This window comes from Bacillus sp. JST-5, assembly GCF_057747715.1.
Genome location: NZ_JBYLHW010000006.1, coordinates 1 through 57,671 on the forward strand (window position 1 = coordinate 1; position 57,671 = coordinate 57,671).

General features: G+C 37.4%; 52 protein-coding genes (1 of these 52 running past the window's edge). 19 read left to right on the forward strand and 33 right to left on the reverse strand.

Going from position 1 to position 57,671, the window contains the following annotated elements:
- The 4 genes from AC3ASS_RS02720 to AC3ASS_RS02735 all read right to left on the reverse strand — a co-directional run.
- Positions 1 to 298 (reverse strand): transposase (locus AC3ASS_RS02720; RefSeq protein ID WP_488281973.1); only part of this gene is annotated, 298 nt, incomplete at its 3' end.
- Positions 299 to 492: 194 nt separating this feature from the next.
- Positions 493 to 1,827 (reverse strand): glycosyltransferase family 2 protein, encoded by a 1,335-nt coding sequence (locus AC3ASS_RS02725; protein ID WP_488281974.1) that lies wholly within the window; start codon positions 1,825 to 1,827, stop codon positions 493 to 495.
- Between the two features lie 148 nt (positions 1,828 to 1,975).
- Complete coding sequence (locus AC3ASS_RS02730; protein ID WP_488281975.1) at positions 1,976 to 4,012, reverse strand: penicillin-binding transpeptidase domain-containing protein; 2,037 nt, start codon at positions 4,010 to 4,012, stop codon at positions 1,976 to 1,978.
- 74 nt (positions 4,013 to 4,086) lie between these two features.
- Positions 4,087 to 4,935: a M55 family metallopeptidase gene (locus tag AC3ASS_RS02735; protein WP_488281976.1), complete on the reverse strand. Its 849-nt coding sequence runs from the start codon at positions 4,933 to 4,935 to the stop codon at positions 4,087 to 4,089.
- A 134-nt stretch (positions 4,936 to 5,069) separates the two neighbouring features.
- Between AC3ASS_RS02735 and AC3ASS_RS02740 the strand changes: the two genes are divergently transcribed.
- On the forward strand, positions 5,070 to 6,218 hold the full coding sequence (locus AC3ASS_RS02740) for an amidohydrolase (protein WP_488281977.1): 1,149 nt from the start codon (positions 5,070 to 5,072) through the stop codon (positions 6,216 to 6,218).
- 52 nt (positions 6,219 to 6,270) lie between these two features.
- Here the strand turns inward: AC3ASS_RS02740 and AC3ASS_RS02745 are convergent, their stop codons facing one another.
- The 14 genes from AC3ASS_RS02745 to AC3ASS_RS02810 form a co-directional block, all read right to left on the reverse strand.
- Complete coding sequence (locus AC3ASS_RS02745; RefSeq protein ID WP_488281978.1) at positions 6,271 to 7,014, reverse strand: glycerophosphodiester phosphodiesterase; 744 nt, start codon at positions 7,012 to 7,014, stop codon at positions 6,271 to 6,273.
- Between the two features lie 47 nt (positions 7,015 to 7,061).
- Entirely contained in the window at positions 7,062 to 8,132 is a 1,071-nt protein-coding gene (locus AC3ASS_RS02750; protein WP_488281979.1) for an AbrB family transcriptional regulator, read from the reverse strand.
- A gap of 161 nt (positions 8,133 to 8,293) precedes the next feature.
- Complete coding sequence (locus tag AC3ASS_RS02755; protein WP_488281980.1) at positions 8,294 to 8,464, reverse strand: aspartyl-phosphate phosphatase Spo0E family protein; 171 nt, start codon at positions 8,462 to 8,464, stop codon at positions 8,294 to 8,296.
- A 492-nt stretch (positions 8,465 to 8,956) separates the two neighbouring features.
- On the reverse strand, positions 8,957 to 9,838 hold the full coding sequence (locus AC3ASS_RS02760; RefSeq protein ID WP_488281981.1) for a carbohydrate kinase family protein: 882 nt from the start codon (positions 9,836 to 9,838) through the stop codon (positions 8,957 to 8,959).
- Complete coding sequence (locus AC3ASS_RS02765) at positions 9,835 to 10,740, reverse strand: pseudouridine-5'-phosphate glycosidase (RefSeq protein WP_488281982.1); 906 nt, start codon at positions 10,738 to 10,740, stop codon at positions 9,835 to 9,837. Before AC3ASS_RS02765 ends, AC3ASS_RS02760 begins: the two co-directional genes overlap by 4 nt.
- A 41-nt stretch (positions 10,741 to 10,781) precedes the next feature.
- Positions 10,782 to 11,717, reverse strand: a complete 936-nt coding sequence (locus AC3ASS_RS02770) for a nucleoside hydrolase (RefSeq protein ID WP_488281983.1) — start codon at positions 11,715 to 11,717, stop codon at positions 10,782 to 10,784.
- A gap of 16 nt (positions 11,718 to 11,733) precedes the next feature.
- A complete protein-coding gene (locus AC3ASS_RS02775; protein WP_488281984.1) occupies positions 11,734 to 12,693 on the reverse strand; it encodes a nucleoside hydrolase in 960 nt (319 codons plus the stop codon).
- On the reverse strand, positions 12,686 to 13,639 hold the full coding sequence (locus AC3ASS_RS02780; protein WP_488281985.1) for a nucleoside hydrolase: 954 nt from the start codon (positions 13,637 to 13,639) through the stop codon (positions 12,686 to 12,688). Before AC3ASS_RS02780 ends, AC3ASS_RS02775 begins: the two co-directional genes overlap by 8 nt.
- 440 nt (positions 13,640 to 14,079) lie before the next feature.
- The gene (locus AC3ASS_RS02785; RefSeq protein WP_488281986.1) at positions 14,080 to 15,015 is read right to left on the reverse strand and encodes an ABC transporter permease; all 936 of its coding nucleotides are present in this window, start codon (positions 15,013 to 15,015) and stop codon (positions 14,080 to 14,082) included.
- The gene (locus AC3ASS_RS02790; RefSeq protein WP_488281987.1) at positions 14,984 to 16,087 is read right to left on the reverse strand and encodes an ABC transporter permease; all 1,104 of its coding nucleotides are present in this window, start codon (positions 16,085 to 16,087) and stop codon (positions 14,984 to 14,986) included. Before AC3ASS_RS02790 ends, AC3ASS_RS02785 begins: the two co-directional genes overlap by 32 nt.
- Complete coding sequence (locus tag AC3ASS_RS02795; RefSeq protein ID WP_488281988.1) at positions 16,084 to 17,619, reverse strand: ABC transporter ATP-binding protein; 1,536 nt, start codon at positions 17,617 to 17,619, stop codon at positions 16,084 to 16,086. Before AC3ASS_RS02795 ends, AC3ASS_RS02790 begins: the two co-directional genes overlap by 4 nt.
- An 89-nt stretch (positions 17,620 to 17,708) precedes the next feature.
- Entirely contained in the window at positions 17,709 to 18,764 is a 1,056-nt protein-coding gene (locus AC3ASS_RS02800) for a BMP family lipoprotein (RefSeq protein ID WP_488281989.1), read from the reverse strand.
- A gap of 84 nt (positions 18,765 to 18,848) precedes the next feature.
- Positions 18,849 to 19,790, reverse strand: coding sequence for a ribokinase (gene rbsK / locus AC3ASS_RS02805; RefSeq protein WP_488281990.1), 942 nt, complete (start codon positions 19,788 to 19,790; stop codon positions 18,849 to 18,851).
- Positions 19,783 to 20,781: a LacI family DNA-binding transcriptional regulator gene (locus AC3ASS_RS02810; protein ID WP_488281991.1), complete on the reverse strand. Its 999-nt coding sequence runs from the start codon at positions 20,779 to 20,781 to the stop codon at positions 19,783 to 19,785. Before AC3ASS_RS02810 ends, rbsK begins: the two co-directional genes overlap by 8 nt.
- Positions 20,782 to 21,304: 523 nt before the next feature.
- On the opposite strand from AC3ASS_RS02810, the gene AC3ASS_RS02815 reads away from it, so the two are divergent.
- The 5 genes from AC3ASS_RS02815 to AC3ASS_RS02835 all read left to right on the forward strand — a co-directional run bounded on the left by AC3ASS_RS02815 (position 21,305) and on the right by AC3ASS_RS02835 (position 26,944).
- Positions 21,305 to 22,318 (forward strand): ABC transporter ATP-binding protein, encoded by a 1,014-nt coding sequence (locus AC3ASS_RS02815; RefSeq protein WP_488281992.1) that lies wholly within the window; start codon positions 21,305 to 21,307, stop codon positions 22,316 to 22,318.
- A complete protein-coding gene (locus tag AC3ASS_RS02820; RefSeq protein WP_488281993.1) occupies positions 22,290 to 23,255 on the forward strand; it encodes an ABC transporter ATP-binding protein in 966 nt (321 codons plus the stop codon). The genes AC3ASS_RS02815 and AC3ASS_RS02820 overlap by 29 nt, the downstream gene beginning before the upstream one ends.
- Positions 23,256 to 23,321: 66 nt before the next feature.
- Positions 23,322 to 24,932: an ABC transporter substrate-binding protein gene (locus AC3ASS_RS02825; protein ID WP_488281994.1), complete on the forward strand. Its 1,611-nt coding sequence runs from the start codon at positions 23,322 to 23,324 to the stop codon at positions 24,930 to 24,932.
- A 75-nt stretch (positions 24,933 to 25,007) separates the two neighbouring features.
- Complete coding sequence (locus tag AC3ASS_RS02830; RefSeq protein WP_488281995.1) at positions 25,008 to 26,012, forward strand: ABC transporter permease; 1,005 nt, start codon at positions 25,008 to 25,010, stop codon at positions 26,010 to 26,012.
- 35 nt (positions 26,013 to 26,047) lie between these two features.
- The gene (locus AC3ASS_RS02835; RefSeq protein ID WP_488281996.1) at positions 26,048 to 26,944 is read left to right on the forward strand and encodes an ABC transporter permease; all 897 of its coding nucleotides are present in this window, start codon (positions 26,048 to 26,050) and stop codon (positions 26,942 to 26,944) included.
- A 569-nt stretch (positions 26,945 to 27,513) separates the two neighbouring features.
- On the opposite strand, the gene AC3ASS_RS02840 is transcribed toward AC3ASS_RS02835, so the two are convergent.
- The 14 genes from AC3ASS_RS02840 to AC3ASS_RS02905 form a co-directional block, all read right to left on the reverse strand.
- Positions 27,514 to 28,269 carry an enoyl-CoA hydratase-related protein gene (locus AC3ASS_RS02840; protein WP_488281997.1) on the reverse strand — a complete coding sequence of 252 codons (756 nt, stop codon included), beginning with the start codon at positions 28,267 to 28,269 and terminating at the stop codon, positions 27,514 to 27,516.
- The gene (locus AC3ASS_RS02845; protein ID WP_488281998.1) at positions 28,270 to 29,451 is read right to left on the reverse strand and encodes a thiolase family protein; all 1,182 of its coding nucleotides are present in this window, start codon (positions 29,449 to 29,451) and stop codon (positions 28,270 to 28,272) included.
- A gap of 14 nt (positions 29,452 to 29,465) precedes the next feature.
- Positions 29,466 to 30,104, reverse strand: a complete 639-nt coding sequence (gene fadR / locus AC3ASS_RS02850) for a fatty acid metabolism transcriptional regulator FadR (RefSeq protein WP_488281999.1) — start codon at positions 30,102 to 30,104, stop codon at positions 29,466 to 29,468.
- A gap of 12 nt (positions 30,105 to 30,116) precedes the next feature.
- On the reverse strand, positions 30,117 to 31,655 hold the full coding sequence (locus tag AC3ASS_RS02855) for a class I adenylate-forming enzyme family protein (protein WP_488282000.1): 1,539 nt from the start codon (positions 31,653 to 31,655) through the stop codon (positions 30,117 to 30,119).
- Between the two features lie 11 nt (positions 31,656 to 31,666).
- Entirely contained in the window at positions 31,667 to 32,467 is an 801-nt protein-coding gene (locus tag AC3ASS_RS02860) for a 3-hydroxyacyl-CoA dehydrogenase family protein (RefSeq protein WP_488282001.1), read from the reverse strand.
- Positions 32,468 to 32,484: 17 nt separating this feature from the next.
- Positions 32,485 to 33,759, reverse strand: coding sequence for a TRAP transporter large permease (locus AC3ASS_RS02865; protein ID WP_488282002.1), 1,275 nt, complete (start codon positions 33,757 to 33,759; stop codon positions 32,485 to 32,487).
- A 2-nt stretch (positions 33,760 to 33,761) separates the two neighbouring features.
- Positions 33,762 to 34,250, reverse strand: a complete 489-nt coding sequence (locus AC3ASS_RS02870) for a TRAP transporter small permease (protein WP_488282003.1) — start codon at positions 34,248 to 34,250, stop codon at positions 33,762 to 33,764.
- Between the two features lie 156 nt (positions 34,251 to 34,406).
- Positions 34,407 to 35,429, reverse strand: coding sequence for a TRAP transporter substrate-binding protein DctP (gene dctP, locus AC3ASS_RS02875; RefSeq protein WP_488282004.1), 1,023 nt, complete (start codon positions 35,427 to 35,429; stop codon positions 34,407 to 34,409).
- Positions 35,430 to 35,731: 302 nt separating this feature from the next.
- Positions 35,732 to 35,890, reverse strand: a complete 159-nt coding sequence (locus AC3ASS_RS02880; RefSeq protein ID WP_488282005.1) for a hypothetical protein — start codon at positions 35,888 to 35,890, stop codon at positions 35,732 to 35,734.
- A gap of 59 nt (positions 35,891 to 35,949) precedes the next feature.
- Positions 35,950 to 36,924 (reverse strand): UDP-glucose 4-epimerase GalE, encoded by a 975-nt coding sequence (gene galE, locus AC3ASS_RS02885; RefSeq protein WP_488282006.1) that lies wholly within the window; start codon positions 36,922 to 36,924, stop codon positions 35,950 to 35,952.
- A gap of 15 nt (positions 36,925 to 36,939) precedes the next feature.
- A complete protein-coding gene (locus AC3ASS_RS02890) occupies positions 36,940 to 38,685 on the reverse strand; it encodes a phospho-sugar mutase (protein ID WP_488282007.1) in 1,746 nt (581 codons plus the stop codon).
- A 166-nt stretch (positions 38,686 to 38,851) separates the two neighbouring features.
- Positions 38,852 to 39,196: a DUF2680 domain-containing protein gene (locus AC3ASS_RS02895; RefSeq protein ID WP_488282008.1), complete on the reverse strand. Its 345-nt coding sequence runs from the start codon at positions 39,194 to 39,196 to the stop codon at positions 38,852 to 38,854.
- Between the two features lie 189 nt (positions 39,197 to 39,385).
- A complete protein-coding gene (locus AC3ASS_RS02900; RefSeq protein ID WP_488282009.1) occupies positions 39,386 to 40,396 on the reverse strand; it encodes a DUF1646 family protein in 1,011 nt (336 codons plus the stop codon).
- 90 nt (positions 40,397 to 40,486) lie between these two features.
- A complete protein-coding gene (locus AC3ASS_RS02905) occupies positions 40,487 to 42,352 on the reverse strand; it encodes an LTA synthase family protein (protein WP_488282010.1) in 1,866 nt (621 codons plus the stop codon).
- 130 nt (positions 42,353 to 42,482) lie between these two features.
- On the opposite strand from AC3ASS_RS02905, the gene AC3ASS_RS02910 reads away from it, so the two are divergent.
- The 10 genes from AC3ASS_RS02910 (at position 42,483) to AC3ASS_RS02955 (ending at position 51,351) form a co-directional block, all read left to right on the forward strand.
- On the forward strand, positions 42,483 to 43,217 hold the full coding sequence (locus AC3ASS_RS02910; protein WP_488282011.1) for a GntR family transcriptional regulator: 735 nt from the start codon (positions 42,483 to 42,485) through the stop codon (positions 43,215 to 43,217).
- A 79-nt stretch (positions 43,218 to 43,296) separates the two neighbouring features.
- Positions 43,297 to 44,475: an SIS domain-containing protein gene (locus AC3ASS_RS02915; RefSeq protein ID WP_488282012.1), complete on the forward strand. Its 1,179-nt coding sequence runs from the start codon at positions 43,297 to 43,299 to the stop codon at positions 44,473 to 44,475.
- Positions 44,476 to 44,494: 19 nt separating this feature from the next.
- Positions 44,495 to 44,980, forward strand: a complete 486-nt coding sequence (gene agaV / locus AC3ASS_RS02920) for a PTS N-acetylgalactosamine transporter subunit IIB (RefSeq protein WP_488282013.1) — start codon at positions 44,495 to 44,497, stop codon at positions 44,978 to 44,980.
- Positions 44,981 to 44,994: 14 nt separating this feature from the next.
- On the forward strand, positions 44,995 to 45,774 hold the full coding sequence (gene agaW / locus AC3ASS_RS02925) for a PTS N-acetylgalactosamine transporter subunit IIC (RefSeq protein ID WP_488282014.1): 780 nt from the start codon (positions 44,995 to 44,997) through the stop codon (positions 45,772 to 45,774).
- A complete protein-coding gene (locus AC3ASS_RS02930; RefSeq protein ID WP_488282015.1) occupies positions 45,764 to 46,576 on the forward strand; it encodes a PTS system mannose/fructose/sorbose family transporter subunit IID in 813 nt (270 codons plus the stop codon). Before agaW ends, AC3ASS_RS02930 begins: the two co-directional genes overlap by 11 nt.
- 222 nt (positions 46,577 to 46,798) lie before the next feature.
- The gene (gene agaF, locus AC3ASS_RS02935) at positions 46,799 to 47,218 is read left to right on the forward strand and encodes a PTS galactosamine/N-acetylgalactosamine transporter subunit IIA (protein WP_488282016.1); all 420 of its coding nucleotides are present in this window, start codon (positions 46,799 to 46,801) and stop codon (positions 47,216 to 47,218) included.
- Entirely contained in the window at positions 47,219 to 48,385 is a 1,167-nt protein-coding gene (nagA, locus tag AC3ASS_RS02940) for an N-acetylglucosamine-6-phosphate deacetylase (protein ID WP_488282017.1), read from the forward strand. It abuts the gene before it with no gap.
- A gap of 36 nt (positions 48,386 to 48,421) precedes the next feature.
- Entirely contained in the window at positions 48,422 to 49,291 is an 870-nt protein-coding gene (locus tag AC3ASS_RS02945) for a tagatose bisphosphate family class II aldolase (protein WP_488282018.1), read from the forward strand.
- 12 nt (positions 49,292 to 49,303) lie between these two features.
- Entirely contained in the window at positions 49,304 to 50,230 is a 927-nt protein-coding gene (pfkB, locus tag AC3ASS_RS02950; RefSeq protein WP_488282019.1) for a 1-phosphofructokinase, read from the forward strand.
- Between the two features lie 137 nt (positions 50,231 to 50,367).
- Positions 50,368 to 51,351 (forward strand): Gfo/Idh/MocA family protein, encoded by a 984-nt coding sequence (locus AC3ASS_RS02955; RefSeq protein ID WP_488282020.1) that lies wholly within the window; start codon positions 50,368 to 50,370, stop codon positions 51,349 to 51,351.
- 50 nt (positions 51,352 to 51,401) lie between these two features.
- Here AC3ASS_RS02955 and galU read toward each other — a convergent pair whose 3' ends face one another.
- Positions 51,402 to 52,274, reverse strand: a complete 873-nt coding sequence (galU, locus tag AC3ASS_RS02960) for a UTP--glucose-1-phosphate uridylyltransferase GalU (protein WP_488282021.1) — start codon at positions 52,272 to 52,274, stop codon at positions 51,402 to 51,404.
- 240 nt (positions 52,275 to 52,514) lie between these two features.
- Between galU and AC3ASS_RS02965 the strand changes: the two genes are divergently transcribed.
- The 3 genes from AC3ASS_RS02965 to treC all read left to right on the forward strand — a co-directional run.
- Positions 52,515 to 54,305, forward strand: coding sequence for an alpha/beta fold hydrolase (locus tag AC3ASS_RS02965; RefSeq protein ID WP_488282022.1), 1,791 nt, complete (start codon positions 52,515 to 52,517; stop codon positions 54,303 to 54,305).
- Positions 54,306 to 55,208: 903 nt separating this feature from the next.
- Complete coding sequence (gene treP / locus AC3ASS_RS02970; protein ID WP_488282023.1) at positions 55,209 to 56,633, forward strand: PTS system trehalose-specific EIIBC component; 1,425 nt, start codon at positions 55,209 to 55,211, stop codon at positions 56,631 to 56,633.
- Positions 56,634 to 56,745: 112 nt separating this feature from the next.
- Positions 56,746 to 57,671, forward strand: partial view of an alpha,alpha-phosphotrehalase gene (gene treC, locus AC3ASS_RS02975; RefSeq protein WP_488282024.1) — the 5' portion only. The gene runs 739 nt beyond the window's last position; 926 of the gene's 1,665 nt are visible here — the first part of the coding sequence; it begins with the start codon at positions 56,746 to 56,748; its stop codon lies off the right edge, out of view.

Here is a 57,671-nt window from a genome sequence, read left to right on the forward strand (position 1 = left end):
AAGCATACAGAATGATTTTCAGCATCATTTTGGGATGATAGGAACTTCTGCCGCCGCCTTTATAATGAGAAAACAATTGTTTATCTGGTATCGCCTCCACCATTTCGTCCACGACACGTGCCACGTGATGTTCGGGTATGAGAGATTCAATATCATAAATCATTTGAACTTGACGGTTGTTATATGGTTTGAAAGTAGGGGCTAAATTTCTTTTGGCAGGAGTTTTTTCTTCTTTTCCATCTAGAGGAAGTGTCATTTGTGTGTTATAATTTTCAGGAGTAATCATATGATTGCTCATAAAAAATCGTCCTTTCTGTAATGTTGTGTGGTAACTTCATTTTACTAGAAAGGACGATTTTTTTGTGCATTTTTTTAAAAAGTGAAAAATGAGGGGCTCCAAAAAGTCAGTTACCCTGACTTTTTGGACAGCCCCGTTTTCTATTATCAATAAGGAAAAATAAGTATTCTTTTACTGTCAGATTTTAATGTGCTTTACTTCCGCGAATTTGATTCTTTAATGATAGCTGTTTTATTATGTTCGGTTTTTACCCAAGTATGTTGCTGTCGCCATTTTAATAACCCTACAATTTGGGCATATATAAAAGTATAGGCATAATACATACTTGAAAACGTCATAGGAAGAAACCGATATTTTATGTTTGTGTCCTTTTTTATTGCATAAAGTAAACAAACACAAAATTGATAGACAAATAAAATTAAATTAAACAAACTTGTTCCCAATATTAACCCTGCTAATTTTCCACTTGTTTCAGGAAAATCATAAAAATCAAACGTGAATAGTTTGAATCCTAAAACAGAAATAACGGCAAATAAAATAATGAACATTTGAACGGCTTTTGCCATTCCAAACAAATAAAAAATTTGATCTAATATTTTCATTTTCCCTTTTTCAGTAAGCAACTTTTTCACCATTGGTATTAAATTGGTAAAAGCGACATACCAATGACCTTGTGACCATCTTGTTCGCTGTTTAATGCTTATTTTTAGTTGATCGGGTTTTTCATCATATATCCTTACAAAATGATTCCATAAGATTCTCCCATTATCTTTGACAATTTCCATTTCCAACTCTAAATCCTCGGTTAAAGATTTGAATCGAAAACCTCCATGCTTTAATAAATAATCGAGTCGTACAATAAAGCCAGTTCCTCCAATAGCATTTGGTAAACCTAGTCGATATTTTGCTAACTGGAAGAAGCGATTGGTCAAATAATAACTCATTGCATATCCTATAGATAAATTTGTTGTTAAGTTTTTGGAGTCTAAATAACTTTGAATGGCTTCTGGTTTTCCTTTGCCAATAAATTGAGAGTTCAATTCTTTTAGAATCGTTGGATCCACATGATTATCCGCATCTAAAATCATTAAACAATCATATTTATCCGTTAATTTTTCATAACCAAGATAACGTAGTGCATATTGTAATCCTCCTGGTTTACCTACTCCTTCTCTCGGGAATAGTTTTTCCGCTGTATCTATGTGCTTAATGCCGTGTTCATCACAAATTTCTCCTGTACGGTCAGTACTATTGTCATTAACGACATAAATATCATATAAATCTCTTCGATATTGAATCTTTTTTAAATTTTCAAGCGTAGAGCCAATAACCTTTTCCTCATTATGTGCTGCGACTAATATTAAAAACCTTGTTTGGTCATCAATAAGTTCGTAATCCCTTTTTGCTTCACCAAACCCAAAAAATGACAAAAACACATAATAAATCGTATTAATACTTATATACATCGTTAAAATAAAAAACAACAACAAGAGAACTGTGACAACCCAGTAATCACCGAAAAATTCCATTTGATCCTCCCATTTCTTTAGTACTCATGTTCATTGTTTACACTATGGGAAAAATATATACAATGGGAGATATCAATCATAAAGGGGCTAATCGTTAGGAAAACACCTCAAAAAACTCCTATAGGTACATACCTATAGGAGTTTTTTACTACTTTATTTCTTTGAAGACTTTCTTTACTTTTTCCACAACATATTTACTTCCACCATGATCTTGAACGTTTTCAATCATCATCGCAATTAGAAGGTTTGGTTGATCAACATTATAGGCGACGAAGAAACCATTTTCTTGTCCTTTTTCATCAAGGTTGGATTTTAACTCCGCTGTTCCCGTTTTTCCTGCTAGAACTAAATCTTTCATATATGCGCTATGTGCGGATCCGCCTGGATTGGCAACGACATTTTTCAACCCTTCAGCGATTATTTGAACATTTTCCGGTGAAACTAATTTTTCTTTCAAAATCTTTTTCTCTTTGCCTTTTTCTAAAACTGGCAAGATCATATCCCCATTATTAACAAACGGTGTATAAGAAGTCGCTAAATGAAGAATGTTCATTAACACTTCTCCTTGTCCGTATGAAGTATCCGCTAGTTGTGTACCCTCTGCAAGTTTCCCGCTATTAGAAATTTGCGATACCGTTACTGGATACGGCCATTCGATCGATTCATCGCCAAATCCAAATTGTTTCAATCCTTCTTCTAATTTTTCTGCCCCCATTTCCAAGCCCATCATCGCAAAATAAATATTATCGGAGTAAATAAGGGCATCATGTAAATTAACGGATGAAATATTTCCGTTCACCCTCGTTATTGAATAGTTCCCCCATTTTGGATCATCGGGCTTCCACTGTTTTCCTTTAATACTTAATTTTTTGTTTGGATCAATGGAACCGTTTTCCAAACCAATTGCAGCAACAATTGGTTTAAGCGATGAACCCGGTACGAAAGAAGCTGCAAATCGGTTAATCAACGGTTTTTCTTTATTTTCTTCCAATTCTTTATACTTTTTATCAGAAATTCCGAGAATAAAATCGTTCGGATCAAACGATGGAGTACTTATTAGCGCTAAAATTTCACCGGTAACAGGGTGGATGGCGGCGGCTGTTCCGCTATCTTCTTTCATTTGTTCGTATATCGCTTCTTGCAGTAGAACATCAATCGTTAAATGAATCGTTTCTCCATCTTCCGCTTCTTTTTCGGCAATAGTTACCTCGGTTCCGTCTGCCTTTTCAATATAAATTTTTGCTCCGTTTTTTGCTCGTAAGCGATCTTCAAATAATTGCTCTAATCCTCTTCGGCCGATTTTATCATTTTCCGTATATCCTTTTCCTTCATTTTTTTCTAAATCTTCCGCTGTCACATGGCTAATGTAACCAATTAAGTGAGCAGTCTTTTCCGCAAAAGGATATTCTCTTTCCGGGACGTCTTGCGCCATAACTCCGTCAATGCTTACCGCTTTTTGCACTAAATCTGTGTTCGATTTCGCTACTTTTTTAATTGGAACAAAATAATGCGGTTGAACCCATTGTTCACTTAATTTGGCGTCTATATATTCAACAGACACATCCAATAGTTGCGCCAATTGCTGTTTAACTGTCGCTTCTTTTCCCACGATTTGTTCTGGAACGATACCAATTTCAATAGCTGAACCATTCATCGCCAACGGTATTCCATTTCGATCAAAGATTTCTCCGCGTTTTCCAGTGGAGGTTGAGATTCGAACTTTATCTCCTTCCTCTAAATCCGGGAATATGTATGTCGTGTCCCATTGAACATACCACTGCTCTTCTTCATCTTTGCCTTGCTTTTCCTTAACAAGAATAGCTTTATGATCAAACTTTATTTCTCCCGCCATTGTATTCATTGTTAATTGGAATGGTATACTTACTTTTCCTTTTTCCAATTCTTTATCAGAAAACTCTTTTTCTTTTACTTTAATGTTTAAGTTTTCTACATTAATATCTTGATAGATTTTTTCGTAACGATCGCTAAAATCTTCTTTAGACACATTGTTTTTCGAAGCTTTCGACAACAATGAATACATATTGTCAAATTTTTGCTCATTCCATAACTTTACATATTTTTTCATTGTTTCATTTGGTGAAGGTTCCTCTTTACAAGCAGTCAATGTAATGACAGATACTAGCAACATAAAAAATAGAAGAACCTGTTTTCTGAATTTATTCATTTTCATACTCCCTCCCTTCAAAAATATATCATACAGCTTAAACAATGAACATGTATATGTGAACTTGGAAAAATTTATGCGTTAACTGATCCTAAAACCCCATTGGTCGCGGACATCGCAATAATGACACAACCCCACATATGCTTATAAGCGGTTACCATATCCTTACAAGTAAAGGTAATCGTTTTAGGAGCGATCATTTTCACAGTTGGCAAGGTCGTTGTCATTAACGCTTGGTTTGTTCCTTTAAACGTAATTTCAAACGTAATATCTCCTTCTAATTTTGTTGGTGAAAAACGGTGAATATGTTGAACGGAGAGTTTTGCTTTTTCCCGAATCATTTCTTGTGCTTTGATTGGATGGATTAATTCGGCTGCTAAACGGTCTACCCCTCTTTTGACTACGGCCGCTTCGACATCTGGCAATGTTTCTTTAACTTCTTGAACATATGCTTCGTCACCGCTAATAAAAATGGCAGGAACACCAAAGTGTCCAGCAACAAATGCATTCATTTCCGTTTCACCGACGACTTTTCCATTTATTTTAAACTGTTCAACACAAATGCCCGCCAATGAATGATTGATAACAGTTTGCGTTGAACCTCCTTCTCTCCCATGATGGCCGACAAACATGATACCATCAAAGCTTTCATCCAATCCTTCGAGCTGGCACATAACGCGATTGTTTCCAGAAATTAATCGAGCTCTTGGATCTAAATCTTCTATTAAAATATTGGACATATTTCCATGTCCATCGGCGACAACTACTTCTGTCGCACCTCCAGAAAACGCACCTTCTATAGCAGCATTGACGTCGGCGGTCATTAATTTTCGAAACCGCTGATATTCGCTTGGTGTTTTTAATTGCTGATTGGTCGCAACTCCAGAAATTCCTTCAATATCGGCTGAGATAAATATTTTCATTGAACAACACTCCCATCAATGATCTACCTATTATTTTACCATGAATCTAAAAAATTCGGAAAATTGTTTCGAATATCGAAACTTTTTAGTATAGTAGAGATAGATTCATCTTTCAAATTAATAGGAGGGGTTCTATGCTTGCAGTTACAAACGCTACCATTCTAGTAGGAACCGGGGAACGTATTGAAAATGGAACCATCTTTATAAAAGACGGAAAATTTGAATATGTCGGAGAAAATATTCAAATTCCTGAATCTTTTAAAGTGGTGGATGCAGCCGGGAAAATCGTAACACCTGGACTAATTGATGTACATACGCATTTAGGAGTTCATGAAGAAGGAATTGGCCAAGAAGGTGCTGATTTTAATGAAACTTCCTCCCCGACGACGGAAGAAGTCCGCGCCATTGACGGGATCAACCCTCGTGAAAGAGGATTTGAAGAAGCAAGAAAAGCCGGTGTCACAACGGTTCAAATAATGCCGGGCAGTGCGAATGTGTTAGGCGGAGAAATGGTCATTGTCAAAACGGTAGGCAATATTGTAGATGAAATGGTTGTGAAAGCACCGTCAGGTATGAAAGCTGCGATGGGTGAAAATCCAAAGCGTGTATATGGCAGTAAAGGGCAAATGCCGACGACAAGAATGGGGATTGCTGCTAAACTGCGCGATCATCTCATTCAAGCGCAAAATTATTTAAATAAGATAAAAAAAGGGGAAAAAGTAGAAAGAAATTTAAAATGGGAGCAACTAGCAAAGGTATTAGAAAAGAAAATTCCTTTGCGCGTCCATGCCCATCGAGCAGATGATATTGTAACGGTCATTCGAATTAAGAATGAATTTGATATTCCGATTACGATTGAACATTGTACAGAAGGGCATCATATTGCTGAGTTCATTGCAAAACAAAATATTTGCGTCTCCGTTGGTCCGACCATGTCTTCTCGTACTAAAGTGGAAACGTCCGATAAAGGATGGCATACATTAGTCGCTTTAGCTGAAGCTGGAGTTCCTTTCTCCATTACGACGGATCATCCGGTTGTCGGAATTGAGCATTTAATGAATAGTGCCATTCTAGCAGTGAAACATGGATTGAGCGAAGAGTTAGCGCTAAAAGCCATCACCCTTCAAGCAGCCAAACATTTAGGGGTGGATAATCTCGTCGGTTCCATTGAAGTTGGAAAAGATGCGGATTTTGTCATTTGGAATGGAGATCCTTTTGACTTACGAAATAGCGTAGAACAAACATGGATTAACGGTCGTAACGTTTACTCGAAAATTTCTTAATAGGTTAGTAAAAATCAAAGCGATCGGCAGGTTGAGCCAATCGCTTTTTTGTTTACCCGTATATTTTTTTTCGAATATCTAATGCTTTTTTTGGAAAATCGGTCATAATCGCATCAACTTTTCGTTCCATGAAGTTTTTCATTCGCTCTTTTTTATTCACGGTAAAAATGCGAACAGGAAATGGAACTTCATGTGCCATTTCAACAAGCGGACTTAAAGCAATCGGTTCATACATATGAAGTGCGGAAGCACCAATATTTCTCGCATAGCTCCATGGTTCGTAAAGACCTTCAAAAAATAATATGGCCGTTTCAATGTGCGGAACTAATTTTTTGACTTTCACTAGTGAGTAATGGTTAAAAGATGAAAAAATAATTTTATTCGGGACATTCGTCTTTTGAAGAACTTCTACTATTTTTTCTTCAATGCCTTCATACTGGACGTAATCCGTTTTAATTTCAATATTTAAACATACGTTTGGATAATTTTTCGCAAGTTCTAAAACTTCTTGTAATGTTGGAATTGGTTCCCCTTTAAATTCTTTAGAAAATTTGGATCCAGCATCCAATTTTTTAATTTCCTTTAATGTCATATCTTTAATATATCCGCTTCCATTCGTCGTCCGGTCTACCGTTTCATCATGAATAATAACAAGTTCATTATCTTTTGTTAAATGAACATCAAACTCGAGACCATCCACTCCTAATTGTAAAGCGTCTTGAAAAGCAACGAGCGTATTTTCCGGGTGAGTTCCTTTACTTCCTCTATGCGCATAGATCGATGTATATCCTTCCATAATTTAACCTACCTTTATTAAATATCTTTGACTGTTATTCAAGTCCACTATACTTCTACATTCGTCATTTGTCGTTTTCGAATGATTTTTGAAATGATCGGTGAGACGATGAATAATATGACAAGAATACGAAACAGATGGAAACTTGTAACAACGGATACATCCGCATTTACCGCCATTGCCGTAATCGCCATTTCCGCTACTCCACCAGGTGCACTGCTAATAAACATGTCTAAAAACGGTAAGTCAAAGACAAGATGCAAAACTTCAGCCATACCTAGACAAAAGCCGATTAATGCGACATTTGATAGGAAGGTTAAAATAAACAAAGATGGAGTAAAAGTTTTTTTATGAAAATACATGCTACAACCGAGATGTGCTCCTAAACAAACTTGTGCAAATGAAATGATCGGATCACTAATGGTAAACGATGGTGCACCTCCTAGTTCAAAACAAATTGAAGCAAATAATGGTGCCAATAAGTAAGGAATTGGAAAATGGAGTTTTTTCCCTACTTTTATAAAAATCATCGTTACTAAAATTAATAAACACCATAAAATAGGCGAAAGGTATCCAGCATCATTGGCTAAAACGTTTTTCGTAACGGTGGAAGGTTCCGATAAAAAATGAAAAACCATCCATGGAACGATTGAAATGACTAATATAATGCGGAACATTTGCATCATGGTGACAACTGCTTCATTCGCATCTCTAATTTCTTCACTTAACACAACCATTTGAGAAAGGCCGCCGGGAAAACTACCAATCATTGCGGAACTTAACGAGATCGAACTAAATCGATAAATAATCGCGGCTGACAATATCGTAAAGCCGATCATTAATAGAGTTGTAACGGCCATGACCGGTAAATATTGGACCATATTGGACATTGCTTCTTTTGTAAAGGAACTACCTAGTTGTAAACCTAGTAGAACAAGTCCAAAATCTCTTATTCTACTTGGCCAATATACATCTTTCCACCAAAGTTTTCCAATCATGATGACAAACATGGGTCCTAACAGCCACGGTAAAAAAATATGCAAAGTTTGAAATAGATAACCGCTACAAAAAGCTATAATACTAGTGACAAAAACACGCTGTAATTTTTTGATGTTCAATGTAAATCATCCTATGTTTACGTCTATATATTTAACCTTATATTACAACAGTTAAAAAATGATGAAAATGTTTTTGAAAATAAATAATGAGAGGGAACTAAAATATGAGTGATTACATGGGGTTATGAATAGTAAAAAGTGAAGATTTCTTTTGGAGAAGATTATTTGGCAACAACTTTCAACGACTGTAATTCCGTAATCAGTCGATCTAATTTTTGACTTGCCTCAACGACATTACCTGAATTTAGTCCATAAATTTTTGCTAGTTGGTTCATTACTTTTCTTTGTTCTTCAATTCTTTTCATTAATATAAATACTTTATCCTCTCTCACTTTGATCACCCCCTAAATGTAATCTTTTTTCCATTTTACCAATTAATAGGAATATAGTCTACAAAATTATTAATATTTTCCCAAAATTCCGCTTAATTATTCATAGATAAAATACATTTTTCAACAAAAAATTAGTTGAATTTTCTAATATTTCCAATAAACGAAAAAAAACATCATTCTGTTTTCCTATTTATTTATATCCACTCTTTTATACATTTAAACCTATTGAAAAGGGCTTGTACATAGGATATTTATCCTATTATTCTTAATAGTCAAACTAGTTCTTTTCACTTATGAAATGTACAAGGTTCTATCATTTTTGTCAATCGGATTGAACATTGCATCCATTTATGGGCTGTCTGTTAGGTTAGGCCCCTTCAATCCCTCCATTATTCCGTAAATAGAAAAAGTTGTTTTGCACACAATCAAAAATTTCCCACTATTCAAAGCAAAATCCAATCCAAAACAACATTTGGATTGGATTTCATTGTTTTATTCTTTTATTGGACGGGCACCGATGAACTGGACCATTCGTGCAGAGGCTTGTACTGCTTCATTCGCTGCTACGACAATATCTTTTGACAGATGATAGTGTGCTAAAAATGTTCCAACAAATGTATCTCCGGCGCCAGTCGTATCGATCGCTTTTACATGAGGGGAAGAAATACTAATATAGGCTCCACCATAATACATGAGACATCCTTTTTCCCCTAGCTTTAAGATCGGATTTTCTACAAATTCTCTTAACCGTTTTAATATTTTTTCCGGACTTTCTTCTCCCGTTAATTCTATTCCTTCTTCATAGTTTGGAAACAAAAAGTTGATACCATCTAAAAACTGAAAGAATTTATCTTTATACGATTTCAAATAATAGACGGAACTAGGATCAACGGCTATTTTCACTCCATGTTTCATTGCTAATTCTTTTGCTACATAAATAGCATTTAACGGATTTTTTACAAAAAGACTATATCCCGACAAGTAAAGAACTTCAGCATTTTGAATGGAATGTTCATGTTTATATATATGTTCATCCGACAGATGTAAATTTGCCCCACGCGTTGTGATCATCGATCGTTCGCCATTTTCTTCAATTAAAATTAATATCCTTCCCGTTTCCACTGTATCATGAATATCTACTAGGCACTTGACACCTATGTCTTCTGCTTCCTTAATTAAGAACTCCCCAAACACATCTTGTCCAACGATTCCAATCAGCCGACTTTCAACTCCAGAATGAGCGACCCACGCCGCTACATTATTCGATTGTCCACCGGCTCTAAATTGGATATTTCCTTCTACATCAGTTCCATAATTTTTTTCTTTATGTTGGACAAGAATATCGACAACCATATCACCAATACTGACGATCATGGCTTGCTATATTCAACTGCCAGTTGAGCAGCAATTTTCGCATTATTCTTCATTAATGCGATGTTTGATTTCAAGCTGTTTCCGGCAGTTTTCTCTTTAATTTTTGCCAGCAGAAACGGTGTTACATGTTTTCCGGATATTTGTTGTGATTGTGCCTCACGAAGTGCATCTGAAATAATCGATTCAATAAAATGACGATCCATTGAGAATTCTTCAGGAATAGGAACAGCTACGTGAACGCATTGACGTAATTGGAGTTGATCTTTCACGCGAAGCACATTGACTAATTCTTCTTTCGTAATTCTTTCTACTTTAAAATCGGTATGCTGATAATAAAATCCCGGATAATAGTCTGTTTCATATCCGTACACAGGTACTCCCAATGTTTCAAGAGCTTCTAATGTTTTCGCAATATCTAATATTGTTTTGACACCTGCACTGACAATACATACATTGCAAGATGCCAATGCCATTAAATCCGCTGAAATATCGAGAGTTTCCGCCACTTCACGATGGACGCCTCCTAAACCGCCAGTGGCAAAAAAGCGAATATTCGCTAAATTTGCAGCAAAAGCAGTAGAAGCTACCGTTGTTGCTCCTAACGTTCCTTTTGCAAGAATGCCCGGTAAATCTCGAATGCTAGCTTTTACCACGTTTTTCGCATCTGCTAATCTCTCAATCTCTTCTCTTGTTAAACCAACTTTTATTTTTCCGTCTAAAAGAGCAATCGTTGCCGGGATTGCTCCTTCATTACGAATGATTTGCTCAACTTCTAACGCCATTTTTACATTTTCCGGATAGGGCATTCCATGAGAAATAATGGTTGACTCTAATGCAACGACAGGTTTTCCTTCTTGAACCGCTTGTTGAATTTCTTCACTGACAGTTAGTAACGGTACCATGTTTCTCTCTCCCATCTATTCGTAATAAGTGAAAAATTTGTTTAATTTTTTGGTATCACTCGATGGACAAAATGTTCAAGGAATCGATCAGCTTCCACTTCCAGACAAACATTCATATTTGGTTTTGGATGATTTGGTCTTAAATCTGGAATCGTTCTTCCTTTCGATAATTCCCCTTCTGTATCCACTTGAACATACATTGGTTTTGTTTTTACAAACGTTGGATCAATGACAACTGCCACTGCCAATGGATCATGCAACGCACATCCGTTGATGGATGGATAAAAATTTAAATACGCATCCATATAAAAATTTGTAATATGCGTTAAAAACTTACTTAACGGAGTGTCCAACTTTTCCCATTCTTTTACATAGGAACGAGGCAATAATGTTTTCATTGTTACATCAAGTCCGACTAATGTAATCGGGATACCAGAACGAAACACAAATTCCGCCGCTTCTGGGTCAGCTAAAATATTAGCTTCTGCAGTAGGAGTGACATTCCCCGGATATAAAACCGCACCACCCATCATCGTCACATTTTTCACTTTATGAACGATTGATGGGTCTTTCATAATTGCTAGTGCAATATTGGTTAGCGGACCGACGGGGATTAATGTCACTTCATGTGGATGTTCATGAATCATTCGGACAATAAAGTCTGCCGCATGTTCATCGATCGGTTTTGCTTTTGGATTCGGCAATTCGACATTCGCCAATCCATCATCCCCGTGAACGTCTGAAGCTCCTTTCGTATTTGGACGGAAAAGTGGTTCGCTAGCTCCTTTTGCCACCGGAATATGAGATTTTCCGAGTAGCTCCAATACTTTTAACGTATTTGTCGTTGTTTCTTCAATGTAGTTGTTTCCGAAACATGTAGTAAATCCTAACACCTCAAGCTCAGGCGAATGGAGGGCATATACCATTGCCAAAGCATCATCAATTCCTGTATCAACATCCATAATGATTTTTTTCATTTGATCGCCTCCGTTCTTAGTTCGCCAAGCTATCGATAAAGTGGTTTAAAAACCGTTCGGCATCAACTTTTAAACAAACATTTACGTTTGGATTGAGATTTTTCCCAATCCGTAAGTCCGCAATCGTTGCCCCTAAAGATAAAGTCCCTTTTGTTTCAACCATAACTAAAAGAGGGGTTTTTTCCACTAAAGTTTCATCCAACGCTACAGCCACTGCTAATGGATCATGCAATGGGCTACCTAAAACTTCGTGGTGATCACGATACGCTTCAAAACGGCCGACTAACATTTCTTGAATAATTTTAGCTAGTTTTGTATGTTCTTCAGAATGCTGACATTTTTCTTTTAACAATTCGACATGATGGACGGTAAAATGCGCTTTCATCGTGACATCAAGTCCAACCATCGTTAAATTAAATCCTGCTGAAAATATCATATGGGCAGCATCCGGGTCACCGGCAATATTCGCTTCCGATACTGGTGTGACATTACCAGGAACTTGAACAGCTCCTCCCATAATGACCAATTCTTTCACTTTTTTCGGAAGTTCAGAATCTTTTGCCAAAGCGATCGCTAAATTCGTTAATCGTCCTACAAAAATTAAAGTAATTTCATTTGGATATTCGTTTACTTTTCGGACGATAAAATCGGCGGCATGTTCATCAAGTGGACTTTGCTTTGGCTTTGGAAGTTCGATTCCACCAATACCATTTTCCCCGTGAAAAGCTACAACAGGACCGCCCCAAGCTCGCAACAATGGTTGTGTCGCTCCCATCGCAACTGGAACTTCACCGGATTTTCCCATCAATTCAATGATTTTTAATGTATTTTCTGTTGCTTGTTCGGCACTGACATTTCCATAGCCAGTCGTAATTCCTTCAACAATGACATTGGGCTGTTTTAATAAGTACATAATACTTAATGCATCATCAATACCTGTATCAACATCTAATATGACACGTTTTACATTAGCCACGTACGACACCTTCATTCGAATATTGTAGGAGGGCTTCTTCTAACATATCCCAAAATTTTTCTACATCAACTTTTTCAGCAAAATTAACGTTTGGTTCTCGTCCGGTTACTCCTAAAACATCGACGCAAGTCATTCCATACGTATGTTCACCTTTTGTTTCAATATCCACACGCACTTTTCTCGTTGTAAAAATGGTAGGGTCTATACAGTAGGCAACGCAGCATGCATCGTGAATCGGCGCACCATCAAATCCAAATACTTCCTTATATGTTTTCATAAAGAATTGAAGGAGTTCAACGACAAAATCGCTTACTTTATTCCCAATTTTTTTGTAACGTTCTACCGTTTCATTCGTTGCTTGAACTTGATGGGTTAAATCTAAGCCAAACATCGTAATCGGTACACCGCTTTCAAATACAACTTTCGCAGCTTCGGCATCTACGAAAATATTAAATTCAGCAGCAGGCGTCCAGTTTCCGAACGTTCCTCCACCCATTAGAACGATTTCTTTGATTTTCGGTATAATGTTTGGTTCGCGGATCATCGCAAGTGCTACATTTGTGAGCGGACCTGTTGGAACAAGAACAATATCTCCCTCAGAGTTCAAAACTTCACGTATGATTAAATCTACCGCATGTTCATCGACAATGGTACGAGTTGGTGAAGGAAGCTGTGGGCCGTCCATCCCTGATTCTCCATGAATATCCGGTGCTGTTTCTCGCTTACGAACAAGAGGACGTTCTGAACCTTTTGCCACTGGTACATCTAAGTTCGCAATCTCACAAACTTTTAAAGCATTTATCGTTGTTTTCTCTACTTCTACATTTCCAGCAACCGTTGTAATCGCTTTAATTTCAATTTTCGGATTAGCTGCTGCTAATAAAATCGCAATTGCATCATCATGACCAGGATCACAATCTAATATAACTTTCACTTTTTCCGTCATAGCGAATTCCTCCTTTATTTCGTTCATTTATTCAGTAAAAAATCACGGAGCCGTTCGCGATGAACGGAAAACTTGTCCATTCCGTGAAGTAAGTTTTGCATGTATGGATACCTCATCATTTAATTAAGATTTAAACTTCTTCTACTAAAGAATCTATATTCTCACATTTACAATTATCGAAAAAATTCTGAATCATTCAATCAGGCTATTGGTCTATTTCCTTTGTTTAGTTAATAGAAAACCAGTTACGAATTCATCACCTATTGAGTGGCTTTTTATCATTGAAAGGGCTATTTCGAAATTCAATGGTTAAGTATTCTAACGTATAACATCGAATCTAGACTATTAATCTATTTCTCTTGTGAATGATACGGTTCATATATTTAAAGACCGAATGGCCAACATCAACATCCTTTATGGTTGCCCATTCGATCAACTTATTAGTTTCCTAGTTGTAGCGTTTTTCTTTTTTTACCAATCGCATAAATAACTAATGCAATAACGGTAACGACATATGGAATCATTTTTACGAAATGGCTTGGAACCGTAGAGCCCGGTACCGTTTCAACAATAATTGAAATCGCGTTGGCCAAACCAAAGATTAATGAACCAATTAATACCCCAATCGGTTTACGATTTCCAAACATAACAACAGCTAACGCTAAAAATCCGGTTCCAGCTGTCATATCTTTTACGAACATGCTTGTCATTCCCATCGAGAAGTAAGCTCCAGCTAGACCTGCAAACACACCGCTCCAAATTAGAGCTGAATATCTGATTCCTTTAACGGAAATCCCTAATGATTTTGCTGCATCAGGTGCTTCACCGACCGCACGTAAATGACTTCCATACGGAGTACGGTATAAAAGGTAAAAAACAAAGACAACAGCTAGGAAAGATAGCCAAACGAACAAACTATGACCTGCGAACAATTTCCCTAACACTGGGACATCTTTTAAAAACGCTAAATCAATCGTTGGGATTTTATCTAGATTTGTAGGTGAATAGTTTCCTTGCGTTCCATAAATCATTCCCATTAAAAATACAGTAATTCCCGAACCGAAAATGTTGACAACGAAACCTGTAATAATGATGTCAACACCAAGGTTTAAGGAGAAAAAGGCCATTCCTATACTAATTAGGACAGCAGCAACCACTCCAGCAAGAACACCTAACCACCAGCTGTTCGTCGCACTTGCTACCGCAATGGAGGTAAATGCAGATACTAACATTAAACCTTCCAATCCAATGTTAACAACACCCGCTAATTCAGAAATTAATCCGCCAAGTGCAGCTAATAAAATAGGAACGGTCATTCGAAGAATAACGGCAAAGATCGTTAAATTAAGCGTTTGTTCCAGCAGTGCTTCCAGCATCTTTCGCACCTCCCTGCTGTTGTAATGTCATTTTTTTATTATGACGAGTTTTTAAATAATTGAAGATGGCTGTCGCCGATACAAATAAGACAAGCAATACTTGAATGATAATCGCAAGTTCCCTTGGCACATCACTGTTGGCTGACATTAGCTGGGAACCTACTTGTAAATAGGCAAAGAAAAAGGCAGCGAATAAAACTCCTACCGGATGGTTTCTAGCTAATAAGGCAATAATGATTCCATCAAACCCAAGTCCGTCGGAAAAATTATCTTTCAGCGTACCGTGAACACCGATAACTTCCACGATTCCGGCAAGACCAGCTAAAATTCCACCAGCCATAACGCTTTTCACAATAACCCACTTAGCATTGATCCCGCCATATTCTGCGAAGGTACGATTTTGTCCGACTAGGCGCATTTCGTATCCGCCTTTTGTTTTATACAAATATAAATAAACAACGATTACTGCTAAAATAGCGATAATAATTCCTGTGTGGGTTGGCATCCCATCTATGAGTCTACCAAGTTTTCCACTCTCGCCAATATATGGCATACGAGCATAACCACCGCTTGCAGGGTCTTTAAATACATAGTTTAAGAAATATGATACGGTAAAAATTCCTACATAGTTCAACATAAGCGTTGAAACGATTTCATCGACGTTTAAAAATCCTTTTAAAAGTCCCGGTAAAAATCCGAATAATGCTCCACCTAGCATCGCAGTGATGATAATAAGCGGAATATGAACAATTGCAGGGAGTCCTTCGACATATACGGCCACTAATGCACCGAAAAATGCCCCTATGTAGAGCTGTCCTTCTGCTCCCATACTGAATACTCCAGATTTAAAAACAACAGCTACCGCTAAACCAGTGAGTACTAACGGAACCGTTTTATTTAAAATCGTTCCGAAATTGAACAAATTGGAAAATGGTTCGATTAATAGATAGTAAAAAGCATTCACCGGTTCATCGCTGATCATTAGAATAACTAAAAACCCGATTACAATTGCAGCAATAGCGGCAACGACAATACCGAACAATTCCAGTTTAAACTCGGCGCGATTTTTCATCGTTTCATCGCCTCCTCTTGACGCTTCAAACCGAGCATATAGTATCCGATTTCCTCTTCTGTTACTGTTTCATTATTTTCAATGACAGCAACAATTTCTCCGTTATACATAACGCCAATCCGGTCGCTTAAATTCATGACTTCCGTCAGCTCAGCCGAAACGAGGAGTACAGCTACACCTTCATCACGTTTCTTTATAATTTCTTTATGGATAAATTCAATCGCACCGATATCCACTCCGCGCGTTGGTTGGGAGGCAATTAATAGCTTTGGATCTTTTGAAAATTCTCTGGCTACAACAACTTTTTGCATGTTTCCTCCAGATAATGAGGAACCAGGGAATTTAGCGCTTGATGTTCGAATGTCAAATTGTTTCATCATCTGCTGTGCAAATTCTTGTACCTTTTTGTCCTTTATAAATGGACCCGCTGTAAATTCTTTTGAACGATATCGATCCAAAATTAAGTTTTCTTCTATCGATGCAGTTAAACATGCTCCTCTTGTTTGGCGATCTTCTGGAATATGACCTACTTTGGCATCGCGAATTTGTTTGACAGAAAGTTTCGTTAAATCTTCGTTCAAGTAAGTAATGGACCCGCTTTTGATTTTTCTTAAACCGGTAATGGCTTCGATTAATTCTGTTTGTCCATTCCCTTCCACCCCGGCAATTCCAAAAATCTCACCGGCTCTTACTTCCAAAGAAAGTCCCTGAACGGCTGCTTGTCCACGATCGTTATGAACGACTAAATCTTTAATCGAGAGAACCGTTTCCTTCGGTTCAGCTTTTCTTTTATTTACTCGAAGAAGAACGTCACGGCCGACCATAAGGCGTGAAATTTCCTCTTCGTTAGTTTCGCTTGTTTTTAATGTACCGACGGTTGCACCGGCACGTAATACAGTAATTCGATCAGATATTTCCATAATTTCTCGAAGTTTATGTGTAATAAAAATGATGGTAAATCCTTTTTTCACTAGAACTTTTAATGATTGAAATAAATCTCTAGTTTCTTGCGGTGTTAATACGGCAGTTGGTTCGTCTAAAATTAATAATTTTGCGCCTTGATATAAAACTTTTAATATCTCAACTCTTTGTTTTTTTCCAACAGAAATGCTTTCAACTTTTTCATAAGGATCGACTTGCAATCCGTATTCGTCTACTAATTGTTTCGTGATTTCTACTGCTTTCTTTCGATCGCGGAAAATTCCTTTTTTCGGTTCGTTTCCTAATACGATATTTTCTGCAACGGTAAAAGACGGGACAAGCATAAAGTGCTGATGGACCATTCCGATTCCTTTCGAAATAGCATCTTTCGGCCCGTTTAGTTGGATTTTTTCACCTTTATAAAAGATTTCCCCTTTTGTGGGTGCTTCCAGCCCAAATAATACTTTCATTAGGGTTGATTTACCTGCACCGTTTTCTCCGACAAGTGCATGAATTTCGCCTTCACGTACAGTTAAATTCACCCCCTTGTTGGCGGCTGTGCCATTTGGATAAACTTTATGAATATCCCTCATTTCAAGAATATCCGTCATTGGGTAAATCCCTCATTTCCTTTGAATTTAAGGAAGAGAGCTTATACTCTCTTCCTATCGTTAATAGAATGCTAGGATGATTGAAACGATTAGTCTAAGATAGAATCGACTTTAATTTCACCTTTAGATAGTTTTTCTTCAATTTCTTTCATTTTGTCTTTAATAGATTGTGGAACGTGTTCTTCATATAGGTCGTCTTTCGCTAATCCTACCCCATCTTCTGGAATGCCTAATACTTCTGTTTTTCCGTATTCAAGTTCGCCTTTCATGTGCAATTCAAGCGCACGTACTAACGATTTGTCGATATTTTTTAACATTGAAGATAAAACAACACCTGGATATAGAGGGTTTTGGTTACTGTCAACCCCGATGGCATATTTGCCTGCTTCGTTCGCAGCTTCTAATAAACCAAGTCCTGCTCCTCCAGCAACGTTAAAGGAAATATCAACTTTTTGTGAATTGAATTGAGATAAACCAAATTCTTTCGCTTTTGGAGCGTTTTCAAAATCTCCTACATAAGAAGTGACAACTTGAATATCTTTGTCTACATATTCTGCCCCTTGTTTATATCCAGCTAAGAAGTCGTTGATAATTGGAATATCCATTCCTCCAACGAAACCGATTACTTTCTCAGGGTTGGCATTTTCAAGCTCTGTACTTGTTGTGACTAATGCAGCAAATGCTCCTGCTAAGAAAGAACCTTCACTTTGTGAATAAAGCATAGAGTAAATGTTTGGAACACCTTCGATCATTTCATCATAGTAGATGAATTTTTGATCTGGATAACGGTTTGCAATTTCAATCGTGATGTCTTTCATTTGGCTTGTTCCAACGACAATCACATCATATTTTCCACTAGATACTAATTGCTCTAAACCTGCTGGCCAGTCCGCTGTGTTAAATCCACCTTCAACAGTTTTTAAACTAATTCCTAATTCTCTCTCTGCTTCTTCTAATCCGCGTTGTGCAGAGTCAAAGAACCCTTTATCTCCTAATACACCATTAACGAAATAGGCAACATTTAACTTGTCTTTTCCATTATCTCCGCCTTTTTTATCGTCGGATGAATCGGAAGAACCACATGCAGACAATACGAAAATGGATAAGAATATTACAGAAATGAATATACTTAACGATTTCTTCATGAAAATTTCCTCCTATTTTTTCGTCTTTTCGAAGTTAATACATTCCTTCTAAACTTTGGCTAATGTTGGCCAACAATCACCCCCTTAAATGTCGCTTTCTCCATTGGCTTTTTGTTGTAAAAATTGTTCAACTTCTTGTTTTGTCGGCATGGAAGATTGCGCACCTTTTTTCGTTACTGCTAAAGCGGCGACAGTGTTTCCAAAATGTGCGGCGCTCCATATATCTTCTCCATTCACAAGCGCTACACCAACAGCTCCGCTAAATGAATCGCCAGCAGCAGTGGTATCGACTGTTTGCACTTTATGTCCCTCTACATAATAGGTTCGGTTACTATTGACAACTGTTACACCTTTTTCTCCCATTTTTGAAAAAACGGTTTTTACTCCTCTTTCAATTAGTGATACTGCAGCTACTTGAGCAGATTTTGCATCAGTAACTTCTATACCTGTTAGCTGATAAATTTCTGTTTCGTTTGGTGTGATGTAGTCGATCATTTTTAATAATTCATCTGGCAAAGGTTGAGCAGGCGCCGGATCTAATAGGACCGGAACATCATGTATTTTGGCTATGGAAACAGCTTTCATTACGGACTCAAGCGGAATTTCAAGTTGGACGATCAATAACTTTGCGTGTGCGATCATGTCTTCTTTTTCTTCTACAAACTCTGGAGTAACACATTGATTGGCTCCTGGAGAAACGATGATGCTGTTATTGCCATCTTTATCGAGAGTAATAAAAGCTAACCCACTTGAAACATTATTCACTTCCTCTATATGAGTAACGTTGACTCCACCTTTGGCTAAATGATCCTTTAAGGAGTATCCAAAAATATCTGAGCCAACGCAGCCGATCATCGCTACAGATCCACCTAGTAATGAAGCGGCATATGCTTGGTTTCCCCCTTTTCCACCAGGAGACATAAAAAAATCTTTTCCAAAAATCGTTTCTCCCACTTTTGGACGATTGTCAACATGAATAACCATGTCCATATTTAAACTACCGATAACCACAATATCACTATACATTTAGCTCCATCCCTTCAGTTGACTCTCTTAAAATTAGTTTGTGTTCTAACGTAATATTTTTAACTGTCGTATCACCATTGATTTTTTGCACGAGCAGTTCCATTGCCTTAACCCCCATTTGATAAGCGGGTTGTTGAATCGTTGATAACGTAGGGCTGGAAATGCTGGCAAACATAATGTCATCGCAGCCTAGAATGGCTATGTCCTCCGGTATACGTAGTCCTTTTTGTTGAATGGCTTTCATTGCACCTAACGCCACTAGATCATTAGCCGTAAATATGGCGGAAGGAATATGCGATCGCAAGAGCTGCTCGGTCACTAAGAAACCGCTTTCAATAGAGAGTGACCCATATTGAACGTTGATGTTCAATGAATGCTTTTTCATAGCGGCCTTATATCCTTTTTCTCTTTGCCAAATGGATTCAATGGAATCGGATGTACTGATATAGACGATATCTTTATGTCCTTTATGTATTAAATACTCCGTTGCTTCAAAACCAGCGAGAAAATTATCGACGGTTACAGAGTCCATCAACATATCTTTTTTATATCGATCACAAATGACGATTGGAAACTGCATTCGGGAAAGTCGATTACTGATCGGTAACCAATTGGCGGTTACTAATATCATTCCATCAACGGATTGCTGTTGCATTTTCTCGATATATCGCTCTTCTGTTTGAATGTCGTTATCGGAATTGCAAAGAACAACGGTATATCCGTATTGATGGGCAGCATCTTCTACCCCTCTTGCTAAAGCTGGAAAGAAAGGGTTTACAATGTCAGGTATTAATAACCCAATGAGTCCAGTTGTTTTATTGATTAAACTTCTGGCAACTCCACTTGGAACATATTCTAATTGTTTAATAGCTTCTCTTACTCTTTCAATTACTTTTGGACTTACGTTTCCTTTATTATTAATCACTCGAGAAACGGTAGCTTTCGAAACGTTAGCAAGTTTTGCTACGTCCTTAATCGTTGTTTTCATCATGTTCAAATCACCTAATATGTTCACTTTTTTGAAATTTCATGAAACTGTTTCTGTAATTGTGAAACCGGTTTCATAAACAGTAAAAAATATGAAACTTATTTTCTTGTTCTATTATAAATGCTATCTCAACATATTTCTACAAAATTTTTTAGGTCAGTCTCAGTATTCGAAAAATTAGCTCTAGTCCTCGAACATTGGGCATCACTCCAAGAAAAGTTTTGACCATTGCTAGAAAAATAGACACTCTCTCCAAAAATCAGCTATGGTCCTCAAAATATTAGGTGAAGTACTCGAATCATTGGAAGCAGTTCTTCAAAAACTCAGTTCGAACCTCCAAACATTCATCAATGCTCACCAATACCTAGCACTTTCCTCTGAAAAATTTCGGCCCCCTCCAAAAAAATTTTCTCGCGGAATGAAACATACATACCCCCTGCTTGGCATATTTATCAAGTAACCAAAATACAATGTTCCATATAGAATCAATGAATCCTATTTAACAATTAAAGGGGTCAAATTAAACATGGACAAGAAGCCAATTTTATCCGTCGAACATTTAAAAACTTCATTTTTTACCGATGATACCGAAATTCCGGCAGTTGATGATATTTCTTTTCATATCTATCCAGGGGAGATTGTTGGAATTGTTGGGGAATCGGGTTGTGGAAAAAGCGTGACATCCCTATCGATCATGAAACTACTGCCGAACCCTCCTGGAAAAATTGTTTCAGGAAAAATTTTATTAAATGGAGAAGATCTTGTTCATGCTTCAGAGAAACGAATGCGCCAAATTCGTGGAAAAGAGATTGCCATGATTTTCCAAGAACCGATGACATCCTTAAACCCACTATTTACGATCGGCAATCAATTAATGGAAGCCGTCAAAATCCACTATCCATGGCCGAAAAAGAAAATTTATGAACGATGTTTAGAAATGCTAAAACTCGTTGGACTTCCGAGAGTAGAAGAATTAATGAAAAGTTATCCTCATGAACTTTCCGGCGGAATGAGACAAAGAGTCATGATTGCAATGGCCCTGATATGCGACCCTAAAGTGTTAATTGCCGATGAACCGACGACTGCGCTTGACGTTACGATTCAGGCGCAAATTTTACAACTAATGAAAGAATTGAATGAAAAACTTGAAACGGCGATATTGTTCATTACTCATGATCTCGGCGTCGTTTCCCAATTATGCGAACGAGTAATTGTCATGTATGCAGGAAAAATTGTTGAGGAAGGAACGGTAAAAGAAATCTTCGCTAATCCGAAACACCCTTACACGAAAGGCCTTCTCGCTTCCATTCCCGATATTCGCTATAAAAAAGAACGACTTTACTCCATCCCTGGCAACGTTCCGAAACCAGGCTCTGTTCAAAAGGGATGTCGCTTTTATTCTAGATGCGAGGCAAGAGAAAATCGGTGCTTACAAGATGATCCGCCTTATGTGACTATCAATGATTATCATAACGCACGCTGCTGGTTAGCTGTTGAAGGAGGCGAAACGAATGAAAACACCACTATTGCAAGTTCGTAATTTGAAAAAAGAATTTCCGATTAAAGGCGGGCTATTCGGACGAACCGTTCAAACTGTTAAAGCGGTCAACCACATTTCTTTTACTTTACATAAAGGCGAAACATTAGGTCTTGTTGGGGAATCGGGCTGCGGAAAATCAACGACCGGGAAGCTGTTGCTCCGATTAATCGAACCAACTGACGGTGAAGTTTTGTTTGAAAACGAAAATATTTTTACCTTTTCAAAAGAGAAAATGCGAAAAGCAAGACGGGATATGCAAATGGTGTTTCAAGATCCGTTTGCTTCATTAAACCCAAGGCATAGCATAGAAAAAATATTAGAAGAACCTTTAATCGTTCACGGACTTTATTCCAAAAGCGAACGAAAGAAAAAAGTACACGAAATTCTAGAAATCGTTGGCTTGCGAAAAGAGCATGCAAAACGGTATCCTCATCAATTTAGCGGTGGCCAACGACAGCGCATTGGAATCGCTCGAGCATTAATGACGAATCCAAAACTAATCATTGCGGATGAACCAGTTTCCGCCCTTGATGTTTCAATTCAATCTCAAGTTTTAAATCTATTAAAAGATTTACAAGAACAATTTCAATTAACATATATTTTTATCTCGCATGACTTAGGCGTCGTCCGACATATTAGCGACAGGGTAGGCGTCATGTATTTAGGTCATTTAGTAGAATTATCCGACAGCGAAACACTCTATGATAATCCGCTTCATCCATACACCAAAGGGCTTATTTCAGCCGTACCGATTGCTGACCCAACTTATAAACGAGAAACGATCACCATTAAAGGAGATATTCCAAGCCCTTCTAATCCGCCATCCGGTTGTGTCTTCCATACGAGATGTCACGCCTGTATGGAAATATGTAAAAAACAAAAGCCAGAATTAAAAGAATTAGATCAAGGTCATTATGTGGCTTGTCACTTATATTAATAACTTCAAGTTAAACGATAGGCCACTTTAATGATAAATTTACAATTTCAATTAAGGGGGAGAACCATGTTAAAAAAGAAACCATGGATTTTATCTATTATTTCCGTCCTCATCTTATCAATCTTCTTGTCTGCATGTTCAGATGATAAAAAATCAGATGAAAAGTCGGACGAAAATGGAGACGATGAATTAAAAGAATTAGTGTTTGGTAGAGGCGGTGACTCAACATCGCTAGATCCAGCTACTACCACTGAAGGTGAAGCTTTCAAAGTTACTAAGAACATTTTTGAAAACTTAGTAGATTTCGGTGAGCAAGACACTGAAATTCGCGAAGGCCTCGCTACGAAATGGGATGTTTCCGATGATGGACTGACTTACACGTTTACATTACGAGAAGGGGTAAAATTCCATGACGGAACGGACTTTAACGCTGAAGCCGTCGTCTTTAACTTCAATCGTTGGAAAGAAGGAAATAGCGGCAAAACCGGAGACGATATTCCATTCCCTTACTATCAATCTCAATTTGGCGACAATATTGAAGAAGTAAAAGCAACGGGAGAGTATGAAGTTCAATTTAAGTTAAAACGCCCTCAAGCACCGTTCTTGAAAAACTTAGCAATGTCACCATTTGGGATCGCAAGTCCAGAGGCGGTTAAAAAATACGGTGATAAATTTAACGAAAACCCTGTCGGAACAGGTCCATTTAAATTCGTTGAATGGAAACGAAACGACAAAATTGTTATTGAGAAATTTGAAGACTATTGGAACCCTGAATATCCAAAACTAGATCGAATCACATTCTTATCCATCCCTGATAACTCAGCACGACTCAACGCCCTACTTACTGGAGAAGTTGACTTAATTGACGGAGTAAACTACAGCGATGTTTCACAAATTGAAGCAAATTCTGATCTGCAAATCTTCTCAAGACCTTCCATGAACGTAGCCTATGTCGGATTAACATCTACACGCGGTCCATTACAAGATAAAAAAGTTCGTCAAGCTTTAAACCATGCCGTTGATAAACAAGCGATCATAGAAGCGTTTTATGAAGGATACGCCATCCCTGCGAAAAACCCAATGCCTCCAGTGATTGCCGGGTATAACGACGCGATCGAAGATTATCCATTTGATTTGGAAAAAGCGAAACAATTGTTGGCAGAAGCCGGATATCCGGACGGGTTTGAAATCGAATTATGGGCAATGCCTGTTCCTCGTCCATATATGCCAGATGGTCAAAAAGTAGCTGAAGCGATCAAATCAAATTTTGAAAAAATCGGGGTCAAAGCAAAAATTGTTACATTTGAATGGGGTACGTATTTAGAAAAAGTAGCAGCTGGTGAAGCCGATGCGTTTATGCTCGGTTGGACAGGAGATAACGGCGATCCTGATAACTTTTTATATGTCTTATTAGATAAAGACAATATTGGAACAAATAACTATTCATACTACTCCAACGATGAACTTCATGAAATATTAATTCAAGCACAATCAGAGCCAGATGAAAACGTAAGAAATGAGCTGTACAAAAAAGCGCAAGAAATTATTAAAGAAGATGCACCATGGATTCCACTCGTTCATTCCGAACCGTTACTTGCAGGACGTGCCGATATTATTAACTTCAAGCCACATCCAACAGGATCCGACCATTTGCATATGGTTGATTTCAAAAAATAAACGGAAAAGGGAGTTCATCTCCCTTTTCTCCTATTCCTAGATTCTTTCAAAATTTAGTAGAAAGAAGTGGAAGTCATGTACGCCTATATAGTTAGAAGAATTCTCATGTTAATTCCAGTACTTTTAGGTTTAACACTTATTGTCTTTTTCATGATTCGAGCTTTACCTGGGGACCCTGCTCACATTATTTTAGGACAGGCTGCCACCGATGAATCAATTGCTGCCCTAAGAGCTGAGCTAGGATTAGATGAGCCTTGGTATAAACAATATTTCACATACTTAGGCGATCTATTACAAGGGGATTTAGGCAATTCTATTCGTACAAATTCCCCCATTTCTGAACAACTGTGGCCGTATTTGGCAGCAACGATTGAATTATCTGTCGTCGCTATGATCATTGCTGTATTTTTCGGGGTAAACTTCGGGATCATTAGTGCATGGTTCCAAAATTCTTGGTTTGACTATACAGCGATGCTCATTGCGTTAATCGGAGTTTCCATGCCTATTTTTTGGCTTGGGTTGATTGAACAATGGCTGTTTGCCGTCAATTTAGATTGGTTTCCGACGCGAGGACGAGACCCGGCACGGAACCCGGTCGATCCGATCACCCATTTATACATTATTGATACATTGATACAAGGGAATTGGGGTCAATTGAAAGAAGTGCTGAAACATTTAGTCCTCCCTTCTGTTGCCCTTGCCACCATCCCGATGGCAATCATCGCAAGAATCACTCGTTCAAGTATGTTAGAAGTGATGAGAACCGATTATATTCGTACAGCGAAATCGAAAGGGTTAAGCATGTTTTGGGTGGTCTATAAACATTCATTAAGAAACGCCATTATCCCAATCTTAACGGTCATTGGTTTACAGTTTGGATTACTGTTAGGTGGTGCCATTTTAACCGAAACAATTTTTAGCTGGCCAGGTATTGGAAGATTTATCTATGATGCGATTAATTTTAGAGATTATCCGGTGATTCAATCTGGAATTTTAATCATCGCCCTCTTCTTTGTCATGATTAACTTTATTGTCGATCTTTTATATGCAGCGATAGATCCACGCATTCGCTATCGCTAATCAAAAGGACGAACTTTAAAAAGTAGGTGATAGGAATGTCCGAAATGGTTCCGAATACAAATTTAACCATCGAGGAAAATGATGACGTCGTTTCGCCTTGGAAAGAAGCATGGCGAATGTTTAAAAAAAATAAAATGGCTGTTGTCGGGACATGCATTGTATTGTTCTTTATTTTGCTCGCTATCTTTGCGCCACTGATTGCACCCGAAGGAATTGATGATCAGAAACTGACGAATGCAAGATTACAACCTCCTTCTTCTGAATATTGGCTAGGGACGGATGATTTAGGAAGAGATATTTTTTCCCGCATTGTTTACGGGGCTAGAATTTCGTTAGTGGTCGGATTCTTTTCGGTGATAGGTTCGATTATTGTTGGTAGTTTGCTAGGAATTATCGCCGGCTATTATGGGGGGATTGTGGACGGATTAATCTCGAGGTTTTTTGATATATTACTAGCTTTCCCTAGTATTTTACTTGCGATTGGAATTGTTGCAGTATTAGGACCTTCTTTGCAAAATGCGCTTATTGCCATTGCTATTATTAACGTTCCGAATTTCGGTCGTCTTATACGTTCCAAAGTATTAAGTGTGAAAGAAGAAGAATATATTACGGCCGCCAAGTCAATAGGAATGAAAGACTCGCGGATTTTGTTCCATCATATTCTCCCAAACAGCGTCGCACCGATCATTGTACAAGGTACATTAGCTATTGCCACAGCTATTATTGAAGCAGCAGCTCTCGGCTTTTTAGGATTAGGTGCACAGGCTCCTCAACCGGAATGGGGAAAAATGTTAGCAGATGCGAGAAACTATTTAATTACTGCACCTTGGACGATGATTTTCCCGGGCCTAGCTATCATGTTAACAGTTCTAGGATTTAATTTAATGGGCGATGGTCTGCGAGATGCATTAGACCCGAGGATGAAGACGTGAGAATTGTTTTAGGAATCGTTTCGTTTTGGTGTTTGCTAGATGTACTAGCATTTACAATTACATGGAAAAGTTTCAATGAGAATGATTGCTCATTACAGTGAATAACCACTTACAAATAAAATTAACTTAGTTGCAAGATTTTTTGTCGACTTACAAGAAAATGTCTTTAAGTTACAAATAAATTTTCGATAGTTACAAATTTTTCTTTTGCACTTGCAAATACGATGTTTTCTAGTTGCAAAAAATATTAAAAAGTTACAAATACACTTCATATACTTACAAATTTGATAACTAAAGTTGCAAATATCTAACCAATCGGATAGGATTGGCCAAAGCCAATCCTTCCTTTTTTGAGCAAAATCATCTTCGAATAACTGACTTGCAAATATATCGATATGAGTTGCAAGATTATTTGATCACTCGTTTAAGATATTCCCTCTCGAATCATCCACTTGCAAATATATGAATACTTGTTGCAAGTATTTTTGATCACTTATTTATCCTAATCACTCTTGAACAATCAAGTTGGAAGTTTTCCTAGTACTCTAGGCAAATTTTTTATACATTGCCTATTTTCCTTTGGTTAGAAACATTTGTATTCTTCTTTTCTTCTCTTCTGTTTCAAAGCAGGTGCCAAACAGTTCTTTTTCCGTTTCATAACCTAATTGGGATGAGCCAAATATTCCTGCATTTATTGATTGAATGGCAAAGCGTACCGCTTGTTTTCCGTTTTCTGAAATCCTTTTGGCCAATTTCATTCCTTCTTCTAAAAGAGTGTGATCGTCACAAACGATATCAATGATTCCTAATTCAAATGCTTGATGTCCTTTCACTCTTTCTCCAGTTAATATCATTTTTTTCGCTTTAGAAATTCCAATCAATCTTGGGAGACGCTGCGTTCCTCCCGCTCCAGGAATCAAACCGAGAGTTACTTCCGGAAGTCCATAAATACTAGTAACCGTTCCAATGCGAATATGACATGCTAATGCTAATTCTAATCCTCCCCCTAAACAAGCGCCTTCAATTAATGCAATAATTGGCTTTGAAAATTGTTCTATTCGATCCATCAGCTCATGTCCAAGTTTAGATGTTTTTGTCCCTTCTTCTGCTGTATGGATGTTAGCAAACTCTTTTAATTCAGCCCCAGCCATAAAATGCCCATGACTACCCTTTAGTAATATCACAACAACCTCTTCGTTATTTTCCAATATATCTAATGCTTGATGGAGTTCTTCCATCGTTTGAAAACTTAATGTATTCACTGGAGGATTGGTAATCGTGATAATCCCTATCTGTTCCTCAATTTGGACATTTACTTTTTCCATTTAATCTCCAATCCTTTCAATTACAACGGCCGCTCCAAGTCCACCACCAACGCATAACGTGGCTACCCCATATCGACCGTTGATCTGTTCTAATCCGTTTAACAAAGTTACCATTAACCGAACTCCTGTTGTGCCGACTGGATGCCCCAATGCAATCGCCCCACCAAAAGGATTTACTTTTTCAATGTCTAATCGCAACTGTTGAATACAGGCAATCGTTTGGGCAGCAAATGCTTCATTAATTTCAAATAAATCAATATCTTCTATTGTTAAACCTGCCCTCTCCAACGCTTTCGGAACGGCATAAATCGGACCGAGCCCCATAACGGCAGGATCTAATCCAACGGTGGCATAAGATACTATCTTTGCTTTTGCCCTTAATCCTAAAGATTTTGCTTTTTCTCCGCTCATTAAAATAACTCCGGCAGCACCATCATTTATACCACAAGCATTTCCAGCCGTAACGGTACCATCCTTTTTAAAAGCAGGTTTCATTTTCGCTAAATCATCGATTGTCATCGGACGACCTTCTAACTCATCTTGATCAAACACTTTTTTTCCTTTTCGTTCTTGGATAACAACAGGAACAATTTCTTTAGCGAATGTTCCATTTTGCTGAGCTTTTTGTGCTCGTTCGTAGCTTTTTAATGCAAATCGATCTTGCTCTTCTCTCGTTATTTCATATTGTTCAGCAACATTTTCAGCTGTTTCCCCCATCATCATATTTACATACGGATCATGAAGCATCTCCCATACACGATCGATTAACGTTTGATGCCTCCATTTATATCCACTTCTTGCCCCTTTCAACGTGTAAGGGATTTGACTCATGCTTTCTGTTCCTAAAATAATCGAAACATCCGAATCCCCTAAGCGAATGGATTGGGTTCCATTTATGAGAGCCTGCATTCCCGAAGAACAGTTTTGATTCACCATATAGGCGGGAATTTCTTGTTTCCATCCTAATTCTAATGCTGCAATTCGCCCAATATTAGGGGCATCCGAAGGCGCATCTACATTTCCTACGATAATTTCATCGATTTCATCCGATGATAATTTCGTTTCCTCGATTAAATTGGCTAAAACGGTTTTCGCTAAATCTTTCGCTGATACATGTTGAAGCATACCGTTCATTTTTCCTATTGGCGTTCGTTTAGCTTCTACGATCACTACCTCTTTCACTGCTTCACATCCTTTTATTTATGTCCCGTTTTCTTTTCATTTTGCAACCAAAAATCAAGCCATTGAATGTTATAAACGGCTTGTAAAAGCAATTTAAATACTTCTTCGGTTTTTTCTGTTAAAGGATATCGGTTTTCCGAAATGACCCAACTTGTAACCACTTCATCGATCGCTCCAAAAATCACTTTCCTCATGACTCTTTCGGAGATATCTCGGCGGAAAATTTGATCTTCTTGTCCTTTCAAAATAATCGATTCAATGAGGCGTGAATATCTTCGAATGCCCTCTTTCATCGCTTCTCGAATATTCGGACTTGATTGCCTAGCCTCAATTTGTATGACACGGGCTAAATCATAATCATTTTGAAAATAGCTTAAATGATGTTTAACTAATTCAAACAATTTTAATCGTGCATCTGAATACTGTTCGATTAACTTTTCTGCACTTGGAGTGAAATGATGATAAATGGTGTTATGAAATAAAGAGATTAATATATCTTCTTTATTATTAAAATATAAATAGATCGTGCCATCTCCTACTCCAGCTTCTTTTGCGATTCTAGATATAGAAGCTCCATGATATCCTTCTTTAGAAAATACTTTCTTAGCAGCAACAAGAATAATAGTACTTTTTTTCCCACGATTGCTCGTCATGTTTCTCACCTTTTAATTTTCCATTTCAACAACCATTTTTCTTAGTTCGCTTTTCGTAATTTTACCAACCGAATTTTTTGGAATTTGGTCAACGAAATATACTTTTTTCGGACAACGATAGTTTGCCATTTTCATTTGGCAATGCTGAATTATTTGTTCTTCTTTGAGATTAGAGTTCGTTTTCAAAGCTACAAAAGCGACCACTTCTTCTCCATATTTTTCATCTGGAATTCCAATCACTGCAGCTTCTAAAACATCAGGAATTTGATAGATGACTTCTTCAATTTGTTTCGGATAAATATTCATTCCACCGCGAATGATCATATCTTTCTTCCGATCAACGATATAAAAGTACCCATCTTCATCTTGATAGCCTATATCTCCCGTATAAAGCCATCCGTCTTTTAATGTTTTTTTCGTTTCTTCTTCTCGATTTAAATACCCCTGCATAACGTTTGGCCCTTTGACGATTAATTCTCCTAATTGCCCTTGAGGTACTTCTTCTCCCTTGTCATTGACAACTTTTACTTGTTGAGGAGGCATTGGCTTTCCAATGGAACCTACTTTTCTTTGTCCATCCACTGGATTTAATGTTGAAGCACAAGTACCTTCTGATAATCCCCAGCCTTCAATCAGTTTAAACGGGAACCTAGATTCGAATCTTTCAAATAAAGAAATAGAAACTGGGGCTGCTCCACAAATTCCTAGTCTCATAGAACTTAAATCATATTGATGTTCTACTCCTTCTGGTAAGTTAGCAACCATCCCATAAATGGTTGGTACACCAGATGTAAATGTCGTTTTATATTTTGATATACAAGGCAAAAACTCTTCCAAAACAAACTTTTTCCTTAAAACAACACTCCCGCCCGCGCGCAAGACGGATAAAAGTTTAAAATTTAATGCATTTACATGGAATAAAGGTAAAATTAAATAAGACCGATCATTTTCTGTAATTCGAAGGGATTGAATGGACATTTCAACCATTGCTTCAACGTTTGAATGAGATAGAAGCACTCCTTTTGGTTTTCCCGTCGTTCCGGAAGTATAAATAATAAGAGCAATACTGTCAGCAGGGACTTCTCCGAATGAGTGGGAAGAAGTTGTTTGAAATATATCAGAAAAATGCTTTTCCCCAACAAGCGCTTCGCCTTCAAAAATGACTTTTTCGATTGGCCTTTCTAACATTTCACACGCTTCTCTAACTTTTTGGGCGACATACCCTTCAAAAATAATGATTTTTGCATTCGAGTCTTTTAGTTGATAGGATATTTCCTCAGGTTTCAATGCAGGATTAAGCGGAGTCATCGTGACACCTAGCTTCCAACAAGCAAGTAATGTAATGACGTATTCAATCGTATTGGACGATTGGATGGCAACGACATCTCCATTTTTTAGTTGGAAAAGATTTTTTAACCCCGCTGCCAATTGATTTATTTGATTTTGCAATTCTACATATGTGAATTGTTCATCATAATAGAAAATAGCTGTTTTATTTGGAAATTTCTCGACCCAAGAATCTAGGAAGTTTGGCCAGATCGATAAATTCATCACAATCCCTCCTACTCATAAACATAAAATCCTGCACCTGATTTTCTCCCTAACTGTTGATTTTCGACCTTTTCTATTAACAAATTGGCGGGACGAAATTGTTCCAACCCTGTCTGTTCATAGAGATTTTCCATAAAATAATAAATGGTATCTAAACCGATAAAATCCGCTAATGCTAAAGGTCCCATCGGATGGCCTAAGCCGAGTTTGATCGCTTCATCAATATCTTCCATGGATGCGATTCCCTTTTCATATAAGGTGATGGCTTCATTAATTAATGGAGTAACAATCCGATTCACAACAAAACCCGGGGAGTCTTTGACCTTAATAGGCTTTTTATTTAAGGAAAGAATAAATTGCTTTGATATTTGCAATACTTCCTCAGATGTTTCATCACTCTTAACCATTTCGACTAATGGCATTTTTTCCGGAGGATTAAAAAAATGTAATCCAATAATTCGGTCTTTATCTACACAATAGTGAGCTATATCTGAGATTAATATGCCGGATGTATTGGAAGCTAAAATCACATCTTTATTTGTGGATTTCTCTAATTCTTTAAAAATAATTCTTTTCAAGTCTAGTATTTCTGGAACTGCTTCGATAATTATTTGACAGTCAGCCATGTCCGTCAATGCATGAACAGGCTCAAGATTTGAAGAAAATTCACCGGCTTTCTTTTTAATTTTTTCAACAGCTTTTTCTAAACTCGCATCATTTGCATCAAAAAGTTTTACGTAATGACCTGAGGTGATACACACAGTAGCGATCCCTGCACCCATTACTCCACTACCGATAATCCCAATTTTCAATGATTCTCCATTCCTTTCTATTTCCCGACTACATCAATCAATGTGAGTCCTGGAATAAAAGTAATTAGTAAAATATCAACAATCATCATTAGTAAAAATGGAATGACGGCTTTGACAAGAGGTTCAAATTTCGTTCCCCCTACTTGTGAGCCGACAAATAAAGAGACCCCTACAGGCGGTGTAATTAATCCAATGGATAAATTCGCTACCATAATAATTCCGAAATGTATCGGATCCACACCGATGCTTGTCATTACCGGCAATAAAATTGGTGTTAAAATAATAATCGCTGCAATTGTTTCCATAAATGTTCCAACGATTAATAAAAATATATTGACTAATAAAAGGACAACAAATGGTGATAGATTAGAGTCTAAAAATAATGTTGCTACTTCTTGCGGTATTCTTTCTCGTGTAAGTACCATACCAAATAATGCAGCGGTTGCGATAATGAACATAATGACCGACGTTGTCACAACTGATGAAACTAAAATTTCTCTTAACGTTTTCAAATTAATCTTTTTATAGACAAAAATACCAATGATTAATCCATAAACAACGGCAACAACAGATGCTTCTGTAGGAGTAAAGTAACCGCTATAAATTCCACCTAAAATAATGATTGGCATTAATAGTGCTAAGATCGCTCGTTTAAATGATTGCCAAACATTCTTGAAGCTAATTTTTTCCGCATCGCTGCCGTAGCCTTGTTTACGTGAAATAAAGTAAGCAACAACCATTAAGGAAATTCCGATTAAAAGACCAGGAATGATCCCCGCGATAAAAAGACTAGTAACAGACGCCCCCGCAGAAACTCCATACAAAACAAGAGGGACACTCGGCGGAATAATAATTCCCGTTGTTCCTGCAGCCGCTTGTACAGCTGTTGAAAAATTACGATCATACCCTGCTTTAACCATGGCAGGTATCATAATTCCACCAATTGCGGCAGTTGTGGCAGTGGCAGATCCTGAAATAGCGGCAAAAAAGACACACGCTAAAATGGATACGTGCGCAAGACCACCTTTGAGCTGACCAACTAAACTTTTGGCAAATTCAATTAATCTCTCAGATATCCCACCATGCTCCATTAATTTCCCTGCAAGAATAAAAAATGGAGCCGCCATAAGTGGAAAGGAATTTAACGCTGCAAACATCTTTTGTGGCAAAATGACTAACGGAATATTTCCACCAATTACTAATATAAGAACAGAAGAAACGCCCAGCGCGATCGCAATAGGAACATTGATAAAAATAAGTATGGCTAAAATAATAAATAGTAACGCTCCCATAATTAAATCTCCTTTAACTTCCCATTCTTTTGAAACATTGATTTGATTGTCACATCAATTAGATTTAAGGCCATTAAAACCCCGCTGACTGGAATGACAGCATAAACATACCCCATCGGTATATTTAATGCAGGAGATGTTTGAACGAGCGAACCGGCTGCAAGTTCATAACCTTTGACAATAAGCAATAGAAAAAAGGAAAAGCAAATGATACCAACAAGAATTTGAACGAAACTACGCAAAATTTTTGGGAATTTTGCTACAAAGACTTCCACTCCAATATGTGCCCCGTATTGAAACGCAAAAGCAGTCCCTAGAAAGGTAATCCAAATCATCATAAATCTTGCAACCTCTTCCGTCCACGGGAAGGAGGATTGTAATACGAGGCGTGATATTATTTGTAAAAAAATGATAGCGACCATCGCGAAGAGCAAAGTAGCACAAAAAACTTCTGTTATTCGATTAACCATTTTTATACTTTTCGTCCACATTTTTTCACCCCTCTATGAAAAAAAAGCGCAGACGCTCGATCTATTACATTGGAAAACTTAGTATTTGGAGTTTTCTCATTTGACTTAATGGTAGTGAGACGAGCGCTGCGCATACTTGTTTGGATAATAGAAATGAAGTTTTTTAATTGGCTAAGTTTACTTCACATTTTGAATACGTTCAACTAAGTCTCCAAAACGAGAACTATGATCTTTGTAAACTTTTTCTACCGCTTTTTGGAATGCCTCAATATCAACTTCAGATTTTTCAATGATGGTTACTCCATTTGCAATTAAATCTTCTTTTTGTTCTTTTTCCATTTCTTGATTGATTTCACGTTGACGTTTTGTAAATTCTTTTCCTTTTTCAATTAATACTTTTTGAACATCTTCTGGTAATGATTGAAATTTATCTTTGTTCATTAATAACGGAGCTGATGCGTAGTAAATGCCCACTTCACTGAAGTAGTCTTGTACTTCATACATTTTTGTTGAATGCATAACTCCGTAAGATAAGTCTGAACCGTTAACTACTCCTTGTTGAAGGGATGTATAAAGTTCTGGGAATGCAATCGGAGTTGGATCCGCTCCAAGGGCTGAGTAAGTTTCCACATAGATTGGATTTTCTACCGTACGCATTTTTAACCCTTTCATATCATCCGGGGATTTAATTGGTTTATCACTGGCTAAGTGTCTAAATCCGTTTTCCCATAAACCTAACGTTTTAAATCCAGCCGCATCTAATTTTTCAATGATTTCTTTTCCAATTTCACCATCTAATGTTTTATAAACATGATCTAAATCTCTAAATAAGAATGGCATTTCTAACACATTGTATTCTTCAACGAAATTCCCTACAGGACCTGATGTCACAAGTGTCATATCAAGTGCACCTAATTGTACTTGCTCGACAACCTCTACTTCTCCTCCAAGTTGTCCATTTCCGTAAATTTCAAATTTTACTCTTCCATCTGTTTCTTCTTCAACGGCTTTAGCGAACTCTTCTAAACCTTTCGTATAAGAGTGGCTATCAGGAGCAATATGACCCACTTTTATGACAACGCTTTCATTTTTTCCGTCGGAGTCCCCGTTACTGACGTTTGATTCACTACACCCCGCTAATATTAGAAATAATGAAAAAAATAAAAATACGAACGACCGTGAAAACCCTTTCATTTTCATACATTTACCCACCTTTGTTTGGATTTTTAAAACTGAAGACTCATTCAAATCTCCTTGTTTGACATTATAAATAATAATTAGAAAATTATCAATATACAAATTTTTTTAATAATAATGAATAATATTTCATAACTTTCATTCTATTAAAGATAATGGGGAGTTTCCTAGAAAATTAGAAACAAATTAGAGAGGGTGCAAAATTTATGGGAGTGGGTGTTGATTAGACTTTTTTAAAAAGGCGGGAGATGGAGAGCATTTTCCTAATAAATATGCTTGTATTTTTTCGTGAATGGAAAAACTGGTCATGATTGATCGCTTGATTTGCTTTTCATCAATAATTGTTGCAAACGAGGTTTGATTTGTTCGATAATCTGTGCGGCGGTTAAGTTTTCTTTATATCCTTTATGATAGATCGCTTGAAGAAGCGTTTTGAATTCTTTTTGTGGATTCATTTTGGCCATCACTTCTCCTCCCTTTATGTATGGAATAGGCTACCCAACTAGGTGGATAGCCCAATGTATTATATGTTTTTATTTTTTAAATGCCACTTCCAAGCGCTGGAAATAATTTCTTCCAGTTGATAGCTTGCTTTCCAGCCTAATTCTCGATAAATCTTTTCAGAAGATGCTACAAGTTGCGCAGGATCTCCTGGTCTACGATCAGTATATTCAATCGTAGCTTTACGACCAGTCACTTTTTCACACATCTCAATGACTTCTTTAACAGAATAACCTTTTCCGTTTCCAAGGTTGTAGGTGGCTGTTTTGATTTTCCCTTCTAGCAATGCTTCCAATGCTAAAATGTGAGCGTGTGCTAAATCAGTAACATGAATATAATCTCTTATACATGTACCATCAGGAGTATCATAATCCGTACCAAATACAGATATTTTTTCACGCTCACCAAGCAAATGTTGTAAAACGATTGGAATTAAGTGTGTTTCCGGATCGTGTTTTTCCCCAATCATTCCAGACTCATGCGCACCAGCTGCATTAAAATATCGTAGCACGACATAATTTAATCCATATGCTTCGGCAAAATCAGACAAGATTTGCTCCACCATTAATTTTGAACGTCCATAAGGGTTGATCGGATTTGTTGGAGTGTCTTCTGTTATAAAATCTGTATTTGGTATACCGTATGTTGCAGCAGTAGATGAAAAAATAAAGTTGTTTACATGATGCTTAACCATCGTTTCTAATAAATTTAATGTAGCTGCTACATTGTTTTTATAATATTTTAACGGTTCAACAACAGATTCTCCTACGAGGCTATTGGCTGCAAAATGCATAACCCCTTTAATGTCATATGTTTCGAATAAATGAGAAAGAAGCTCTTTGTCACCTAAGTCTCCTTTCACAAAAATCGCTTTTTCATCCACTAAATGTTCGTATCCGGTTGAAAGCGAATCTAATACGACGACAGGCATCCTTTGTACGAGTTCTTTCACTAAATGGCTACCGATATATCCGGCACCACCGACGACTAATATCACCGTAGTTCCTCCTTCTTAACTCTGCTGAATCATTTGTTCGACTTGATTCATCACGGCTGTTTCTAAGTCTTGCAACAGTTGTTTGCTTTCTTCTTCTGTTTGTCCCCGTACGGCAAAATAAAACTTACATTTTGGCTCCGTGCCGGATGGACGTACGCAAAACCATGATCCGTTCGATAAGAAATATTTTAAAACGTTCGATTTTGGAAGCTCGATGGATCGTTCTTCTCCAGTATTTAATTCCGTACGGATTCCTGTTTTATAATCTTCCACAGCGACGATTTCAACGCCCGCCATTTCTTTCGGAGGGTTTTTACGGAATGTCTCTAAAATTTGCGCAATTAATTCCGCTCCTTCTTTCCCTTTCAACGTCAATGATTTTAACGATTCTTTGTAAAAACCGTATTTGCGGAAAATTTCTTGCAATCCGTCGTATAAGCTTTGTCCTTTAGCTTTATAATAGGCGGCAACTTCGGCAACAAAAATGGCTGCTTGGACAGCATCTTTGTCACGGACAAAATCGCCGATTAAATAACCGTAGGATTCCTCATATCCAAATTGGAATGTATATTCTTTCGTTTGCTCAAATTCTTTAATTTTCTCACCGATAAATTTAAATCCTGTTAATGTATCTAATGTTGGTAACCCGTAATGCTCGGCAATAGCTCGACCAATTTCAGAAGTGACAATTGTTTTTAAAACAATCCCGTTATTCGGCAACATTCCTTTTTCTTTTTTCTGAGATAGTAAATATTCGAGCATTAACGCTCCCGTTTGGTTGCCAGTTAAAACAACATATTCTCTTTCGTTATTTTTCACGGCAACACCTAAACGATCGGCATCAGGATCTGTTCCTAACAATACATCCGCATCGATTTCTTTCCCTTTTTTGATCGCCAGTTCAAAAGCGGCATGTTCTTCAGGGTTCGGTGAAGAAACGGTTGAAAAATTCGGATCGGGATTCTCTTGTTCTTCCACAACAGTAACATTTTCAAATCCGAATGCTTTCAATCCTTCACGAACTGGTTTATTCGCGGTACCGTGTAATGGAGTGAAAACGATTTTTAAATCTTTTCCTACCTTTTCTACCATTTCTTTATTTAATTGAATTGTTTTTAATTGTTGGATATAAGCTTGATCCACATCTTCACCAATGTAAGTAAGTAAACCTTTATCCAACAATTCCTTTTCATCAGTAACTTCAATCGTTAGTTCATCTTGTACACGGTTAACAAAGTCTGTTAATTGATCAGCAAGTGCAGGCGGCAATTGTCCTCCATCATCACCATAAACTTTAAAGCCGTTATATTCCGGTGGATTATGGCTAGCAGTAATAACCACTCCTGCCGCTGTGTTTAAGTAACGAACGGCAAACGACAATTCCGGTGTTGGACGAAGTGATTCAAATAAATAAGATTTAATGCCATGTTTTCCTACCGTTTTTGCCACTTCTAATGCAAATTCCGGGGATTGATGTCTTGAATCATAGGCAATAGCCACTCCGCGTTCTTTTCCGTTTTCCATCGTCGCCAATATGTATTGGGCTAAACCTTCCGCAGCTTTTCGAACGGTATAAATGTTCATTCGATTCGTACCAGGACCAAGTTCTCCCCGCATGCCCCCTGTTCCGAACTCTAAGTTTTTATAAAATAAATCTTCTAGTTTTTTTTCATCATCTTTCATTTCTGTTAGTGCTTGTTTTAAATGGCTATCTAAATTTTCAAATGTAAACCATTTGTTCGCACGGTCTCTCCAACTCATTTATCTTCCTCCGTCTAAATTTATTGCCTACACAATATCATACCACATATTTGGACAAATTTTGAGGTTGTTGTAAAATTTTCACATTTTCTAGTACTTTTGTATAGAGGTCAACTTACCTATATACCCCACAAATAAAAAAAGTTGCCCCTTTCATTGGGACAACCTATTGTTGATCATTTTCTTTTGGAGGCATTGGTCTATGCTTATGCCATCTTGGGATAAATCCATTTTCTTTTAATTTTTCATAATGTTTTTCCATATGTTCAATCATTTTTTTCCCTTTTTCTTCAGATATCACACCGAACTCAATATATTTTTCAATGAGCTCTTTTCTTAATTCCATCAATTCCATATGTAGTTCATTCAGTTCTTCCTTTTGCTCATCGGTTAATTGGACATTTTTTTCATTTTGATTTTGAGTTCCCTCATTTCCATAAGCAATAGAATGTACAGAAAATAATGTAAACGAGAGAATCGCTGATATGGTAATAAGTTTTAATGTTTTCATTTTCTCCACCCTTTCTATTATTTTCCAAGTTATTTTCCCCAAATAAACACGATTTATGCTTCTGCAAATTAACACAATCGGCTTATTTCAAAATGAACACTTAAGAAACCAACCTCTACTCCTTAACAAAAAAAATCATCCCTCCCTTCTAAAAAAGGAAGAGGATGATGTATTCCATAGATTTTTTTATTAATGGAAAATGAAGATAACTAGATAATATAAAACCATGGTTACTAATCCAACAGGCACACCTATTTTTGCCCATTCTTTACTTGTAATTTGTAATTTCCCCGCTGCAATAATGTTAGGGATATTTCCGGGTATTAACATTCCACCACTAATTAAAAGTCCTAACAAAATGGATTGGATGGTTACATCACTCATTGCCGGGCTGATTTCAGCTGCGGCTAATGTAGCATTATCTAATACGGCCGAAATCATGTTGACCCAATATAAAATGCCTGTATGTAAATCTAATAAATACCGATTAATCAATGGTTCAAAACCCGCTCCAAGCAACGTTAATCCCATTACAAATAAGTAAATTTTAAACGTACGTATGACAATTTCTGCGTAGGTTTCTGCTGTTTGTTCTCCAGAAGAATGCTTCTTTTTTCTGGGCGTGACAAAGATAAACGTTAAGACAGCAAATACAACAATAGCACTAAATACATATGGACCAATTAATTTGATTAAATAAAAGAAATCTTTATTTAATTTTGTAACGGTTAATGTAGATAACGGTTCGCCAATCGGTGTTAACGATGCACCAAGCCCAATCGAAAACGATGAAAAAATAACAAAGCGAACTTCAGAAGGACGATCAAGCTTTAATGTTGTTACAATCATGACTAAGATAAGGGCGGCGATAATCGCTGTGATGATGGAAGAAATCAAACCTAATCCAATAACTACGACAGGTAATATGAAGCGAAGAGAAACTTTTTGGCTGAGACGATCGACAGCCTTTTCAAAAGGCGTTTGCAACCATTTAAATAATAAACCACTGATGAACACCGCGATTGCAATCCCAATCGGTGCATGAAGTGCTTCTTCCCATAGTTCTTTATTTAAGACACCGCTAATAAGCGCCGCTAAAATTCCCATAATGAATAAGAAAGATTCTAATTGATGTTCCACCGTTTTGACCAAAAAAGGTAAAAAAAGTACTAGTACTAATATGATGATGAGTCCTACCATTTGAATTCCCCTTTCAAACATCCCATACATCATTATATGGTCAAGCCTGAAAAATATGTGATGTCATTTTCTCAGTAGAAAGCTCAACATCTATTCATTCATTAATTGGTGGATATATAAGTCGTTGAGTTCTAATAATTTTAGCACTTGGTTGTATGTCTGTTCATATTTATTTTTCATCTGAACATTTATAGGAAGATCATTTTCAAGTGGGTAAAATTCTCCATCCTCATACCCTTCTCCCGGAATAAAGCCAACATGGTCAGTAATAAAGCTTCCGGTTGGTAAATAAAATCGCTGAGGAATGATATTTGTTTCCGTGTTCAGTAAGTCTTGACCGAAATAAATGATAAATTTATGCAACTGGATTCCTAACAAATTGGCAACGGTAGGCATAATATCTACATGACTTCCTATTGTTTCAATGATTTCTCCTTCTTGCTGAGGAACATGAATAATCAAAGGAATTTTAATGGCTTCGAAAACATTAAAATCTTTTTTTACCCATTTCTCCATTATTTCTCTATCTGCTTCATTTAATTGCCAAGAAATTCCGAAATGATCCCCATAAATCACTAACAGTGTGTCATCCCATAAGTGATTTTCCTTTAAAGCATTGATAAACCATCCAATCGCTTCATCTACATAATGAACAGCTTGAAGGTAATCTGCAATCGTTGTTCCTTCCAACTCCTTTGGTATATGTAATGTTTGATAGGGTTTAGGAATCTTATAGGGATGGTGACTCGACATGGCTATTATGTTTGCATATAAATGTTTTCCGTTATGAGTTGTTTTATATTCGTTAATTTTTTCTATCGTTTTAGCAAATAAGACTTTATCAGATGCACCAAATGCGATAAAATCCTTTTCGCCAAAGTATTGTTTATCAAAATATTGATGGAATCCTAACGATTGATACATTTCATCACGATTCCAAAATTGAACATCATTCGTATGGAAGGTCATCGATTCATATTGATGATTTTCTAATATTTTTGGAAAACTCGGTACGTCCACATCTTCTAGAACATTGGACATCGCTTCATTGCCAATCGGAAGGATTGAAGTATTCATTACAAATTCAGCATCTGCAGTATTGCCTTTTCCCACTTGTTGAAAAAAATTCGGAAAGTAAAAACTATTTTTAGTCAAAGCATTTAAGTTCGGCGTAATTTCTTGCCCATTCAATTCTAACCCTATAACGAAATTTTGAAAGGCTTCTAATTGGATGACTAAGACGTCTTTTCCCTTAGCAACTCCAAAATATTTTGGATTCTCTTTTATATCAATTCCTTTTACATGAAGAATCTCCTCTTGGGTAATGGGGGTAAGTTGTTTACGTTCTTTTTCCCATTCTTCAAGCCGTACCAATCCTTGATAATAAAATAAACCTAAGTTTTCAGCTTTTTTTAGTTCATTATAGACATTTTTTGAATGGTATATATAAATAGTCGCACTTCCAGCAACAAGCAAAATCACCACAAATAGCGTTTGATACCTCTTGATTGTTTTGGAATGAAACTTGTTCTTTTGGTTTGATGGGAATGATTTTGATAAAACCATCATAAAGATGTAAAAAAAGAAATCAATAAAGAGAAATAAATACCTCCATTGAAAAAGTTCAAAAATACTTTCTTTCACATCTCCCAGTTGCCCAATTTCAGAGATGGATTTATACGTTAAAACTCCCCCGTAATAATTGAAATAAAGTAAAAAGGTCAGCAATAAAAGTGAAAGAAGGAAAGAAAAAATGAGATAAAGCCATTTTTTCAATCTTCCTTTTGCGTATTCAAGAATCAAAAAAATCGTAAGGATGAACATGAATTCAAGAAGAATTCCCGTATGGAAAGCAGAGTTGCTAAAGATAAGTTGATGAACAATGAATAGTTTAATATATGAAGTCAAAAGAAAGTAAAAGAATGGAAATTTATATAAAAAACGAATAGCAGTCATAATTTTCACTTCCAAACAATAGATGTTAACTGGAACACATATTTAGTTTGTTTAGAAAAATGATTTTTCAAACATTGATCAACAATTTCCAAACTGGTTATGACAACATAACATCATTACTTGTGTGGGGGTGTTCATCATCGTAACGATTGATAAACAGAGCAGAATTCCTCTTTATATTCAATTAATGGACATCATTATTCGGAAAATTGAAGACGGAATATATAAACCTGAAAATAAACTACCTTCTGAACGTGAACTTTGTGAGATGTATGACGTAAGCCGAATGACCGTACGTCAAGCATTATTAGAGCTTGAACGGGAAGGGTATATTTATAAATTGCATGGTTTAGGAAGTTTTGTCTCGCCAAAGTCTTATCTTCAAAGCCTCGATAAGCTATACAGTTTTACAGAGGAAATGAAAAAGATAGGGAAAGTTCCAGAATCGATCGTCCTTCAATTTGAAACGATTCCCCCAACACCGAAAATCGCCAAACGATTAAAAATTCATGCTGATGAAAATGTTCATAAAGTGACGAGATTAAGACTTGCGGATAAAGAACCGCTCATTTATGAAATTTCATACTTACCTGAACGATATTTTCAAGGATTAACAAAAAAACATTTAGAGGCAAAACCAATGTACGATGTTTTTCGAGAGGATTACAAAATTGTCATTACAAAGGCGATTGAAACGTTTTCTGTCACACGTATTCGTGAAGAAGAAGCACACTGGTTAAAGGTGAAAAAGAATGAACCGGCGATGCTAATCAAACGCCAGCTATTTTCGTATGAAAACGTTTGTGAATACACCACAAGCATTGCGAAAGGTGACAAATTCGAATATACCGTTGAGCTGGATTGATTCAATTTTCGACAGCAATTCATTGGGGATTTTCCAGTGTCCAAATGAATTCTAGACTAAAAAATATAGGAGGCTCATAATGTTACTGAATTTCACGAAAGATGGGTTGGAACAACTTGGGGCCATTCATACTGCAACCGAAATCGCCCAGCAGCCAACCGTTTGGAAAAAAGTGATGGAATTGATTCGTGATCAGCAAAATGAAATTGAAGAATTTTTAAAATTTTTAAACAATAATTATAGTAATGTAAGAGTTATTTTAACTGGAGCTGGTACGTCTGCCTATATTGGTGAAACGGTTCTCCCCTATTTAAAACAAAACCATCAGTACAATCATTTCCACTATGAAGCCATTCCAACAACTGATTTAGTATCTACACCCAATTATTATTTCCAGAAAGAGACCCCTACTCTCCTTGTCTCGTTCGCACGCTCAGGGAACAGCCCGGAAAGCTTAGCGGCGTCTAAACTTGGAGAACAAATCGTTTCAATTTTTTATCAAATCATTATTACATGTAACGAAGACGGGCAATTAGCCATCCATACAAAAAATCACAACCGCTCTCTTCTCCTTCTCATGCCTGCAGAAACAAATGATCTAGGATTCGCGATGACGAGCAGCTTCACATCGATGCTCCTTGCCGCAAGTCTTATTTTCCAAACGAATCAACTTGAACCCATCAGCCATACACTTAATTCTCTTACATCAGAAGCCCATTCTTTTTTTTGCAACTATAGTGAAACCATCGATGAAATGGCTAAGCGAAATTTCGACCGCATCGTTTATTTAGGCTCAGCGATTTTCCAAGGATTAGCGAAAGAATCAGCCTTAAAAATGTTAGAGCTGACAAGCGGAAAAACAATCGCGGTTTATGAATCGCCCCTTGGATTCAGACATGGCCCAAAATCATTTATCAACGATCATACCGTTATCGTCTTCTATCTTTCCAATGATCCTTACACCCAAAAATACGAATTAGACATGATGAAAGAAATTTTCCAGCAATCTTTAAATGTAACAACAATTGCATTAGTTCAACAAGCGACAGATGAAATTAAGAATCATTGTGATTATTGCATTGAATTTGCCGGTGAAAAGGTTCACGACATGCATCTAGCCTTCCTCTATATCCTGTTTGCGCAAACATTGGCTTTCAAAAAATCGATTCAACTAGGCATTCAACCTGATCATCCAAGCCCAAAAGGAATCGTTCACCGGGTTGTCCAAGGAGTCAATATTTATCCATATCCACATTAAATGTTCAGGGGGAAATTTTATGGCGGAACCAAACATTTTATTAACAAGAATCGACAATCGACTCATTCACGGTCAAGTAGGTGTTACTTGGGTGAATCATTTAGGAGCCAATTTAATTTTAGTCGCCAATGACAAAGTGGCGGAAGATCCTGTTCAGCAAAGTTTAATGGACATGGTCGTCCCTGATGTGATTCAAACCCGATTTTTTTCTATTCAAAAAACGATTGATATCATTCATAAGGCTTCTCCACGACAAAAAATCTTTATTGTCGTGAGAGATCCTCATGATGCTTTAAAACTTGTGAAAGGGGGTGTGCCGATCAAAAAAATCAATATTGGAAACATGCATTATGAAGAAGGAAAAACGCAAATTTCATCTACCGTATCCGTCGATGAAGCAGATAAAGAAGCTTTCAGAGAACTAGCCCGACTAGGGGTCGAATTAGATTTACGCAGAGTACCCGATGAAAAAGGTCAAAACATTTTAGACCTCATTAATGAGTAAAGGAGGAAATCAGCATGTTTTTGGAAGCGCTTTTAATAGCGATATGGGCAGGACTCGCAGGGATTGACTTATTTAACGGTCTTACCCATATTCATCGTCCTGTCGTAACGGGACTTGTTGTCGGCTTAATTTTAGGTGACGTTCAGACAGGTTTAATGGCAGGGGCAACCCTCGAATTAGTTTGGATGGGAATGGTGCCGCTTGCAGGTGCCCAACCGCCTAACGTTGTCATCGGAGGAATTATAGGTACATCATTTGCGATTTTAACTCAACAAGAGCCAACGGTAGCCGTTGGAATTGCCGTTCCATTTGCGGTCGCTGTTCAAGGGCTTATTACACTTTTATTTACCGTTTTTGCACCAGTTATGCATAAAGCAGACAAATACGCGTTAGATGCGAATTATAAAGGAATTGAACGAATTAACTATTTAGGAATGACCATCCTCTTTGTTATGTATTTTGTCATCGCCTTCCTACCGATCTACTTTAGTGCAGATGCCGCAACGAAATTCGTAGAAGCTGTTCCTGAATGGTTCATCGGAGGACTTTCAGTTGCTGGTGGTATTATGCCGGCGATTGGATTTGCGATGTTGTTAAAAATCATGTTGAAAAAGGAATACGCGATGTTTTTAATCGTCGGATTCGTATTAGCCGCCTATATGGAAATGCCGATTCTTGCGATTGCACTAATTGGGATTGCCATAGCCCTTTACGATTTCTTCTTAAATAAAAACCGTTCAAGCGGAGGTTCCGGATCATCATACAGAGAGGAGGAAATAGAAGATGGCATCTAATTACGTCGATTCATCCAAAGACGTCCGTTTATCGAAAAGAGATTTAAATATTCTCGCTTGGAGATCTTTATTCCTGCAAGCTTCGTTCAATTATGAGCGTATGCAAGCAGCTGGCTGGTTATATTCGATCATTCCGGGTTTAAGAAAAATTCATAGAAATAAAGACGATTTGTCTAACTCTATGAAAGACCATATGGAATTTTTCAATACTCATCCTTTCTTAGTCACTTTCATCATGGGAATTATTTTAGCCATGGAGCAAAACAAAGAAGATCGTGATGCGATTCGCGGAATTAAAGTAGCTACGATGGGACCATTAGGCGGAATCGGTGATGCTTTGTTCTGGTTTACCTTGCTTCCAATTACAGCAGGGATGGGGGCATCATTAGCGATGGATGGAAATATTGCCGGACCGTTTATTTTCCTTATTTTATTTAATATCGTTCATTTCGGCATTCGCTTTGGGTTAATGCGCTACGGTTATAACACAGGTGTGAGAGCCATTCAAAAATTAAAAGAAAGTACAAAACTCGTTTCCCGCGCCGCTTCTATCATTGGGTTATCCGTTGTTGGCGGACTTATTGCCACATATATTAATTTTAAAACAACAGCGGTTGTCAAAACGGGTGAAGCAAAAGTGGCTTTACAAACAGATTTATTAGATAAAATTATGCCTGCTCTACTACCACTCGCTTATACATTCTTAATGTATTATTTATTGAAAAAAGGCCGCTCCCCTTTAACATTAATCGGAATCACTGTTCTTATTGGACTTGTCGGTCGATTTTTCAATGTTTTATAAGAACTTGAAGGAAGGATTGGCTTGGACCAATCCTTTCCGATGAAATGGATTTTTGTAAATTTTTACGGTGAATTTGCAACTGTTAGAATGTGATAAACATGAAACTAGCAACTTCCAGAAAAACTTGTAAGTTCAACTCTCAAGCTGATTCGAAAAAATGCTGGATTAGCTTAGGCTAAACCTTGTCATTCCCTTCTCTTTTTTTCTTTTGGAGGTTTAATCATGATCGGAATTTTAATATGTGGACATGGTACTTTTGCAGAAGGCATCTATAGTACGATAAAATTAGTTGCAGGTGAACAACCAAATGTAAAAGTGGTAAACTTTTTAGAAGAAGATAGTTCCGAACGTTTGAAAGCAAACATTACAAAAGCGATGGAAGAACTCGGGTTCGAACATGGGATTGTTTGTTTTACCGATATAGCTGGAGGCACACCTTTTAATATTTGCTCCACAATCGCATCAAGGAACACCAACGTAAAAGTTATCGGCGGGACAAATGTTCCAATGCTTCTTTCTTCCCTGTTTTTCAGGGAATTAGACTTGGATCAGTTTGTCCAAAAGGCTTTCGAACAAGGAACGAAAAATATTAAAATTTTTACCTTATACACAGGAAAAGTCGACGAAAAAGAAGGGATTTAAATGGAAAAACATTACTTTATTACAGCAAAGACCTTGTTTTTAGATGAAGGAGTCCGTCATGGAGGGTTTCTAGAAGTCAAGGGAGATGTATTCGGACGTTATTATGAGCAACTGCCGGATACGAATCTACCCGTCTATGACTTCGGTGAGCATATTGTTGCGCCCGGGTTGTTTGATACCCATATTCACGGGGTAGCGGGTTATGATGTGATGGATAATTCAGTAGAAGCGATTGAGGCAATTTCGCAAAATATTTTACGATATGGAGTGACTCGATTTTTACCGACAACATTAACAAGCTCGTTTGAAACATTAAAAGACGTTGTAAAAACGATTTACGAAGCTCAACAACATGCGAACCTCGGAGCAAAAATCGAAGGGATTTTTCTTGAAGGCCCATACTTTGCTGAAGAATATAAGGGTGCGCAAAATCCTTCCTATTTCAAAGATCCGTCTATGAAAGAACTCGATGCATGGATCGAAAATTCCAATGGACTTATAAGAAAAATTGCTCTTGCCCCTGAGCGCGAAGGAGCGATGAACTTTATTAAAGAAGCAACAGAAAAAGGAGTGTATGTTGCACTCGGACATACTGCTGCCGATTATGAAACATGTATAAAAGCGATTGAACATGGGGCATCCATTTTTGTTCATTTATATAACGGAATGAGAGGGCTCCATCATCGCGAACCTGGTACGGTTGGTGCAGCGCTTTCCACGAAAGATACGTATGTAGAATTAATTACTGACGGTGAACATGTTCATCCAGCCTCTGTTCAAATCGCCGTCAACAATAAAGAAAAAGACAAAGTGGTTTTAATTACCGATTGTATGCGTGCTGGCTTAATGCCTGATGGAACGTATATGCTCGGGGAATTTGAAGTTCGTGTTAAAGACGGAATTGCCAAAACAACTTCTGGTTCATTGGCAGGAAGTACGTTAAAACTAATCGATGGTGTAAGAAACTTGCATCAATGGACAAACATCCCACTCTATGATTGCTGGAAAATGGCTTCCTTAAACCCAGCGGCAAGCGTTGGACTTTATGATCAATTTGGAAGTATTAAAGAAAAGAAAAAAGCGGATTTCGTTGTGATGGATGAAAACGGTCAAATTGAAAAAGTCGCTGTTGAAGGAGAAATCAAATTTGACCGAAGTAAAGATTGAGGGAATTCCCTCTAAAACTTGAGGAGTGGGCGGAGAATGTTATGTAAAAATAGCAAGCTCGTGAACACGAAATCTATGTTATTGGATGCCCAAACAAAAGGGTATGCAGTACCGGCGTTTAATATCCATAATTTAGAAACGATACAAGTTGTTACAGGAACAGCCGCCGAAATGCGTTCACCAGTAATTTTAGCTGCCACTCCAGGAACTTTTCACTATGCCGGTAGAGATTACATTCAAGCAATCGCCGAAACAGCGGCATTACGCTATCATATCCCAATAGCGCTTCATTTAGATCATCATGAAACATTAGAAGATATAAAAACTTCTGTTGATTTGGGAGCAACATCAGTGATGATTGATGCCTCCCACCTTCCATTTGAGGAAAATATCCGAGTCGTCAAAGAAGTGGTTGATTATGCTCATGCAAACGGAGCTACCGTCGAAGCAGAACTTGGCAGACTTGGAGGAAATGAAGACGATCGTATCGTAGATGAAAAAGAATCGTTTTATACAGACCCGGATGCTGCCATTGAATTTGTAGAAAGAACAGGCATCGATTCGTTAGCAGTTGCGATTGGTACAGCTCATGGATTATACCCTTCCAAGCCGAAACTTGATTTTGAACGTTTAGCAGAAATTCGTCAAAAAGTTTCCGTCCCGCTTGTTTTACATGGAGCGTCAGGACTATCGGCAGCCGACATAAGAAAATGCATTTCGTTAGGATGTGCGAAAGTTAATATTGCCACCGAGCTTAAAATTGCCTTTTCCAAAGGATTGCGTCAATATTTCATCGAGCACCCTGACGTTAGTGACCTAAGAAAATATATGACACCTGCTAAAGAAGCAATGAAGGCAGTTGTCCAAGAAAAAATTCGAATGTGCCTTAGTGAAAACCGTTATTAAGGGGAACTTCGAATGATTTTGACCATTACCTTAAATCCTTCCGTCGATATGAGTTATTTTTTAAAAAAACTTGAGATTGATACAATCAATCGCGCTTCCCATGTTTTGAAAACAGCTGGCGGGAAAGGAATTAACGTAACGCGTGTGGTGCATTTAGCGGGACATCCGGTTCGTGCCACTGGATTTTTAGGTGGAACGAATGGTACGTTTATTTTACAACAGCTTCATGAATTACAAGTTTCAACCGATTTTGTCCTAATTCGCGAAAATACAAGAAATTGCATCGCTATTTTACACGAACGAAAGCAAACAGAAATTTTAGAGGGCGGTCCAGAAATATACGAAGATGAGGCGAAACAGTTTATTGAAAAGTTTGAGCGTTTGATTGAACAAACGGACGTTATTACAGCATCGGGCAGCTTACCGAATGGCCTCCCTCCTTCTTTTTATCAAAAGCTTATTTCCATTGCGAATGCTAAAAGAAAAAAATTCATACTAGACACAAGTGGTCAAGCGTTACGGGAGAGTTTGTCGGCTCGACCCTTTCTTATCAAACCAAATCTCGAAGAACTGGAACAATTCATCAATAAAAAAGTAAAAACGATCGACGAAGTTAAACAGGCAATTTTATCATTACATCAAGAGGTGCAAATTCCGATAATCGTTGTATCACTCGGAGCTGATGGTGCGGTTGCCTTTGCCAATGGACGGTTTTATAAAGGTACTCCACCGAATGTGGAAGTGAAAAATACTGTCGGGTGTGGAGATGCGATGGTTGCTGGCTTTGCCATCGCCATTGACCTTGGGCTATCAGTGGAAGAAATTTTAGCGTATGGTTGTGCCTTTGGTGCATTAAATGCAATGGATGAGCGAACCGGGTATATCGATCGGAATCTCATCAATGAATGTTTGAAAACAACAGTAGTTGAACGAATATAGTTGGATACCTTCTTTTTCGGTTTCTGATATATCATTCATAATTTCACCGATGATTGATTTGAAATAACGTGATAAAAGTATAAAGATGGAAGTCTTCTCTTCCATCTCTTTTTATCAAATGATGTGGAGGATTGAAAATGATACGATTTGGAACGATTGGTTCAAACTGGATTACAGAAAAATTTATTGATGCAGGAAAGCAACTTGAAGATTTTACATTAAGCGCGGTATATTCCCGAACACCTGAACGGGCTCTAACATTTGCTGAAAAACACGGAGCATCTCATTGGTATACGGATTTAGAAGCGTTCGCAAAATCGGATGAAATTGATGCTGTTTACATAGCTAGTCCTAATTCCTTACACGCCGAACAAGCAATCCTCATGATGAATCATGGAAAGCATGTATTATGTGAAAAACCACTAGCTTCCAACCCAAAAGAAGTCGAGGCAATGATTGAATGTGCGAGAAAAAATCAAGTGCTGCTTATGGAAGCTGTTAAAGGGCTGTTCATGCCAAATTTCAAAGCAATTATTGAACATTTGCCAAAAATCGGACACGTTAGGAAAGCATATTTTACCTATTGCCAATACTCTTCACGGTACGATGCTTTTAAACAAGGGAATATTTTAAATGCCTTTAATCCTGCCTTTTCAAACGGGGCACTGATGGATATTGGAATCTATTGTTTATATCCTCTCGTTTATTTGTTTGGGGAACCATCATCTGTGAAAGGGAATGGCCACCTATTAAGTTCCGGCGTCGATGGCCATGGGACCATTATTTTAGATTATGAACAGTTTGATGCGACGGCTACTTATTCAAAAATCACAAACTCCATCATCCCTTCAGAAATTCAAGGTGAAGACGGAACAATGATCATACATAAAATAAGTGCCCCGCAAAAAATAGAAATCCATTATCGAGACGGATCCGTTGCAGACGTTTCACAGCCACAAGTCGAAAACACGATGTATTACGAAGTGGAAGAATTTATTCGACTCATAAAAGAAGAAAAATACGAATCGGATGTAAACCGTTTTGATGTTTCATTGACAACCGCAAAAATTATGAAACAAGTTCGGGATCAAATTGGATTAGTGTTCCCAGCCGACCGTTAAAGAAAAACTGTCCTTATCAAATGATGAGGACAGTTTACTATTATCCGATATCATTGGAATGCTTCATTTTCTTTTATCCATTTCACAAGCGGTTCACGCAACTCTTTTCGCTTTAACGCATACTCAATCGTTGCTTGGATAAAACCTAGTTTGTCTCCGATATCATATCGTTTCCCTTCAAATTCATAGGCATACACTTTTTCTGACTTGGCTAGCTGTTGCAGTCCGTCCGTTAACTGTATTTCATTGCCTTGTCCTGGTTTGATCTCACCTAATATGTCCAAAATTGCAGGAGTTAAAATATATCTCGCCATGATGGCCAAATTCGAAGGTGCTTCATCAGCGTTTGGTTTTTCGACCATTCCTTTCACTTCATATAGTCCTTTTTCCAATTCACCGATTGGTTCAATGATGCCGTATTTCCCCACTTCCTCTTTTGCCACATTTTGAACACCTATCACAGAAGATTGGACTTTTTCATATACGTTCATTAGCTGTTGAAGACATGGCTGCTTCGATTGGACGACGTCATCTCCTAACATCACAGCAAAAGGTTCATTCCCAATAAACTTTCGCGCACACCAAATCGCATGCCCTAATCCTTTCGGTTCCTTCTGCCGAATATAGTGTATATCTGCCAAACGGGAAATGCGTTGAATCATTTCCAACTCTTCATATTTATCAGATAAAGCTAACAATTCCTCTAGCTCCAATGATTTATCAAAATGATCTTCAATCGCTCTTTTCCCTCGTCCTGTCACAACTAGAATTTCTTCAATTCCTGATTGCACCGCTTCTTCAATAATAAATTGAATCGCTGGCGTATCGACAATCGGTAACATTTCTTTCGGTTGCGCTTTTGTTGCTGGTAGAAATCTTGTTCCTAATCCCGCTGCAGGAATAATAGCTTTTTTAATTTTCATCGCCTCTCCCCTCCCGATCTACTATTATTAGAGTTTATGAGAAAGAGCGTGAACTTCATTCTTTTTTTCTCAAAGTTGGATAAAGCTTTCAAAATTTTTGTTTTTTAAAGGAATGTGCGCATCACATCGACACTATTATTTTATAAAAAATCAGACGCTAGATGGAGGTCATCTAAAGAAAATATTGTAAAATATATGTAAGAATAATATTAATATTATGAAAAAAGGAGTGTCGGCAATATGATACAATTTCCAAAGCCAGATGTTGAAAAATTTTTCCGTACATTATTAGTTCAAGACTTTGTCGTCAGTCCCGATGAAAAACAAGTTGTATTAAGTACCAATTTGAACGGTTATTACAACTTATGGGCGTTCGATATACAAAAACGCTTCCCATACCCATTAACGTTTAAAAATCAAAGTACACAAGCGCTTTATTATGCGAAAACTGGAGAATATATCATTGTAGGATTTGATAACGATGGAGATGAAAATACACAACTGTACGCATTGCAACCTCACGGTGGTGAATTAGTACCGCTACGTGTTCAAGAAAACGAACGTCATTTCTTTGCACATCTCTCAAAAGACGGAAAGCGACTCTATTATACTAGTACGAAAGGAAATGCTAGATTTTTAAATTCCTATGTTTATAATGTTGAAACTAAAGAAGAAACTTTGATCCTCGAAGGAAAAGAAGCTTTAACTCAATTGGCATCTGTAAGCCCTGAAGAAAAAAGCTACGTTTACGTGAAGGTTTACGGCAATACATATTCACTAGCCTATGTATCAATGAACAATGAAGAATTCTTAATAACACCAAAAACAGACAAACAGCATACAACAGGTAGCATCGAATATATATCGGAAGATGAAATCTACTTTTTAACTGATTATGATGCTGACCTTTCCTACTTAGCCAAATTTAATCTAAACACGAAAGAATTTACAAAAGTATTGGCCATCGAAAACGAATATTTTTCCAATGTGAAATATGATAAAAAAGCTAATGTTCTATATTTAGTAGGTTCTTACGGAGTGGAAGATCGTTTTTATCAATACGATGTAAAAACAGGCGAAGTGAAACCATTAACAACTCCAACAAGCGTTATTGAGAAAGTGGTTGTGATGGAAAGCGGTAATATTTATGTATTAGGAAGAAGTGCAACTAGACCGCATAACATCTACCGTTCTACAGATCAAGGACAAACATGGGAAGAACTCACCCATTACCGCATTCCTGGTGTGAGAGAAGAAGATTTAGTAGAACCTGAAGTGTTAAAATATCCTTCGTTTGATGGTTTGGAAATTGAGGCGCTCTTTTTCAAAGCGAAAGAAGAAAATGATAATGGGCATGTCATTTTATGGCCGCACGGCGGTCCGCAATCATTAGAAAGAAAATGGTTCCGAGCTCTATTCCAGTTTTTATTGAATCGCGGTTATTCCATCTTTGCACCAAACTTCCGCGGATCTTCGAACTACGGACTGTCCTTTATGAAAATGGTAGAAGGCGATTGGGGACATGGTCCTCGCTTGGATAATATTGAAGGGTTAGAGTGGATCATTAAAAATGGCTACGCAGATAGAGATAAAATTTTATTAATGGGCGGCAGCTACGGCGGATATATGGCACTTCTTTTACACGGTCGTCATGCTGAATATTTCAAAGCAGTTGTTGATATATTTGGCGTAAGTAATCTGTTCTCGTTCATTGAGTCCGTTCCTGAATTTTGGAAGCCGTATATGACTCAGTGGGTAGGAGATCCAGTAAAAGATAAAGAAAAATTAACAGAATACTCACCGATCACTCATTTGGATGGCATGGTGAAACCAATGTTAGTCATCCAAGGGGCGAACGACCCTCGCGTTGTAAAAGCAGAGAGTGACCAAATTGTAGAAGCGCTGCGCAAAAAAGGACGTGACATCGAATATGTTGTCCTTGAAGACGAAGGCCATGGTTTCTCAAAGAAAGAAAACGAAATTAAAGTCAATCGTAAAATCCTTGAGTTTTTTGATCGATTTGTGAATTAAGGGAGATTTCCGATTTGATCGTTGCAAGTTGGTTTACCGAGAGTTGTTAATGAGATCGTTAGTGTTTGTAAATTCCTGCGTTTTTTGTTAGTTGCAAGAATTTTTATTTCACTTACAAGTTTTTCTTTCGAAGTTACAAATAAATTTTTACCAGTTGCAAATTACTATTTCTGCAATTTTCACAGGTTGCAAATTCGTCTTTAAAAGCTGCAAACTTCTTTTCTGTAGTTGCAAATTTCATGTCAAACCTTGCAAATATCACAAAAATCAGAGAGGATTGGCCTTTGCCAATCCTTCCTTTTTACCTTAAATCAATCGAGTTGCAAATTTATTTATCGAGTTACAAGAAATTTCCTCGCACTTACAAGTTTTTCTTTCAAAGTCACAAATAAATTTTTACAAGTTGCAAATTCCTATTCCTGCAATTTTCACAGGTTGCAAATTCGTCTTTAAAAGCTGCAAACTTCTTTTCTGTAGTTGCAAATTTCATGTCAAACCTTGCAAATATCACAAAAATCAGTGAGGATTGGCCCTTGCCAATCCTTCCTTTTTACCTTAAATCGTTCGAGTTGCAAATTTATTTATTGAGTTGCAAGAAATTTCCTCGCACTTACAAGTTTTTCTTCCGAAGTTACAAATAAATTTTTATCGAGTTGCAACTAACTCCCACAATTTTTTCCAAAATTTATATAACTTATAAATCTTTATGATTATACATACTAAGAATATCCATTTTTTGTTCTAAAAGATTTGTGATTGACATACATGTATATACAAGATAAAATGAAAGCGTAGTCATAACTTGTATATACAAGATGACATGCTCGCTCATTCATGAAAGCGCACTCATTGGTATTTTTTACAAAAAATGGATGTTTCCAATTCGAAAAGGGGGAATAAAAGGTGAGTAAGTACACAGATCCGGCAAAAGAATTGCTGCAACATGTCGGCGGGAAAGAAAACATTGCCGCGGTTACGCATTGTGTTACGAGAATGCGATTTGTTTTGAAAGACCCGGCAAAAGCAGATGTAAAAGCAATTGAAAGCATTAAACTTGTGAAAGGAACGTTCACTCAATCCGGTCAATTCCAAGTCATTATCGGTAATGAAGTTCCTGAATTCTATCAAGAATTTGTAAAAATTGCAGGGGTTGGAGAAGCAACAAAAGATGAAGTAAAAGAAGTTGCTAAACAAAACATGAACTGGTTGCAACGAATCGTTTCATATTTAGCGGATATTTTTACACCGCTTATTCCAGCTCTTGTTGTTGGAGGTTTAATCCTCGGTTTCAGAAACGTTATCGGCGATATTAAAATGCTAGAAGATGGAACAAAAACCATCGTCGAAGTTTCACAATTTTGGGATGGCGTTCACTCTTTCTTATGGTTAATTGGTGAAGCTGTCTTCCACTTCTTGCCTGTTGGGATTACTTGGTCCATCGCAAGAAGAATGGGTGCATCTCCAATTCTCGGGATCGTCTTAGGGATTACCCTTGTTTCTCCACAGCTACTTAACGCTTATGGAGTTGCAACAGCTGAAGAAATTCCATTTTGGGATTTTGGATTTGCACAAATTGAAATGATTGGTTACCAAGCACAAGTTATTCCAGCTATTTTAGCAGGTCTATTACTAGGATTTTTAGAAACTAGACTACGTCGAGTTGTACCAAGTTCCATTTCTATGATTGTTGTTCCATTCTTTGCACTTATTCCTACTGTTTTAGTTGCTCATACAATTTTAGGACCAATCGGTTGGGAAATTGGATCTTGGATTTCTGATATCGTATATAACAGCTTAACTTCTGCATTTGGTTGGTTATTTGCGGCTATATTTGGATTTGCGTATGCACCGCTTGTTATTACTGGTTTACACCATATGACAAACGCGATCGATTTACAGTTAATGAGTGAATTTAACGGAACTAACTTATGGCCAATGATTGCACTATCTAATATCGCTCAAGGTTCTGCCGTACTTGCAATGATTTATCTTCATAGAAAAAATGAAGAAGAAAAACAAGTATCAATACCAGCTGCTATTTCTGCTTATCTTGGCGTTACAGAACCAGCGATGTATGGTATTAACTTAAAATATGGCTTCCCATTCTTAGCAGCCATTATCGGATCAGCAACTGCTGCGATCGTATCTGTTGGTAGTGGCGTAATGGCTAACTCTATCGGAGTTGGAGGACTTCCTGGATTCTTATCCATCCAAGCTCAACATTGGGGAATGTTCTTCGTATCTATGGGTATCGCCATCGTCGTTCCAGTGTTATTAACAATTATCTTCTCCAAAACTGGCATGAACAAAGTTCCTTTTAAAAAATAAGGTAAAATTGTTTTGAACATCTTATTTATATAAGCACTCCGATTCAGGAGGGAGTCTATTTCTCCCTCCTTTTCTACTTACACAACACAACAACAATAAGAAGGTGTATAAAATGGCAACAGCATGGTGGAAAAAATCCGTTGTGTATCAAATTTATCCAAAAAGTTTTAATGATACGACCGGAAATGGTACCGGTGATCTTCAAGGAATTATTGAAAAACTCGATTATTTAAAAGAACTTGGGATTGATGTCATCTGGCTAACCCCCATTTATGAATCCCCTCAACGAGATAATGGGTACGACATCAGTGACTACTATTCCATTTATCGGGAATACGGGACGATGGAAGATTTTGACCGGTTACTAGATGAAGCCCATAAACGCGATATTAAAATCATTATGGATATTGTAGTCAATCATACGTCTACATACCATAAATGGTTCCAACAAGCTCGTTCTTCAAAAGATAATCCCTATCGTAATTTTTACATTTGGAAGGACGGTAAAAACGGACAACCTCCAACAAATTGGGAATCGAAATTCGGTGGATCGGCTTGGGAATACGATGAAACAACCGGGCAATATTATTTGCACTTGTTTGACGTCACGCAAGCAGATTTAAATTGGGAAAATGAAAACGTTCGTAAAGCCGTCTATGAAATGATGCATTTTTGGCTCAAAAAAGGAGTCGATGGATTCCGTCTTGATGTCATAAACTTAATTTCGAAAGATCAACGTTTTCCTGAAGATGATACGGACGGACGAAAATTTTACACCGATGGTCCGAGAATACACGAATTTTTACACGAAATGAACCAAGAAGTGTTTTCAAAATACGACATTATGACGGTTGGAGAAATGTCTTCTACGTCAATCGACAACTGTATTAAGTATACCAATCCGGATCGAAAAGAATTGAATATGACGTTTAGTTTCCATCATTTAAAAGTCGACTATCCGGATGGACAAAAATGGACAAAAGCTGACTTCGACTTTATCGCATTAAAAAACATTTTATCCGAATGGCAAGTGGAGAT

Bases quoted from the DNA above. Each gene is read 5' to 3' on its own strand.
- AC3ASS_RS02725 (WP_488281974.1), bottom strand. From the start codon at position 1,827: ATGGAATTTTTCGGTGATTACTGGGTTGTCACAGTTCTCTTGTTGTTG.
- AC3ASS_RS02730 (WP_488281975.1), bottom strand. From the start codon at position 4,012: ATGAATAAATTCAGAAAACAGGTTCTTCTATTTTTTATGTTGCTAGTA.
- AC3ASS_RS02735 (WP_488281976.1), bottom strand. From the start codon at position 4,935: ATGAAAATATTTATCTCAGCCGATATTGAAGGAATTTCTGGAGTTGCG.
- AC3ASS_RS02740 (WP_488281977.1), top strand. From the start codon at position 5,070: ATGCTTGCAGTTACAAACGCTACCATTCTAGTAGGAACCGGGGAACGT.
- AC3ASS_RS02745 (WP_488281978.1), bottom strand. From the start codon at position 7,014: ATGGAAGGATATACATCGATCTATGCGCATAGAGGAAGTAAAGGAACT.
- AC3ASS_RS02760 (WP_488281981.1), bottom strand. From the start codon at position 9,838: ATGATCGTCAGTATTGGTGATATGGTTGTCGATATTCTTGTCCAACAT.
- AC3ASS_RS02765 (WP_488281982.1), bottom strand. From the start codon at position 10,740: ATGGTACCGTTACTAACTGTCAGTGAAGAAATTCAACAAGCGGTTCAA.
- AC3ASS_RS02770 (WP_488281983.1), bottom strand. From the start codon at position 11,717: ATGAAAAAAATCATTATGGATGTTGATACAGGAATTGATGATGCTTTG.
- AC3ASS_RS02780 (WP_488281985.1), bottom strand. From the start codon at position 13,639: ATGACGGAAAAAGTGAAAGTTATATTAGATTGTGATCCTGGTCATGAT.
- AC3ASS_RS02785 (WP_488281986.1), bottom strand. From the start codon at position 15,015: ATGCTGGAAGCACTGCTGGAACAAACGCTTAATTTAACGATCTTTGCC.
- AC3ASS_RS02790 (WP_488281987.1), bottom strand. From the start codon at position 16,087: ATGAAAAATCGCGCCGAGTTTAAACTGGAATTGTTCGGTATTGTCGTT.
- AC3ASS_RS02795 (WP_488281988.1), bottom strand. From the start codon at position 17,619: ATGACGGATATTCTTGAAATGAGGGATATTCATAAAGTTTATCCAAAT.
- AC3ASS_RS02800 (WP_488281989.1), bottom strand. From the start codon at position 18,764: ATGAAGAAATCGTTAAGTATATTCATTTCTGTAATATTCTTATCCATT.
- rbsK (WP_488281990.1), bottom strand. From the start codon at position 19,790: ATGTATAGTGATATTGTGGTTATCGGTAGTTTAAATATGGACATGGTT.
- AC3ASS_RS02810 (WP_488281991.1), bottom strand. From the start codon at position 20,781: ATGATGAAAACAACGATTAAGGACGTAGCAAAACTTGCTAACGTTTCG.
- AC3ASS_RS02815 (WP_488281992.1), top strand. From the start codon at position 21,305: ATGGACAAGAAGCCAATTTTATCCGTCGAACATTTAAAAACTTCATTT.
- AC3ASS_RS02820 (WP_488281993.1), top strand. From the start codon at position 22,290: ATGAAAACACCACTATTGCAAGTTCGTAATTTGAAAAAAGAATTTCCG.
- AC3ASS_RS02825 (WP_488281994.1), top strand. From the start codon at position 23,322: ATGTTAAAAAAGAAACCATGGATTTTATCTATTATTTCCGTCCTCATC.
- AC3ASS_RS02830 (WP_488281995.1), top strand. From the start codon at position 25,008: ATGTACGCCTATATAGTTAGAAGAATTCTCATGTTAATTCCAGTACTT.
- AC3ASS_RS02835 (WP_488281996.1), top strand. From the start codon at position 26,048: ATGTCCGAAATGGTTCCGAATACAAATTTAACCATCGAGGAAAATGAT.
- AC3ASS_RS02840 (WP_488281997.1), bottom strand. From the start codon at position 28,269: ATGGAAAAAGTAAATGTCCAAATTGAGGAACAGATAGGGATTATCACG.
- fadR (WP_488281999.1), bottom strand. From the start codon at position 30,104: ATGACGAGCAATCGTGGGAAAAAAAGTACTATTATTCTTGTTGCTGCT.
- AC3ASS_RS02855 (WP_488282000.1), bottom strand. From the start codon at position 31,655: ATGAATTTATCGATCTGGCCAAACTTCCTAGATTCTTGGGTCGAGAAA.
- AC3ASS_RS02865 (WP_488282002.1), bottom strand. From the start codon at position 33,759: ATGGGAGCGTTACTATTTATTATTTTAGCCATACTTATTTTTATCAAT.
- AC3ASS_RS02870 (WP_488282003.1), bottom strand. From the start codon at position 34,250: ATGTGGACGAAAAGTATAAAAATGGTTAATCGAATAACAGAAGTTTTT.
- dctP (WP_488282004.1), bottom strand. From the start codon at position 35,429: ATGAAAATGAAAGGGTTTTCACGGTCGTTCGTATTTTTATTTTTTTCA.
- AC3ASS_RS02880 (WP_488282005.1), bottom strand. From the start codon at position 35,890: ATGGCCAAAATGAATCCACAAAAAGAATTCAAAACGCTTCTTCAAGCG.
- AC3ASS_RS02890 (WP_488282007.1), bottom strand. From the start codon at position 38,685: ATGAGTTGGAGAGACCGTGCGAACAAATGGTTTACATTTGAAAATTTA.
- AC3ASS_RS02895 (WP_488282008.1), bottom strand. From the start codon at position 39,196: ATGAAAACATTAAAACTTATTACCATATCAGCGATTCTCTCGTTTACA.
- AC3ASS_RS02900 (WP_488282009.1), bottom strand. From the start codon at position 40,396: ATGGTAGGACTCATCATCATATTAGTACTAGTACTTTTTTTACCTTTT.
- AC3ASS_RS02905 (WP_488282010.1), bottom strand. From the start codon at position 42,352: ATGACTGCTATTCGTTTTTTATATAAATTTCCATTCTTTTACTTTCTT.
- AC3ASS_RS02915 (WP_488282012.1), top strand. From the start codon at position 43,297: ATGTTACTGAATTTCACGAAAGATGGGTTGGAACAACTTGGGGCCATT.
- agaV (WP_488282013.1), top strand. From the start codon at position 44,495: ATGGCGGAACCAAACATTTTATTAACAAGAATCGACAATCGACTCATT.
- agaW (WP_488282014.1), top strand. From the start codon at position 44,995: ATGTTTTTGGAAGCGCTTTTAATAGCGATATGGGCAGGACTCGCAGGG.
- AC3ASS_RS02930 (WP_488282015.1), top strand. From the start codon at position 45,764: ATGGCATCTAATTACGTCGATTCATCCAAAGACGTCCGTTTATCGAAA.
- agaF (WP_488282016.1), top strand. From the start codon at position 46,799: ATGATCGGAATTTTAATATGTGGACATGGTACTTTTGCAGAAGGCATC.
- nagA (WP_488282017.1), top strand. From the start codon at position 47,219: ATGGAAAAACATTACTTTATTACAGCAAAGACCTTGTTTTTAGATGAA.
- AC3ASS_RS02945 (WP_488282018.1), top strand. From the start codon at position 48,422: ATGTTATGTAAAAATAGCAAGCTCGTGAACACGAAATCTATGTTATTG.
- pfkB (WP_488282019.1), top strand. From the start codon at position 49,304: ATGATTTTGACCATTACCTTAAATCCTTCCGTCGATATGAGTTATTTT.
- AC3ASS_RS02955 (WP_488282020.1), top strand. From the start codon at position 50,368: ATGATACGATTTGGAACGATTGGTTCAAACTGGATTACAGAAAAATTT.
- galU (WP_488282021.1), bottom strand. From the start codon at position 52,274: ATGAAAATTAAAAAAGCTATTATTCCTGCAGCGGGATTAGGAACAAGA.
- AC3ASS_RS02965 (WP_488282022.1), top strand. From the start codon at position 52,515: ATGATACAATTTCCAAAGCCAGATGTTGAAAAATTTTTCCGTACATTA.